Raw genomic sequence first — 55852 nt, 5'->3', positions numbered from 1 at the left:
CGCGTTCCGCCCCCGCCTCGATGCCGCGCCAGCAGCGGTCCTGCCACCACAGCACCGTCTCCAGCAGCCGCGCCCGGTCGGCCGTCGGGCCGTACGCCTCGCACAGCAGCCGCAGCCGCCGGCCCACCTCGTCGGGCTCGCCGGCGTCCGGGCCCAACTCCAGGTACTGCCACGCCACATGGGCCAGATCCTGAATCCGCTCGCCCGGCGCAGCGATGTCCCAGTCGATCAGCGCGACGGGCCGCCAGCCCTCGGCGTAGACGGTGTTCTTCGGCGACAGGTCGTGGTGGCAGACCACCTCGCCCGCGCCGGCCAGCGCGGTTCCCGCCGTCAGGTCGTGGAACTCCCGCACCAGCGTGGCCACTTCCGCCAGCGCCTCGTCGGTCCGCGCCGCCCGCCGCTCCTCCGGCGTGCACGCCGCGCGCCCCGGCAGGTACTCCAGCACCTCGCGCCCCCGCTCGTCGCGGCCCAACACCCGGGGCGCGCCCCGCCAGCCGGCCCGCTCGAAGTGCGCCAGCAGCGCGTGCGTGAACTCCGCCCGCTCCGGCACGGTCCGCCGCACCGTGCCGCCGACCCGCACCACCTCGTTGACAAAACCGCCGGTCAACGGCTCCTCAACGTCTCGTCCCCGCTCCTCGCTCATCCCCCAAGCCTGTCATTCCCCGACGAGACCCCAAGGACCCGGCCGGAACTCTAGGCCGGGACCGGCCGGTCCCGGCCTAGAGTTCCGGCATGACGCAGACGCAGGCACGAGGACCACTCGCCGGGAAGGGCGCGGTGGTGACCGGCGGGTCGCGCGGGATCGGCCGCGCGGTCGTGGAACGACTCGCGGCCGACGGCGCCACGGTCGTCTTCAGCTACGCGCGCGCCGAGGACCGGGCGCGGGAGGTGGCCGAGGCCGTCGCCGGGCGCGGCGGAACGGCCCACCCGGTGCGCGCCGACTTCGCCGACCCGGCGGCGGCCCGGCGGCTGATGGAGCGCGCCGACCAACTCCTGGAAGGGCTCGACGTGTTGGTGAACAACGCGACCGGCCCGCTGGCCCCCACCCCGCTGACCGAGATCACCGAGGACGACCTGGACCGGGCGCTGAACATCACGGTGCGGGCCGCGTTCCTCACCATCCGGCACGCCGCCGACCACATGCGGGACGGCGGCCGGATCATCAGCGTCTCCACCCTCAACACCAGGCGGCAGGCGCCGGGGCTCGCCCTCTACACGGCGGCCAAGGGCGCGCTGGAGCAGCTGACCACGGTCGCCGCGCTGGAGCTGGGCGTGCGGGGCATCACCGCCAACACCGTCTCCCCCGGCGCCACCGACACCGAGCTGCTGCGCGGCAGCAACCCGCCCGAGGTGCTGGAACGCATCCCCGCGCTCACCCCGCTGCGCCGGGTCGGGCAGCCGGCGGACGTGGCGGCCGTGGTCGCCCTGTTGACCAGCCCCGACGCGGGGTGGATCACCGGCCAGAACATCCCGGCGACCGGCGGTCTCAGCTGACGCCGGGCCCGGGGCTTCCCGAAGCGGGACCGCCGGCCGGGCGGGCCCTGACGTGCATCCGTTCCCCCTGCGCCCCGAAGAGGCTCAGGAACTCGGCGGGTTGGGAACCCGGGTTGCTGAACGCGTGCGGCACCCGGGTGTCGAACTCCGCCGCCTCCCCGGGCCCCAACGTCAACTCCCGGTCCCCCAGCCGCAGTCCGACCGTCCCCGAGAGCACATAGCACCACTCGAAACCCTCGTGCACGCGCTGCTCGGCGCCCCGGCCGTAGCCGGGCGGCAGGATCTGCTTGTAGGCGTGCAGCCCGCCGAGATGCCTGGTCAGCGGGATGAACGTCTGCCCGTGCCGGGAGAACGGACGCGGGTGGACCCTCGGGTCCCCGGTGGTCGGCGCGTCCACCAGCTCGTCCAGCTGCACCCGGTAGGCCCGCGCCAGCGGGAGCAGCAGCTCCAGCGTCGGCTTCCGCCCGCCCGACTCCAGCCGGGAGAGCGTGGACACCGAGATCCCGGTCTCCTCGCTCAACGCGGCCAGCGTCACCTGCCGCTCCTGCCGCAGCGCCCGCAGCCGGGGGCCGACGGCGGTCAGCACCCCCGCGAGGTCGCCCGCCGGCGGCTGGTCGGGGGCCGGGCGCTGGCCCCGCGCGGGGCGCTGGTCGGGGGCGGCCGGGCGCGGGTCGGGGGCCGATCGTTCCCGTTCACTCATCGCCCCAGCATGACCCACCCTGACCGCGCGTTGCCAGTCCGGCAACGAAGTTTGTCGTTCCGGCCCCGGGTGCCGCATCGTCCGAGAGCGACGACACGCGATTGCCCGCGACGACCCGCGACACGGGAGGAACCCATGAGCCCGAGGACTTCCGCCACCCCTGACCCCTACGACGTCGCCGTGGTCGGCGGCGGTCCTGCCGGCCTCAGCGGCGCGCTGGCCCTGGCCAGATCCCGCCGCCGGGTGGTGGTGATCGACGCGGCCCGGCCGCGCAACGCGCCGGCCGCCCACGCGCACAACTACCTGACCAGGGACGGCGCCCCACCCGCCGAGATCCTGGCCGCCGGCCGGGACGAGGTCCTGGGCTACGGCGGCGAGATCCTCCGCCCCGCCACGGTGACCGCCGCGCGGCGGCGGCCGGACGGTTCCTTCGACCTCGACCTCGACCTCGACCTCGACCTGCGCCCAGACCAGGGCGCAGCCCGCACCCTCACCGCCCGCCGGCTGCTGGTGGCGACCGGCGTGGTGGACGAACTCCCCGACGTTCCCGGCCTCGCCGAGCACTGGGGCAGCGCCGTGCTGCACTGCCCCTACTGCCACGGCTGGGAGGTGCGCGACCAGCCCATCGCCGTCCTGGCCACCAGCCGGCTCGCCGAACACCAGGCGCTGCTGTGGAGCCAGTGGAGCGACCGGGTGACCCTGGTCACCCACACCGCGCCCGCCCCGACCGACGAGGCGCGCCGCAGGCTGGCCGCCCGGGGCGTCACAGTGGTCGAAGGCCGGGCCACCGGCGTCGCCACCGAAGCGGACGGCGCGCTGCGCGGCCTCGACCTGGCCGACGGCGGAACGGTCGACTGCCGCGCCGTGGTCGTCGCCCCGCGCGTGACCGCGCGGCTGGGGGCGCTGACCGCGTTGGGGCTGACGCCCACCGAGGTGGTCAGGGACGGCGAGGTGCTGGGCACCCAGCTCGACGCCGACCCGCTCACCGGCCGCACCGCCGTCCCCGGCGTCTACGCGGCCGGCAACGCCGCCAGCGTCCACGACCACGTGGTCAGCGCGGCGGCGGCCGGCGTCCGCGCCGGCGCCCTGATCAACATGGACCTGATCATGGACCTGATCGAGGCCGACACCGAGACCGACACCGAGGCCGCGCCGCGGCCCGTTCCGAGGAGCGCCCGATGACCGAGCACGTTTCCGAGAACCTGTCCGACCACGCCTACTGGAACGAGCGCTATGCCGGCAGCGCCCACGGAATCTCCGCCGGCGCACACGGAATCTGGAGCGGCGAACCCAACGCGGTCCTCGCCCGCGAGGCCGCCGGCCTCGCCCCCGGCACCGTCCTCGACCTGGGCTGCGGGGAGGGCGGCGACGCCATCCACCTGGCCCGGCTGGGCTGGCGGGTCACCGCCGTCGACGTCTCCGACGTGGCCCTCGCCCGCGCCGCCGAACACGCGGAACGGGCCGGCGTCGCCGAACGGATCGAGTGGCAGCGCCACGACCTGTCCGAGACGTTCCCGACGGGCGCCTACGACCTGGTCAGCACCGCGTTCCTGCACTTCAGGGACGGAACGCTCAGCCCGCGCGTGCTCCGCTCGGCCGCCGGGGCCGTGGCCCCCGGCGGCACCCTGCTGATCGAGGCCCACGGCGGGCCGCCGCCCTGGCAGCACGACCTCCCCGACGACCTGGCCTTCCCCACCCCAGAGGAGACCGTCGCCACGCTCCAACTCCCGCCCGGCGAGTGGGAGATCCTCCGCGCCGAACGCCACCCACGCAGCCAGCGCCACCCCCACACCGGCGAGATGGCCACCCGCGAGGACCAGACGGTGCTGGCCCGCAGAGCGCTGCGCTAGCCGGACCGGAGTCGGCGGCGCGGCCGCCGCCGACGCGGCCGCGCGGGGCGCGGCCGGAGGCTGGCGGGCCCTCAACGGGCGCTCGCCGCACGGGCATTGTCAGAGGCACCCGATACGGTACGAGCCATCCACCGAGGAGGAGGGCCGCGTTGCACGCGAGAGATGAAAGCAAAGAAACGGCAAAGCGAGTCTAACGATGCAGCTCAGAAAGTGTCCTCCCCGCGCGAGCGGGGGTGAGCCGGCGGCTGCCTCGCCGCCCGGCATGGTCGCTTCGTCCTCCCCGCGCGAGCGGGGGTGAGCCGACCGCCTGGCAGGGCGGCATTGACGCGGTCAAGTCCTCCCCGCGCGAGCGGGGGTGAGCCGCTCGGGCGGGACTGGGATCTCGTAGATGTCGGGTCCTCCCCGCGCGAGCGGGGGTGAGCCGCAGCAGTGGAAGAACCAGCCGCAGACCATGTTGTCCTCCCCGCGCGAGCGGGGGTGAGCCGTTGCCGTTGCTGTTCCCGTTATGGGTGAACCCGTCCTCCCCGCGCGTGCCCGGGTGAGCCGTCACAGCCCGTCTGGGGCCTGTCTGGGGCGGGGTCCTCCCCAGACGTGCGGGGGTGAGCTGATCGTCGAGTCCGCCCCGCGCCACATCGTCCTCCCCCGCGCGAGCGGGGGTGAGCCGCGCAGCGTCGCCCCGCGCGGGGTGAGGGTTACGTCTTCCCCGTGCGCGGGGATTGGTCGGCGGTCGTCGCTAGGTCCGTGGATATGCCGGTGTTCTCCCCGCAGCAGCGGGGATGGGCCCTCGTACAGGGTCTCGCTCGGGGCACACCACCCCGTACTCCCCGCGCCAGCGAGGCACTTACCCGGCGCCCCCGCGCCAGCGGGCAGGCCCGGCACGCGGCCGCACCCCCGCGTCCCGGCGCCCCCGCGCCAGCGGGCTCCGCGCCAGCGGGCCAGCGGGCCCCGCGCCGGGGCGGCTTCGCCCGGGCCCCCGGGGCCCGGGCGTTCGCTAAGCCGGGCCGGCCAGGCCCCCGTGGGTGAGGACGTTCACCACCCGCCCGCTGGGGTCGCGGACAAAGAAGCGGCGGACGCCCCAGTCCTCGTTCCGGATCGGGTGGACGATCTCCGCGCCGGCGGCGCGCATCGCCGCGTAGGCGGCGTCCACGTCCTCGACCTCGACGCTGATGTCCGGGGCCACCGGCCCCGTCTCGTCCTCCCCGGTGTAGAGGCTGATCTGCGCGGTGGGGTTGGTCGGGGAGACGAGGGTCATGATCCAGCCATGGTTCATGGCCTCCTCGAAGCCGAGCCGCTCGTAGAACGCGCGGCTCGACTCCCCGTCGCCCGTGGGGATGTTGGGCACGACGCGGCGGACGGACATGGGCGGGCCTCCGGGGTGATCGACCTTTTCACGGACGTTCCAGCCCTATCACGGCCCCGGCCGGGCCGTCAGTGGTGGCGATACCGACGGCGGTCGCCGATCAGGGGTGCCGCGAGGAGGGAGACGACGCCCACGCCCAGCCCGATCCAGCCAACCGGCGCGGGCACCCGGCCGAGCACGACCGAACTGGCGGGCCGGCGTTCGGCGTTGAGGGTGACGCCCCGGCCGTCGAGGACGATCGCGTCGAGGGTGCGGTGGTCCGCCGGTTCCGCGCCGGCGGAGGCGTCCGCATCGGGGAACAGGCCGTCGTACTCCTCCTCGGTCCGCAGCAGACGCACCTCGGTGGACTCGTCGCCGAGTTCCAGATAGCCGTCGCAGTCGGTGGAGCCGATCTCGCAGACCACCTCGTCGCGCGGGACGTGCACCTCGGCCGGTTCGCCGTACTCCCAGACGTAGTCGTGGTCGCCGCGTTCGATGTGGCCCATGGCGCCCAGCACGCCGGCGGACAGGCCGGCGGCGGACAGCGGGCCCCGCCACGGAAGAAGTCGAGGCCGTCGGACAGGCCCAGCGGAATCAGCACCATTCCGAGGCAGCCGATCGCCACGGCGAGCAGCACCATCCCGCCGAGGCGGGTGTCGGGGTCGTCGATCAGGCCCCGGATCGCGAAGGGCAGCGCGACCAGCGGCGGCAGCGCCCAGGCGAGGGCCCTGCCACGGCGCCTCACCGCACCCCCGCCCCACAAACGGTCCCCATCCCACAAACGGTCCCCGCCGCGCGAACGGTCGCGGCGGTCACAGCAACTCCCGCAGCCAGCGCGCGATATGCGCGTCGCGGTCGGCCGTCGTCAGCAACATGCTGGGGAAGACCCGGTCCCAGGTGTCGGCCCGGCACACGGCCGCCACCCGGCAGGCGACCTCGGCCAGGGCGCGCAACTCGGGGAGGCCGGTGCCGCGTTCCGCCCAGGCGTCGAGGTAGGCGTCCCAGGCGCGGGTGCGGGCGGCGGGGTCGCGGTCGAAGCGTTCGTCGAGGACCCGGCCGACGACCAGCAGGCTGGCGAACGGGTGGGTGACGGAGGAGTCGCCCCAGTCGAAGAAGAGGTAGCGGCCGCCGTCGGCGAGGGCGCCGGACGGGGTGAGGGCCCGGCCGCCGGTGAGGACGGAGGCCGGGTGGAGGTCAGACTGGTCGAGCGAGCAGGCCACGGGCGATTCGGCGAGGCGTTGGCACCACTCTTCGAAGCGTGGTGTGGCGGCGCGCAGGGTGCGTCGTTCCTCGTCGCGGAGGCTGCCTGCCGACTCGACCAGGCAGCGGTAGCGTTCGACGAGGCGCTGTGGCCGAAAGTCGGGGACGCCCATGGCCAGCAGCTTGTTGGCGTGTGGCTCCACCTCGCGCTGCAACTGGGCATACTGGCTGAGCATTTCGGCCCAGGCGCCCAGGTCCTCGGGATCGTTGGTGAGCACCTCGGTGAACATCGGGCCGGCGTCGGGGAGGAGGGACCAGGCGCGGGCGGTGTCGACGGCCACGGGTTCGACGACCCGGCCGGGGACCCAGCGGTGGAGGGCGGCCATCACGGCGGGCTCGTAGGCGGAACGGGGCGGGTTGGCCTTGAACCAGACCGCGCCGCCCTCGGTCAGCGGCACGCGGAGGACGACGGACCAGGGGCGGAGCCGGGCCCAGACCTGGTCGCCGCCGACGACCAGCCGGTGGCGGGCGAGCCGCTCGGTGATCCAACCGAGGGCCTGGGCACGCCACTTCTCGTCCTCCCACGGGGTCACGGCGCGATAGCCACCGGTCTCCACGACGATCCCATTGACGTCCATAGGACCACCCCATCACACAACTGACGGCATAATGCGGGAACTTGACGTCTTCCTCACCCGTTCCGCCCGGTCGTGATCTTCTGGGGTGCGGGTACGGGGCATCGCCGTGCCCGCCCCACCCACCTCGACAAGGGAGACCCGGCATGGCCGGCAGACTGGTGTACACGGCGATCGCCTCGCTCGACGGCTACCTCACCGACGAGCAGGGGTCCTACGACTGGAGCGCCCCGGACGAGGAGGTGCACGCGTTCGTCAACGCGCTCGAACGGACCGTCGGGACCCAGCTGTTGGGGCGCCGCACCTACGGGGAGATGACCTACTGGGACACGGCGGGGCACGAGCCCGAGCAGTCGGCGGCCAGCCGGGAGTTCGCCGAGCTGTGGCGGGCCTCGGACAAGGTGGTCTTCTCCCGCACGCTGGACGGGGTCAGCGCGCCGAGGACCCGGCTTGAGCGGGAGTTCGACCCGGCGGCCGTCCGGGAGTGGAAGGCCGCGGCGACGGCCGACCTCGCCATCGGCGGCCCGACGCTGGCCGCCCTCGCCCTGGCGGCGGGGCTGGTCGACGAGTGCCGCCTCTTCCTCAACCCCACCACGGTCGGCGCCGGCCTCCCGGCGTTCCCCCGCGCGCCGCGACTGTCCCTGACCCTGCGCGAGGAACGCCGCTTCGCCGGCGGCGTGGTCTACCTGAGGTACGGCGTCAACGACGTTTCCTCGGAGGGGCGTTGAGGCCGGTCGCGCTCAGCCTCGGTCCCCCGGCGTCGTGGCGGGCGGTCAGGACGCGGCCGGTGCGGTCGCGGCGAACGGCCTGGTGGGTGGGGGCGTTGGCGATGAAGGTGTACTCGGGTTGCCCGGGAATGCGCACCTCGGGATAGCTCAGGAACAGCACCCTGAAGGTGGTGGCCTGGGCTGCCGGCCGGCCGGCAGCGGCCGGCGGGACGTCCCGGTGTGGGGGGCGAAGCGAAGACACCCGGAACGTAGGAGCCATCGGGAAGTTGGTCAATGAGTTTCGATGGATTTCCCGTTAGAACCCTGATCAACATTCGATAACTACCGGCATTATTCCCGGTAGTTGATCAGCGGCAGATCAGGTGGCGGCTATTCCAGAAACACCGTCACCGCCAGCGGAAGATGGTCCGAGGCCGTCGTCTCGATCAACGCGAAGTCCCCGAACGCCACCTCGGGCGCGCCGAAGATCCAGTCCACCCGGCGGGGCGGCGTGACGGCCGTGTCCAGCGAGGGGTCGCCCGCCTCGTCCTGCGCGCTGCGCAGCCCGGCCGCCTCCACCGTCTCGATCTCCCGCGAGTCGGGTCGGGCGTTGAGGTCGCCGGCCAGCACCGCCGTCGGGTCGTCGGCCACCTCGCCGAGCAGCGGCCCGAGTTGGGCCAGCCGGGGCGCCGGCGAGGAGCCGCCGTGCAGGTGGGTGCCGACGATCCGCGCGGTCTCGCCGTCGGTGAGGCGGACCGTGACCGAGGCGAAGGAACGGTTCATGTCGCCCCCGGCGCGCGGGAGTTCGCGGGCCTCGCGCTCCACCACGGGCAGCGAGGTGAGGATCAGGTTGCCGAACCTGTCGTCGGCCCCCGGCGCCCACACGCTGGTCACGTCGAGCCGCGCTTCCAGGAAGGTCACCAGGTCGAGCCCGCCGGCGAGCGGCGTGCCGCGCGGCACCTCCTGGAGCACCACCACCTGCGCGCCCGAGTCCTCGATCACCGCCCGGATCGCGTCGGGGGTCAGCTCCCCGCCCTGGTCGACGGCGGCGTGCACGTTCCAGGTCAGCAGCCGGTACATGCCGCCCGCCGTGTCCGTTGGCAGCGGCTCGGGCCCGGCGCGCAGCGCGCCCGCCAGCGGCGGCCAGGCCAGCAGCAGCACCGCCACCACGACCGGGGTGAACGCCCTGGCCAGCGGCGGCGGCGCGGCGAAGGACCGGGTCGCCTGCGCGGCCAGCGCCACGGCCAGGAACAGCGCGAACGCCCAGGGCAGCAGCCGGAGTTCGTAGGCCAGGGCCAGCAGCACGCAGGCGCCGCCCGTGCCCAGGCCGGCCAGCGCCAGGTCGAACTGCGGGCCGTGCCCGCAGCCCATCGGCACGGCGAGGGCCCGCCGCAGCACCGGCGGCAGCACCGCGAGGCCCAGCGTCGCCGCCGGCGCGACCAGCGGCGCGGGCCCCAGCGCCGCCCCGGCCACCGCCAGCGGCAGCGCGGCCGGCAGCGCCCAGCGGGTCCAGCGCGCCCAGCGGCCGAGGAAGGCCGGCTCGGGCAGCGACAGCAGCGCGATCCCGGCGACCGCGCCGGCGCCCAGCCACAGCCCGGCGGCCGTCAACGAGATTCCCGCGGTCGCCGCGACCGCGCCCGGCGCCGCGAGCAGCATCGAGTACAGCGCGAACGTCGGCCCCAGCACGGCCAGTTGCGCGCCGCCCGGCGGCCTGGTCAGGCGTTCGGCGGCCGCCGCTCTGGCCAGCGGCCCGAGCAGCGCGGCCAGCGCCAGGACCAGCAGCCAGCCGAGCAGCCCGCCGCGCCAGATCGGGTCCAGCAGGTCGAGCGGCAGGCGCAGCGCCAGGTCGCAGGCCACGGCCAGGCCGATCGCGCGGGCCGCGCGCCCGGGCCCGGCCGCCGCGTCGCCCATGTCGCGCCGCACCACCAGCACCAGCGCGACCAGCGCCGAGCCCAGCGCGAAACCCACCAGCGGCACCGAGCGCCCCACCGGGAACTGCACCAGCAGCCGCGCGCCGGCCAGCACCCCGACCGCGACGGTCAGGCCCTGCCGGGAGCCGAGCCACCAGGTCAACGGGCCGGCCAGGCAGGCCAGCGCGGGAACGGCGGCCACCGCGACGGCGCCCGCGCCGCCGAGCACGGTCGCCCCCAGCCGCAGCAGCTCCAGCGTGACCAGGGCGACGACGGCGGTGAGCAGGGGCAGCGGGCGCGCGACGGGGCTCATGGCGGGTGAGGTTAGTGCCCGCATCCCCGGGGCGTCCGTTCGGGGTGCGAGCCCGCCCGGGTGGACGTAGCGTCGAAGGACGAGCCGGAATCAGACAGTCGTGCCTAGGGAGGCTCGTCATGGTGCGTAACACCCTCGGAGCGGTCCTCGCTCTGATAGCCGCCGTCGTGGGTATCGGCAGCGTGTTCTTCGACTGGTACGGAGGACGCGACGGCCGGAACTACCGATGGTGGGACCTGTTCAACGGGGCCGGCGTGACGGGAGGGACCCCGGCGTTGATCGCGGGTCTGTTCCTGCCGATGCTGGTCGCGGCGGCCCTCGCCGTGGCGGGCATCCTGCTGCGGTCCCGCCTGCTGACGGCGTTGTCCGGCGCCGCCATCCTCGGCTTCACCCTGCTGTGGATGATCCGGCAGTACAACACCACGGACAGCCTGACCATCGGGCAGGGCGGCATGTCCTGGCCGGTGCTGGCAGCGCTCGGTTCGGGCCTGCTGATGCTGTACGCGGCCACCACCATGGCCGGCCGCCACCTCGCGGAGCGCGGCCTGCGCGGCCACGGTCACGGGAAGCACCGCGAGGAGACGGGCGGCGAGGTGCGGCAGGGCCCGTGGCGCAAGCGCCACGAGGAACACGCCGCTCACGGTGAGCACGGTGAGCACGAGGAGCACGGCCGGCGCGACGTCGCCTAGCCGACCACAACGGGTTAGCTCCCCGTCGGAACCACCGGTTCGCGCGCCACCGCCGCCCCCGGAACGTGGGGGACGGCGGTGCGTCGCCTCTCCTCCCGCAGGCGCATCGGGCCGGCGGGCCAGGCCCAGGGCCCGGTTCAGGACTGGCGGGTGCCCCGGGCCGCGTCGAGGGCGTAGACGCAGTGGTCCTTGCTACAGGCGAAGACCATCCCGTCGGCGGCCGCCGGGGTGCCCGTGATGGCGCCGCCGGTCTCCAACTTCCAGCTGAGCCGGCCGCTGACCGCGTCCAGCGTGTACAGGCAGTGGTCCTCCGAGCCGAAGTGCAGTCGGCCGTCCCGCACCACGGGCGAGCCGACGATCGACTCGCCGGCGGCGAACCGCCAGCGCGGGGTGCCGCTGACCGCGTCCAGCGTGTACATCGCGGTGCCGCTGCCCAGGTGCACCAGGCCGTCGGAGACCACCACCGGCTCCGTCGACTGCCGCGCCTCCGTGGCGATCCGCCACCGGTCGTCGCCCGTCGCCAGGTCCAGGGCGTAGACCGTGCCCAGATAGTCGGTGAAGTAGATGCCCGCGTCCCGGCCGCCGGCCGCCTGGTACGTCGGCGGGCAGAGGATCGCGGCCGGCGCGTCGAACCGCCAGCGCTCCGCGCCCGACGCGGCGTCCAGCGCCAACACCCGCGAGCCGGCGCACACATAGACCGTGCCGTCGTCGGCCGGCGTCACCCGCACCGGGACACCGCCGGTGACCGAGGTGTCACCCACCGGGTAACGCCACAGCTCGCTGCCGCTGCGGGCCTCCAGCACATACAGCTGGCCCTCGCCCCAGGCGTAGACGACGCCGTCCCGCAGCACGGGCGCCGCGTCCTGGGTCTCGAAGTCGCTCTGCCCGCCGGTCAGCTCCCACAGCTGCGCGCCGTTGCCCGCCTCCCACGCGGTGACCAGGCCGCCGCGCGAGGCGGTCAGCACCGTGCCGCGCTCCGCGCGCAGGGCGTAGATCCAGCCCTCGGTCGCCACCCGCCAGCGGTCGGCGCCGTCGGTGGCGTCCAGCGCGTAGAGGCTCGGGCCGTCCGACGCGATGACGGCGCCGCCGGTGACCGCCATCGACCAGGCGACCTCCCGGGTGCGGAACCGCCGCCGCCCGCTGCCCACGTCCAGCGCGTGCACCTCAAGGCTGGTGACGTAGAGCGCGTCGCCGGCGACCGTGGGCGAGCCCCACAGGTCGTTGCTCATCCGGAACCGCCAGGGCCGCCAGCGCGGGGTCGCGCCGGCGTCGCCGGACGGCCGCGCCATCGGGTGGTCGGCGGTGGAGCCCGGCTGGTGCATCTGGCCCGGGTGCGCGGTGTTGGGGCTGGGAACGGCCGCCTGCTGGTGGGCCGTCGGCGGTCTGCCCCACTCCTGCGCCGGCTGCCGCTGCTCGGCCGGCGGGGGCGGCGGCTGCCGCGTCACGGGCGGGCCGGTCGGCGGCGCCTCGTTGGTGGGCGGCGCCTGGTTGGTCGGCGGCGGGGGCGTGCTCGGCAGCGGGGGCGGCGGCATCGACGGCATGGGGGGCGCGTAGGAGCGCTGGGCGGCGGCCGAGGGGGGCGCGGGCTCTGGGCGTGCCTGCGAGGGCGGCGGCGGGGACGGCGGGGCCTGCCCGCCGGTGGGCCCGGGCGGGGGCGGCGGGGCGTCCGTGCCGCCCCAGGGCGCGTTGGGCCGGGGCGCGCCGCCGCTGTTGGGCCGGCCCCTGCGGGCCTCGATCATGGCGACGGCGCCGGGGGGCAGCCAGGCCGAGGCGCTGCCGCCGTCGTCCCCGGCGGCGAAGAGATAGGGCGCGAGCTGGGCCTGGAGATCGGCCGGCGAGGGCCGGTCCTCCGGCTTGTGCTCCATCAGCGACTCGATCAACGGGCGTAGCTCGTCGGGGAGTCCGGACAGGTCAGGGCGCTCGCGCAGCAGCATGAAGACCGTCTCCACCGGGTTCCCGCCGTGGTAGGGCGGGTGTCCGGTGGCGGCGAAGACGAGCGTGGAGGCGAGGGAGAAGACATCGCTCGCGCCGTTGACGGAGCGGGAGTCCTTGGCCTGCTCCGGCGACATGTAGGCGGGGGTGCCCACGGCGACGTTGGTCATGGTGAGGCGGGTGTTGGAGACGCCGGACGCGATGCCGAAGTCGATCACCCGGGGGCCGTCCTCGACGACCAGCACGTTGGAGGGCTTGAGGTCGCGGTGGACCAGCCCGGCGCCGTGGATCGACTGGAGCGCCTCGGCGATGCCGGCGGCGAGCCAGCGCACCGCCTGCGCGGGCAGCGGCCCGCACTCGGTGACGATCTCCTCCAGCGAGGGCGCGGGCACATAGGCGGTGGCCAGCCAGGGGACGGCGGCGCGGGGGTCGGCGTCCACCACGGCGGCCGTGTAGAAGCCGCTGACGGCGCGGGCCGCCTCCACCTCCCTGGTGAACCGCACGCGGAACAGCTGGTCCTCGGCAAGCTCGCTGCGCACGGTCTTGATCGCCACCCGCCGGCCCGAGGCCGAACGGGCCAGATACACCAGACCCATACCGCCGGCGCCCAGCCGTCCGAGCACCTCGAACGGCCCGATCCGCCGGGGATCGTGCTGCGTCAGCTGCCCCACCATGTGCTTGCCACCTCCCCGTCTGGGCGCTTGCGTGTCCCGCCCCCATCGCAGCATCTCATTGCCGTCGGACAGGGGCGGGCTTCCGAGACGATTCTTCCCCCCGGGACCGGGGGAGACGAACGCGGGGCATGGATCTGGTGGTATGCCCGCACCTGTCGTGCGATGTCCCTCCGGCGTCCCGCGGTTCGGCCCCGCCCGGCCCCGACCAACGGGCCCATTCCCCATTCGGATGCGATCAAATCGCGCCTAGATCACGCGTCGATAAGCTGACTGGCATGACAGGAAAGGTAACGACCGTCGATGGCCGGGTCGCCGGCCGACGCGGTCAGGCGACGCGGCAGAAGCTCCTCGACTGCCTGGCGAAAATGCTCTCCAGCTCCCCCTACCGAGACGTCAAGGTGATCGACGTAGCTCGCAAAGCGGGCACCTCGCCGGCCACTTTCTACCAGTACTTCCCGGATGTCGAGGCCGCCGTCCTGGAGATCGCCGAGGAGACGGTGCGGGACTCGGCCGCCCTCTCGGAGTTGGTCACCGGGCGCTCCTGGACCGGCAAGGCCGGCAAGGAGACGGCGGACCAACTCGTCGACGGGCTTCTGTCCTTCTGGCGCAAACACGACGCTATTCTCCGGGTGATCGACCTGGGCGCCGCCGAGGGTGACCGCCGATTCGTCCGGATCAGAACCCGGGTGCAGGGCGCGGTGGTGAAGCCGTTGACCGAGTCCATCGAGAGCCAGCTGGGCCGGGGCCGCGCCAAGCCCCCGGCGTCGCCGGCCGCGTTGGCCGGTTCGCTGGTCACCATGCTGGGCGCGGTCTCGGCCCAGCCCAAGAGCCTCCAGTCGTTGGGCGCCAAGCAGTCCGAACTCAAGCCCGCGCTCTCCCTGTTGGTGCACCTGGGCGTCACCGGCCGCAAGCCCGCGAAGTAGGGGGAACGGGCGGCGCCGCCCGGCCCCTGTCTCCGGGACGGCGCGTCCCGACCCCTTCGCACGCCGGCGCGTGAGTCCGGCGCGCGGCCAACCGATGGCGCCACGTTTCAAGCCCCCTGCTGGGGAACGGGCCGGCTGCGTATGCTCCTGCCCATGCCGAACCCGCCCACGCCCTCGGAGTCCATAGCCCCCGTGCATGTCATCGGGGCTGGTCCCGGGGGGCTCGCCACCGCAGCCGCCCTCGCCGAACGCGGCATCCGCGCCGTGGTCGTGGAGAAGTCGCCCGATGTGGGCGCCAGTTGGCGCGGCCACTACGAGCGGCTGCGCCTGCACACCACCCGCCGCTGGTCGGCGCTGCCGGGACTGCCGATACCCCGCTCGGCCGGCCGTTGGGTCAGGCGGGACGACTTCGTGGCGTACCTGGAGGAGTACGCCCGCCACCACCGGCTCGATCTGGCGGCCGGCGTCGAGGTGTTCCGGATCGAGCGCCCCGACGGCCCGGGCGTTGACGCCGGGGACTGGCTGCTGAGCGCGACCGGCGGCCGCCAACTGCGCGCCTCCGCCGTCGTGGTGGCCACCGGCTTCAACCACACGCCGCACGTGCCCGACTGGCCGGGCGCGGCCGACTTCGCCGGCGAACTGCTGCACGCGCGCTCCTACCGCGCGCCGGCGCACTTCCGTGGCCGGGACGTGCTGGTGGTGGGCGCCGGCAACACCGGCGCCGAGATCGCCGCCGAACTCGCCGAGGCGGGCGCGGGCAACGTCTGGCTCTCGGTCCGCACCCCGCCGCACATCCTGCGCCGCGCGACGCTGGGCTGGCCCTCGCAGGCCAGCGCGATCCTCGCCCGCCGGCTGCCCGTCGGCCTGGTGGACCGGGCCGCCCGCCCGCTGGCCAGGCTGCTGCCCGACCTGACCGAACAGGGCCTGCCCCGGCCCGAGGTGGGCCTCTACACCCGGGTCCAGCAGGGCGCCATCCCGGTGTTGGACCGGGGGCTGGTCCGCGCGGTGAAGCGGGGCCGGGTGCGGCCGGTCGCCGCCGTCGCCTCGTTCGAGGGGGAACGGGTGCTGCTGGCGGACGGCGCCGAGCTGCGGCCCGCGGTGGTGATCGCCGCCACCGGCTACCGGCGCGGCCTTGAGCCGCTGGTCGGGCACCTGGGGCTGCTGGACGGCGCGGGCCGCCCGCTGGTGCACGGGCGCCAGACCCATCCCGCCGCCCCCGGTCTCTACTTCACCGGCTACTCCAACCCGATCAGCGGGACGCTGCGCGAACTGGGCCGTGACGCACCGAAAATCGCCGCCGCCGTCGCCGACCGGATCGCCACGCTCGAACGGGGCCGCTGAGCCCGCCGGCGGTCCGTTGTGCCTGGCCGGCGGGCGCGCCGCCGCGCCTGGCCGGGCTGGCCGGGCGGCCCCTCCCCGCGAGGAGGAGGGGGCCCGCCGGGTGGTCCGCACTCGCCGAGGTCTCCGGCCGCCGGCCGGCCTCGGCGTCCCCTCGCGGCGCTCCACCCCGCCCCGTTCGAGCCGGCCTCCACGGCCGAACGGAACCCTTCACAGGGTCATCAAGCCAATACGGGACGTCAATAGCTGGCCGGAACCCTGCGCCCCTGGCGGAGCGCCTCGTCCGGGGGTTGACCTGGGGGCGAGCAGTCCAACTCGCACCAGACGCGTTTGCCCTCGCCCTCCCGCTGCCAGCCCCAGCGGGCCGCCAGCACCTCGACCAACTCCAGCCCCCGGCCGCCCGTGTCGCACCGCGTCGCCTGCCGGGGCAGGGGCGCGACGCCGCTGCCGTCCACCACCTCAAGACGCACCGGCACCCCGGCGCAGCCACGCTCGGCCCGGGACGCCTCCGGGCGCCGCACCGCCAACCGCAACACCGCCGGGCGGCCGGTGTGGACCACCGCGTTGGTCACCAACTCCGAGACCAACAGCACCAACGTGTCGCCCGGCGCCGCGTCGGGGCAGGCCGGGCACGGCCGGCCCCCGCCGATCTGCGCCCGCACCCAGCGGCGCGCGCGGGCCACCTCCGAAGGCTCGGGGGCCACCTCCAACTGTCTTTCCAGCTCCTGCACCGTTCACACCATCCGAACCGCCGGACAAAACACCTCACACCGAGGCACAACCCCAGCTCAGGACAGCATGATTGACGGGCGAGTCGGACAACAAGCGCTTCCGGAATAATCCGGCGCAAAGGAGTAAGCGCGCGGGGCGCTGTGCGAGCCGGGAAACGTTCGCTCGAACAGGAGTAAGGCAAGGCTCACGGGCCCGAGTTCGCCCCGCGCGCCCCGTTGTCCCAACGCCCTCGGGTGCTCGGGCGCTCGGACGCTCAGGCGCTCAGCTGCGCGTCGGTCTCGCCGCCGACGGCCGAGGCCAGGTCCGGGTGACAGTCGAAGAGCCGGCGCACGCCCAACGCGGCCAGCACGCGGTTCACATGAGAGCCGTCCTCCGCGCCCCTGGCCGGCAGGATCAGCCGCAACTCCCCCGCGCAGGACCGCATCAGCCGCCGCGCGCCCACCAGCACGCCCACCCCGCTGGAGTCGCAGAACAGGACCTCGGACAGGTCGAGCACCAGCCGTCTCCTGCCGTCGGCCACCGCGTCGTGGACGCGCTGGCGCACGGCCGGCGAGGTCGCCAGGTCCAGCTCGCCGACGACGCGCAGCACGGTCCACTCCCCCCACTGCTCCGCACGCACCGTGAGCGCCGTCATCACGCGTCCTTCCCTGCTCGTCGACCGATCCGCATCGCATGTCCTCCTACGCGACCTGCCCACTTTCCCGTTCGGCACGCGTCACCATCCGGGTCCGGCCCGGGCCGCGTCGGTCATCCGGCCACCGTACGCACGGCGTCGGCGGCGGAATCGCGGATGCGCTCCGGCCTGCCCCGCGCGAGGTCGACGCGTGGGGGAGCGCCGGGACAGCACCGCACACTACATTTGACGTGATCGAGGTGCCGGAGGTTGTCGGCGGGCGGACGGGAATGGGGGCCGAATGGCGCACGAGACGCCGCCACACTGGGACCGGAACATGCGGGAGCGGCTCCGCCGGGGCGAGGCGGCGGCGCTGGCCGAGCTGTACGACCGGTTCGCCTCCCTCGCCTACGGCATCGCCCAGCGGGTGCTGGACGACGAGACCGCCACCGGCCAGGTCACCCGCGAGGTCTTCGCCACCATCTGGGAGACGCCGGAGAGCTTCGACCCGCGCCAGTCCACGATGCGCGCCTGGATCGCGGCCCAGGCGCACCGGCTGGCGGTGGCCAGGCTGCGGGAACGCGCCGCAGGGCCGGCCGTTCACGAACAGGTGCGGGCCGCCGCGACGGCCGCCAGGGCCGACTACATCGTGACCGCGATGCCGGCGCCGCTGCGGGAGGCTCTGGAGCTGACCCGCTTCCAGCGGCAGGACTACCGGCAGATGGCGCGGCGGCTCGGCATCAGGGAGGACGAGGCCAGGCGCCGGCTGCGGCTCGGGCTCCAACTGCTCTCCTCCGCCGCCCAGTACGGGGCCGAGAGCGCGGCGCCCGGCGGGGCGCCGTCGCCGCCGGGCGAGGGGCCGGCGCGGCCGGGCGAGGAGCCGGCGCGGCCGAGGGAGCGGGAGGCGCGGTGAGCGACCCGCGTTCCGGCGGGAGCGGCGCGCGTCCGGGCGCGGGCGGCCCGCCTCAGGGCGGGACCGGCGCCGAAGGCGCCGGCGCGCGCGACGGCGTGCACGAGTTGGAGGGCGCCCCCCGGGTGCCGCGACCTCGTCGAGGAGAGGCCGAGGTGGGGGAGCATCCCGAGGACCCCGAGGACGTGTTGCGCAGACCGGACGAGCACGAACGCGTCACGGCGCTGCTCGGCGCCTGGGCGCTGGCGGCCTGTTCGGCCGAGGAGACGCGGCTGGTCGAGGCGCACCTGGACGCGTGCGCGGCCTGCGCCGACGAGTCGCTGCGGCTGCGGGACGCGGCAATGCTGCTGGAGCCGCGCCGCAGCCTCGACCTCGATCCCGAGCTGCGGGCCGAGGTGCTCGACGGCTGCCTGGCCCGCCGCCCGGCGCGACTGCCCGTGCCGTCCTGGGCCGCCCCGTTGGACGCCGAGGCGGCCCGCCTGGACGCGCTGCTGCTGGACATGGCCGACGACGAGTGGCTGGCGGAGGTGCGGCTGCGCTGGTTCGACGAGGACACCGAACGCGGCCACACCACCACCGTCGCCGGGGTGCTGGACCATCTGCGCGCCTCGGACGGGCTGTTGGCGCGGATCATGAGCCTGCCCGACCCGCTGGCCGGGCTGCCCGGGCTCGACGACCCGGACGACCCGACCGCCCGCACCCTGGCCGCCTGGGCCGCGACCGCCACCGCCACGGACGGCAACGGCAACGGCAACGGCCGTGACGCCAGAGCGGGTTGGGAGCCGTGGCGCGCCCAGACCAGGGCGCTGGTCTGGGCGGCCTCCCGCATCGGCGGCCGAACCGGCGAACGGCGGGTGCCGGGGCCGGCCAACGACGCGGGGCGCCTGCCGGCGGTCGGGGGCGCGCCCTCGCTCTCCGACCTCTATCTGGACCGGGCGTTCGCCTGCTGGGTGCACGCGGGCGACATCGCCAGGGCCGTCGAGTACCCGTACGGGCCGCCACTGCCGCCGCACCTGCGGCTGCTCGTCGACCTGGCCGCGCGGCGGCTGCCCGGCAGCATCGCCGGCCGCCGAAGAGCGGGCCTGGCCCGCTCCCCCGCCCGCCTCACCACGGCCGGCTCGCCCGGCCGAACCCTCCACCTGGAGGTGGAGGGCGCGGGCGGCGGGGACTGGTTCATCCCGCTGGACTCCCCCGTCGCCGCCGTCAGCCGCACGGCGGCGCGCGGGGCGGTGGCCCATGTGGCGCTGGACGACGTGGAGTTCTGCCGCCTCGCGGCGGGCCGCATCACCCCCGACGAGGCGGCCTCCGGCGCGGAGGGCGACCCCGACATCGTCCACGACGTCCTGGCGGCGGCCGCGTCGATGTCCCGTCTTTAGCGGGACGCTGCGCGCTGGCGTTCAGCGGAAGCGCGAGCGCGGGACGCTGCGCGCTGGCGTCCAACGGAAGCGCGAGCGCGCTGCGCGCGCCGCGCGGGGCCGCTGCGCGGCGGGCGGGTGGTGCGCGGCGCGAGGTGGTGCGCACGGCGCGGATGGCGCGCTCAGCGCGGACGGTGCGCTCAGCGCGGACGGTGCGCTCAGCGCGGACGGTGCGGGTAGCGCGCACGGCGCCGCTGCGCGGTGGGCGAGGGGGCGCCACGCCGTGGCGGGACCGCTACACGGCGAGGGTCCGGACAGTGCGCATTACGCGCGCAGCGCGAATGGCGCGGGCAGCGCGGCAGCGCGAATGGCGCGGGCAGCGCCGCTGCGCCGTGGGCGAGGAGGCGCTACGCAGTGGGTGGGGGGTGCGGGCAGCGCGGACGGTACGCGCAGCGCCGCGCGGGTAGCGCGCACGGCGCCGCTGCGCGTCAACTCTGCGCCGGCGCACGGCCGAGGCAGGTCCGGTCGAGGTCAAGATCTCCGCGCCGGAGCGCTGTGCGCACGGCGCCGCTGGGCGGTGGGCGAGGGGGCGCCACGCGGTGGCGGGACCACTGCACGGCGGGGGGTGCGGACAGTGCGCATTACGCGCACGGCGCGGATGGCGCGCGTAGGGCGGGGGTGCGCAGTGCCGCTGCGCGGCGGCGCTGGCCGCAGCCGAAGGGCGAGGCAGGCACGGTCCCGCCGAGACATTGCGCAGCAGCTTCGCCGTCGCCGGGCGGCAAGGTGCACCGACCCCGCGCAGGAACAAGGTGCAGCAGTTTCGGCCGAAGGCCGGGGAGCGAGACACGCGCGGTTCCGCGCAGGGCCGCCGAACGGCGAGGCAGGCGCGGTCCGCACCGAGGCGTTGCGCGCGCGGAACGGGCGGCAAGCGCGGAGCGGCTGCTACGTCGCGGCCCAGCGCGGGCACCCGCCCGCACGGCCTCGCGCCGGGCGGTGGTGACGCGGGCCCCTTCCCGACCGAGACACCCCACGTCAACTTCGGCCATCGCCCAGGCAACGAGGCAGATGCGGTCCCCCGGCAGGCCGCCATCACGCCGAACAGGCGGTACACGGAAGGCGGTTGGTACGCGGCAACTTCACGCCCCGGGGGGGAAGCACGTCCGTGCTTCCCCCGCCAAGGCCCTGCGCGCGGAGCGCGGGCCACTCCGCGACGACGCACCGGCGCGACGCACGATCCTCGCGCCGGGCAGCGGAAACGCACGCGCCTTCCCGACGGAGACACCACGCGGCAACTCCGGCTCGCTGCCCGCGCAGGGGCCCTTCGCGCGGAGCGGCTGGTACGCCGCGACGTCAAGCCGCCTGCGCCAGCACGGTGCCCAGCCCTCGCGCAGAAGCGCTGCGCGGCAACTACCGGTCCGTGCGCGGGCGTCGAGGTCGGCGTGCTTCCCTCGTCGAAGCCGCTACCCGCCGAGCCGAGCAAGGCGCGAAGCGCGTCGCACGCACCGCGCCGACCCCGGCGCGGGTCCCCGCCGGGGGCGCTTCGCGCCGGCGGCAGGCGGCGGCACGCCCGGGCCGTGAGGCTTCGCCCCGGAACGCGGCGCGGCGACTTCGCACCGGAGCCGGGTGACACAGCACGCCACCGTCCGGTGAGGAGATCGCGGTCGCTGCCCGACCGAAAGGCCCTGCGGGCCGGCTTCCGCGCCGGCGCGGGACATCGGGCCCACACGGCAACCCCGACAGGTGCGACCGCCCCGCCACCAGGACCCCACCGGACACCGCCACCCAGCCCCGGGACCCCCGTGAGGCGGCGCCCCGGCTACGCCGCCCAGGCGCGACCCGGCCGGCCACCGGGCACCCCGGGACGCGCAACCGGTCAGCGGCACCGCCACGTTGAGTACCAGACGGATGCCATGCCCCCGGCCCCGGGCCTGCCCCGCCGACCGAACGTCGGACGGCCCCTTCTCGACCTGGCACGGCCCCTTGTTCGGACAGACCACAGCGGAAGCCGCCCCCACGCACCGTCGGCCAGCGCCGAAGCCCCGCCCGTTCGCCCCAGGCCCCGCCCCGGCCGCCTGCGGCCGGGGCGGCTCCGGCCAAGGCCGGCAAGGCCCTAGTCGAAGACGACCGTGCGGCGCCCGTTGAGGAGGACGCGGTGTTCGCTGTGCCACTGCACCGCCCGCGCCAGCGCGCGGCACTCGACGTCGCGGCCGACGGCGACGAGCTGGCTCGGGGTCAGCTCGTGGCCGACGCGCTCCACCTCCTGCTCGATGATCGGGCCCTCGTCCAGTTCGGCGGTCACATAGTGCGCGGTCGCGCCGATCAGTTTCACGCCCCGGGCGTGCGCCTGGTGGTACGGCTTCGCGCCCTTGAAGCTCGGCAGGAACGAGTGGTGGATGTTGATCAGCCGCCCGGGCAGCTTCTTGCACAGGTCGTCCGAGATCACCTGCATGTAGCGGGCCAGCACCACCAGTTCGACCCGTTCGCGTTCCACGATGTCGAGCAGCGCGGCCTCCGCCTCCGGCTTGGTGTCGGGGGTGACCGGAATGTGGTGGAACGGGACGTCGTAGGACGCCGCCAGTTCGGCGAACGTCGGGTGGTTGGAGACCACGCCGGCGATCTCGATCGGCAGCGCGCCGATCCGGGTGCGGAAGAGCAGGTCGTTGAGGCAGTGCCCGAACTTGCTCACCATCAGCACCACGCGCATCCTCGTGTCGGCCCGGTGCAGCTGCCAGTCCATCTGGAAGGAGTCACCGACGGCGGCGAAGCTGGCGCGCAGCTTCTCCAGCGTCACCGGCGGCTGTCCCGAGAAGTGCACCCGCATGAAGAAGAGGCGGGTGTCGCGGTCGCCGAACTGCTGGCTGTCCTCGATGTTGCAGCCGGTCATGAAGAGGTAGCTGGAGACCGCGTGCACGATGCCCGGCTTGTCCGGGCAGGAGAGCGTGAGCACGTACTGCTGGCGCCCCGGCTCCTCGATCGGCTCCGGGTCCCGGTCGGTGGTGGTGGTCATGGTGGTCAAGCCTGGCACACCCGGACGGGTCCGTCAGACAACGCGGGCCGCCGCCGCCAGTTCGTCGAGGGTGCGCGGCGGCGCGTCCGGGTCCTCGCCGTCGTTGACCGCGAGCCGCACATGGGCGTCGCGCGCGGCGCCCACCGCCTCGGGCCAGCCGGGGTGGCCGAGGTAGTCGGCGACGGGGGCGTCGGCGCCGACCTGGTGCATGATGCGCAGCACCCGCAGCACGGCGGCGTCCACCAGCGCGGCCTCCTCGCTGTCCCGGAAGACGGCGCCGACGTACTTCTCGGCCGACCAGTTGTCCAGCCAGGTGTCCTCGACCAGCCGGTAGACCGCGTCGGTCACGTCACCGTAGCCGGGGACGCCAGCCAGCCAGCAGTTCTGGTGGAACACGGGATCGGAGAGCATGTGCAGCGCCGAGCGAACGTTGGCCCGCCAGCGCCACCAGGGCATGTCGTTGAGCGGCATACCCGCCATGGTGGTGGAACCGCGTGGTCGACGGGAAGACCTTTCCGTACCTTGCACGCCGACCGATGCTACGGGGCGCCGGTTCACAGCTGGGTGGCGGCCCTCTCCGGGAGGTCGTACCGGCCGGCGAGCGGGTTCCACAGCTCGGCGGCCCGTTCCTTGGCCTCGGTGGCCCGGCCGCTGGCCGCGTCGCCCTCGCTGGCGCGCTGGGTGTGCTGGGCCTGGCCGCCCCGGCAGACCTGGCCCCGGTTGGTGCGCGCCTCGTCGGCCCACGCGGCGTAGTGCTCGTCGGCCTCGGCGGAGGCCTGCCACGCCTCGGTCAGCGCGGTGATCAGCTGCTGGCTGTCGGGCAGTTGGTCGAGGGTCAGCTCGTTGAGCCGGTCCACCAGGCCGGTGCGCTGGTCGGCGGCGGCCCGCAGGTCGGTGGCGGCGGCCTCCAGCTGCCGGCACTCGCGGATGTTGGCGACGGACTGGATCACGGAGTCCCGGCTGTCGTTGCTGTCGGCCAGCAGTTCGGAAAGCGATTCGGCCTGGGCCCTGACGGCCGCCTCGTCGTTCTCTTCGGCGCCGCCCGCCTCGCCGTTCTCGTTCTGCTCCTCCTCGCCGGCCGAGCCGCCGGTGTCCTCGGCCTGCGCCTCGGGGGGAACGCCGCCGTCCGGCTCCTCGCCGCCGTCGCCACCGCTGAGCAGATAGCCGGCCAGCAGGCCGACGAGGGCGCAGCCGGCGATGACGCCGCCGACCAGCAGCTTCGGGTTGCGGCGCCGCTCGGGCTCGGGCGGGGGGCCGCCCCAACCGCCGCCGGGCGGCCCGCCGTTGTGCCAGCCGGCGGGCGGGGGCGGCGGCTGGCGATCGGCGGCGGAGCGGAACAGCTGGTCGAAGCCGCCGTCCTGGTGGGGGCCGCCGTCGACGGGCGGCAGCGCCTGGGTGGCCTCGACGCCGCGCGTCGGGTCGGGCTGCGGCTGCTGGGCCTGCTGCGGCGAGCGGTGCCGGCCCGGCTGGCGGGGCGCGATGGCCCGCAGCCGGGTGGTCTCCTCGGGGTTGCCGACGGAACCCGGCTCGGCGCGGTCGACGACCGGCGGGATCAGCTCGGTGGCGTCCTCGTTGCCGGGGCCGGAGCCGGGGCCGGGGCCCGTGCCGGAGCGGGGCCCGGGGGCGTCGGCGGTCACGGGCGGGATCAGCTCGGTGGCCGCCTCGTCCGGGTAGCGGTCGGTGACCAGCGGGATCAGCTCGGTGGCGCCCTCGTCGGGCGGCCCCGGGGCCGCGTGGCCGGGCGCGGCCGGCTGCCCGCCGGCGAACGGCGGCTGCTGTCCGCCGGCGAACGGCGGCTGCTGTCCGCCGGCGAACGGCGGCTGCTGCGGCGGCCGTTGGCCGTCCGCCGGCCGGCCAGGCGCGGACCGGCCGTGCCGGCCACGGCCGGGGGCGACGGCGCGCAGCTGGGTGGTGGTCTCGATGGGCGGCAGCAGCTCCGTCGCGCCCTCGTCGGGCGCCGGCGGCTGGCCGCTCCCGACCACCGGGGTGGTCTGGGTCGGCATCGCGTGCGGCGCGGCGGGCGGCAGCTGGGGCGGCTGCGGCGCCGGGGGCAGCGGCGGCGCCTGCGGCGGAACGGCCGGCACCGCCTGGGTCGGCGGGGGCGCGGCCCCCGGGCCGCCCGGAGCCGAGGGCGCACCCGGCGCGGCCGGGTTCGCCTGGCCCGGCCCCCACGCCTGGTTCCAGGGCTGACCGGCGGGGGGCGCGGCAGGGGTCGGGTCGGGGTGTATCTCGCCGGGGAAACCGCCGGAACCCGGCGGCAGGACCACTCCCTCGCGCGGCTCGTCGTCCCGTCCGTTGTGGCTCGTCACCGGGGCTCCTCGTTCGCTCAACGCAGCTCGCCGGGCCACGGTACCGGCTCATCGCAGACTGCTGCGCCGCCCGCCGGTCGTCAAGTCGCGCGCTTCAGGCCGGAGTCGGCGCCGGCGCCCAGCGGCTGGCGAACTCGCGGACCGTCCGGTGCTCCCGGTGTGGCTCCAGACGGCCCCTGAAGTCAGCGAAGTACTCCGCGCCACGCCCCGTGCGCAGCCCGGCGAGCAGCTCGCCCGCCTGGCCGGCCGTGTGGCAGGCGTGTTCGAGATCACCTTCCTGGAGCTGTCCGGTCGCCATGAGCACCAGCCCTATGGCGCGCCGCCTGGTGCGCTTCTCCGGGTGCCCGGCCACCGCCTCTGCGGCCCGCCGCTCGGCGGCCCTGCCCTGGCCGAGGTCGCGGTGGCAGTGCGCCAGCTCGTCCGCGAGGTAGGCGGCGTCGAAGTGCCGCACCCAGGCCGGCTCGTCGGCGTCGGCGCCGGGCGCGCCGGCACGTTCCTGCGCGGCGAGCGCCTCGGAGGCGGCGCGACGGGTGGCCTCCCGGTCGCCCAACTGGGCGTGGCCGCGTGCCTCGGCGGCCAGGAACAGCGCCTCGGCGCGCGCCGGCACCCGCCCCCTGGTGCCCTCCTGCGCCGCCCTGGCCAGCTGGATCACCTCGCGCGGGTTGCCCAACTCGGCCGCGAGATGGCTCATTCCGGCCGCCAGCACATAGCCGCCGAAGCCCCGGTCCCCGGCGGCCTGCGCCAGCCGGAGCGCCTGGATGTAGTAGCGCTGGGCGAGCCCCGGCAGGCCGCTGTCCACCGCCATGTAGCCGGCCAGCTCGGTCAACCTGGCGGCGGCGGCGAAGAGTTCACGGCCGGCCGCCTCGCTGTAGGAGCCGGCGAGCAGGCCGGCGACCACGCCGTTGAGGTAGTGCACGACCAGCGGCCTGACCTGGCCGGAGCCCCAGCGCCGGTCCAGGTCGACGAGCGCCGCGTGGGTGTCGACGACGGCCGCGATGTCGGCCTCGCCGACCCGGGGTCCGCCGCTCCGTTCGACCTCGGCGTCGGGCGGGGTGATCAGCCAGTCGCGGCTGGGCTCGACCAGCGCGGCCGGCGCCACCTGGGCGCCGCCGGGCGCGTAGGGGTGGGTGCCGCGCTCCCCCTCGGTGCGCTGCACGTCGGAGCGCCACAGCTCGGCGGCCTGCTCCAGCGAGTCGTTCAGCGCCGCCGCGAAGTGCAGCCCGACCGAGGAGGTGAGCTGCCGGGTGGTGCCCATCCCGATCTCGTCGACCGTGACGGGGCGGCCCAGCTTGCGGCCGAGGGCCTCGGCGATCAGTTCGGGCGCCCGGCCGCGCGGCTGCTGCCCCCGAATCCAGCGGGCCACCGAGGTCTTGTCGTAGCGGAAGTCGAGCGACCGCTCGGCGGCGCACATGTTGACCCGGCGGGCCAGCCCGGCGTTGGAACAGTTGGCCTCGCGTATCAGCGCCAGCAGGCGCTCGTTGGGCTGTCGGGCGATCAGTGGTCTGGCCGACATCTTCGTCTCCTATGGCCGATCGGCACGCCGGGGCCGCCGCCGGAACCCGGCGGCAGAACCATGCCCCCACGGTGCCGGGACCATCCCGTATGCCCCGGTGGATGCACCCATGCGCCCCGGACGTGGGCCCCGGCGCACGCGGGGACGCCGGCCGCGCTCCGGGGACGGCGCGCGGCGGGGACTCCCGGCGAACGACGGCGGGGCGTTTGCCGCGCCACCGCCGGTCACCAGCGGCGACTCCGGGTGAACGGCGGTCGCGGCGCGCCGGGTTGGAGGGAGGGGCGCTCGGGCGCGCGGGGGCGCGCGGCCCCTCGGGGCCGGGGGCGCGTTGCCTCTTGCCGCACGCCGATCGCGCGCCATACGCGCCGGTCCGGCGCCGCGTGCGCGACGGCCATGGGCGGCCCCGGGGACCGGAACCGACCGTTCCAACCGGGTCTATAAGGTGTGCGGCATGACTGACAACGGGGAAAAGGACCTCTCGCCCACGGCCCCCGAAGTCCCCATATCGCGGACCGCGCCACCCGGGGTGGCCGCGCCGCCCGAGGCGTCACCGGCGTCCGAGGCGCCCGAGGCGTCCGAGGTGCCCGAGGCCGCCGTGAACGGGGAGCGCCGGGTCGCGGTGCGGGTGCGCGGGCTGTGGAAGAGCTTCGGGGAACAGGTGGCCGTCTCCGGGATCGATCTCGACCTGCCGGCCGGCCACTTCGTCGGCCTGGTCGGGCCCAACGGCGCCGGCAAGACCACCACCCTCTCGATGCTCACCGGACTGCTGAGGCCCGACTCCGGCACCGTCGAGGTGGTCGGCCGGGACGTCTGGCGGGACCCGGTCGACATCAAGGCCAGGATCGGGGTGCTGCCCGAGGGCCTGCGACTCTTCGAGCGGCTCTCCGGGCGGGAGCTGCTCACCTACATGGGCCGGATGCGCGGCCTGGACCCGGCCGAGCTGGAACGCCGCGGCGACCAGCTGCTCGACGTCCTGGACCTGTCGACCGCGCAACACAAGCTGGTCGTCGACTACTCGACCGGGATGCGCAAGAAGATCGGCCTGGCCACCGCGCTGCTCCACAACCCCGAAGTGCTCTTCCTGGACGAGCCGTTCGAGGGCGTGGACCCGGTCTCCGCGCAGGTCATCAGGGGCGTGCTGGAGCGCTATATCGCGTCGGGCGCCACCGTCGTCTTCTCCAGCCATGTGATGGAGCTGGTCGAGTCGCTCTGCGACTGGGTCGCGGTGATGGCGGCGGGCCGGATCAGGGCGCACGGTCCGACCGCCGAGGTGCGCGGGGACGCCGAGTCGCTGCACCACGCGTTCCTCGAACTGGTCGGCGCCCAGGGCAACCCGGCCGGCACCCGCCTCGACTGGCTGGGGGGCGGCGCCGGATGAGCGCGGCCGAGCCGACCACCCGGCGCCCCGCCACCCCGTCCACCCCGTCCGCCCCCCTGTCCAACACCCCGTCCACCAGCTTGTCCACCGGCGCCATCACCGGCGTCTTCGTCCGGCTCAAGCTGTCGCTGCTGCGCAACGGGATGCGGCAGTCGACGGGCCGGACGACGGCGTTTGTCGGCACCTTCGTGCTGGCCGTGCTCTTCGGCGCCCTCGGGCTGCTGGGGATGCTGGCGCTGCGCGGCAACGAGTACGGGCCCGACAGCGGCGTGGTGCTGGTGGCGATGATCGCCCTGGGCTGGATGTTCCTGCCGCTGTTCATCGGGGTGGACGAGACCCTGGACCCGGGCCGGCTGGCGATGCTGCCGCTACGCCCGGGGCCGCTGCTGGTCGCGCAGCTGACCAGCGGACTGGTCGGCGCCGGGCCGCTGTTCACGCTGCTGCTGGTGCTCGGCGCGATGCTGGTGGCGGTGCACGGCGGGGCGGCGACGCTGGTCGCCGTGGTCGCGGTGCCGCTGACGTTGCTCTTCTGCGTCACCCTCACCCGCGCCCTGGCCACCGCCAACGCCCGGCTGCTGACCAGCCGCAGGGGCCGCGACCTGGCCGTGCTCAGCGGCCTGGTGGTGGCGTTCGGCCTCCAGGGGCTCAACCTGGGGCTGAGCCGGATGACCGACGAGGACGGCAGCCTGGCGCCGATGCGCACCATGGCCGACGTGCTGGGCTGGCTGCCGCCGGCCACCGCCGCGCGGGCGGTGCGGCTGGCGGACGACGGCTCGACGGCGTGGGCCGCGCTGGCGCTGGCCGCCACGGCCGCCTGCTGGGTGCTGCTGTTGCTGTGGTGGCGGCGCACCCTGACCGCGCTGCTCACCGCGCCCGACGCGTCGACGCTCCAGCCGGCGCCGGACGCCTCGGGACGCGAACGCACGGGCCGCGAGCGGGGGTTGATCGGCTGGCTGCCGACCGGCCGGACCGGCACGGTGATCGCGCGGGTGCTGCGGCACGCCTGGCGCGACCCGAAGGCCAAGATGAGCTGGGCCACCTCGCTCGGCATGGGGCTGCTGCTGCCGGTGGTGTTCGGCCTCCAGGGCCAGGGCAGCGTCTATGTGGCCTGCTGGGCGGCGGGGATGCTGGGGCTGTTGATGTACAACCAGTTCGGCGGCGACTACAGCGGCTTCTGGCTGGTGGCGCAGACCATCCAGTCGCCGAGGGACGCGTTCGTCGAACTGCGGGCCAGGACCCTGGCGATCTGCCTGCTGGGCCTGCCGCTGCTGCTGGTCGTGGTGCTGGGAACGGCGGCGCTCTTCGACGACTGGGAGTCGCTGCCGACCGGCCTGGGGCTGTGCCTGGCGCTGCTGGGCGCGCTGTTGGCGCTGGGCGCGGTGACCACGGCCTGGCTGCCGTACTCGATCCCGCAGGAGGGCGCGATGAAGAACGCCGCGCCGGGGCAGGGCGGTCTGGCCTGGGGCGGCATCCTGCTCGGGATGGTGGTCGGGGGCGTGTTGACCGTGCCGGTCTGGCTGTTGGCGAACGCGCTGCACGGCGAGCCCGCCGGCTGGCTGCTGCCGCCGGTGGGGCTGGTCTGGGGCGGGGGCCTGTGCTGGCTGGCGCTGGTGCTGGCGGCCCGCCGCACGGCGGCCACCCTGCCGGAGATCCTCGCGGCGGTGACCAGGGCCTGACCGCCCGGTCGACCGGCGCCCGGTGACGACGACGGCCGGCCCGCCCCCGACTGCGGGGGCGGGCCGGCCGTTTCAGACCCGGGACCGGGCGGCGCCATGACCGGCGGCGTCCGGGCCGGGCCGCGTCAGCGGGGCGTCAGCCCAGGAACGCGCCGGACTGGAGGTCCTCGATGGTGATGACCTCGGTGTCGGCCGGGCGGTCGCTCGGCACCGGCTCGTCGAACGCGCTGAAGTCGATCGTGCCGGCCCCGGTGGTGGCGTCCCGGTTCTCGATGCGGAGCGGGTACGGCTCGCCCTCGCTGGCGACCAGGATGGTGGCGTCCTCGCCCTCGTTGAGGGTGACGACGGGGGTGCCGTCGACGTCGGTCGGCTCGCCCATGGTCATCCCGGAGGCGGCGGCGCCCGGGCCCATCTGGGAGAGGAAGGACTCCAGGTTGCACGACTCGACGGAGGAGTTCATCGGCTCCTCGTCGGCCGGGCCGTAGAGGAAGAACCCGTCGAGCTGGCCGAGGATCTCCTGGTCGGAGATGCCGGCGGCGGTCTGCCAGAACGTGGTGTCCGGGCGCAACCACGCCTCGTCGCCCAGCTTGATGATCTCGAAGGAGCCCTGCGAACTCATCGAGATGGAACCGGCGCAGTCGCCGTCGCGGCTGAGGTGGAGGTCGATCCCCATCTGCTCGCCGGCCTGGTCGATGTCGCCCACCATGCGGAGGGAGTCGGCGGCCATCAGGGCCTCGAAGGCCTGGTCGGCGATCTCGTCGGCCGAGGCGCCGCCGAAGGCGTCACCGCCGGCCTCCTCGTCGTCCGCCGGCTGCTCCTCGGCGGGGCTTTCGGAATCGGTGGAGGAGTTCTCCTCGTCGTTGCTGTCGTCGCTGGAACAGCCGGCCAGCGCGACCATCGCGGCCGTGGCCACAGCGGCCGCGGCCACACGGGTGCGTCGGGTTATGAGACTCATCGGGCCCCCCGGTGAGAGAGTGAAAGGATCATCAAGAGGCACCAACCCATGTCGGCACCAGGGGTCACGTTATCAACGCGCCCTCGACGAAATGCCGGAGAGTCTCCCGCCATGCGCTCGGCCGCTCCCTTTGCGGCAAGTGCCCAGCTCCCGGCACATCCGCATACCGGCCGTGCGGCAGCGCCCGCACCATCTCCTGAGCCTCCGCCCGCCCCAACTCGCCGTCCACGCCGCGCACCACCAGCGTGGGGCAGGGGACCTCGGCCAACTCCTCCCAGTGCGCGTCGTGCGCGAAGCCCTCCCTGATCTCCAGGATCTGGTCCCGGCTGAAGACCGGCCGCCAGCCGTCCGGGCGCCGCGCCATCACCTCCCCGAAGAACCAACCCCGGGCCGGCTGCGGGGCGTTGAGCGAAGGATCGCGCTCACCGAACCAGGCGCGGACCTCCTCGACCGAGGAGAACGGCAGCGGCCACGAGCCCAGCCACCGCCGCCAGCGGCGCTGCGCCTCGTCGCCGATCGCGGAGGCCCGCATCTCGCAGATCACCAGCGCCCGCACCAGATCCGGCCGGCGGGCCGCCAACCGCCAGGCCGTGAGCGCCCCCATGCCGTGCCCGACCAGCAGCACCGGCGCCAGGCCGAGCCGCTCCACCACCGCCTCCGCGTCCGCGACGAAGGCCGCCCCGTCGAACGGGCCGCCCGGCGGCTTGCCGCTGCGGCCGTGCCCCCGCTGGTCCAGCGCGACGGCCCGGAACCGCGAGGCGAGCCAGCGCCCCGTCTCCTCCCAGTGCCCCGCGTGCCCCATCAGCCCGTGCAGCAACAGGGCCCCCGGCCTGCCCGCCGGACCTCGCCCGAACTCCCGCGCCACCAACGGCAGTTCGCCGAACCCTCGCACCTCGACCGCTCGTCCCATCGGCCCGCCCCTCCTTCCCGTCTCCCGGTCATCGCCACCCCAGAATACCGAACAGATATTCGAACACGGGCGATGCGGAGAGCATCTCACCCGATGGAGCGAGGGAGTTGACCGGAGTTGACGCAACGGGCCGCGCGGCAGGGGCCGTTCGAACGCGAGCCGCCCCGGGAGGCGGGCGCGCCGGGCGCCAGCCGTCCGGGCGCCGACACACGAAACGGGCGCGGGGCCGGCCGGCCCCGCGCCCGTTCGACGCGCCTTCCGCGCGCTGCGCCTCCCGCGCGCCGGCGCTACGCCCCCGGCTACGCCTTGGCGACGAAGACGTGCATCGCGACCTGCTGGTCCAGCTCGGCCGACTCGCCGCCGCTGCCCACCTGGACCGCGCCGGCCCCGGTCGAGGTCACGCTCACCGAGGCGCCGGGCTGCACGCCCGCCCGCCGCAGCGTGTGCATCACCTGGGCGTCCGTCTGCACCGGCTCCCCGATCCGCCGGACGATCACGGTCTTGCCGCCGTCCACGTCCAGCTCCGAGAGCGCCACCACGCCCTCGGCGAGGAACGGGTCGGGCGAGCCCTTCTCCCCCAGCTCCTCAAGGCCGGGGATCGGGTTCCCGTAGGGGGACTCCGTCGGGTGGTTCAGCAGCTCCAGCACCCGCCGCTCCACGGCGTCGCTCATCACGTGCTCCCAACGACAGGCCTCGGCGTGCACCTGCTCCCACTCCAGGCCGATCACGTCGACCAGCAGGCACTCGGCGAGCCGGTGCTTGCGCATCACCCGCTGGGCCAGCCGGCGCCCCTCCTCGGTCAGCTCCAGATGCCGGTCGCCGGCGATGGTGAGCAGGCCGTCCCGCTCCATCCTGGCCACCGTCTGGCTCACCGTGGGGCCGCTCTGCTCAAGCCGCTCGGCGATGCGGGCACGCATCGGGACCACCCCTTCTTCCTCCAGCTCCAGAATGGTGCGGAGGTACATCTCGGTGGTGTCGATCAGTCCGGACATAAGTGCCCCTCGATTTCTCGTGCGGTGGCCCTGTTGCAATTCTGACGCACTGCGCCGACAACGGACCCGGCCGCGGGCGACCCAGCGCACATATTGACACCGAACTGGTCTGGACCATTACGGTGTGCCTTGACCAAGCCCCGGACCGCCGCCGGCCTACACAGCAAGGGACGCCCGCAGATGCGCGAAGAAACCCTCGCCCACCAGTTCTTCGATGCCGCGATCGAGCTGCTGTGCCGGGTCAGAGACCAGGAGGCGGGGAACATCGCCGAGGCCGCCACGCTGATCGCCAACACGGTGAGCGGCGGCGGCAAGGTGTTCGCCAGTGGCGCCGGCCACTCAGCACTCCCCGCCCAGGACCTAGTCTACCGGGCAGGGGGGATGGCCCTGGTCAATCTCCTGGCCATCCCCGGCACCACCGGCGTCGACGTCTCCCCCGCCACCCTGGGCAGCGCGCTGGAACGGGTCAGCGGGCTCGCCCCCGCCACCCTCGACAACAGCCCGGCGGCCCCCGGCGACCTGCTCATCGTGATCTCGCTCTCCGGCCGCAACACTCTCCCGATCGAGCTGGCCCAGCACGCGCGGGAACGGGGACTGACCGTGCTCGGCGTCACCTCCGTCGGCTACGCCACCGGCACCGCGTCCCGCCACCCCTCGGGGACGTTCCTCAAGGACCACTGCGATCTCGTTCTCGACAGCGCCATCCCGATCGGCGACGCGACGCTGACCAGCGAGGGCGTCGGGGCGCCCTTCGCGCCGGCCTCCACGGTGGTGACGTGCGCGCTGCTCCAGGCGGTCTTCGCCGAGGCCGCCGGCCGCCTCGCGGAACGCGGCATCGAGCCGCCGCTGCTCCGCTCGGCCAACGTGGACGGCGGCGGCGCGTGGAACGAGCGCGTCTACCGCGAACACCGCGACCAGATCCTCTGGCGCCGGTAGCCCCTGCCGGGGCGCGGCTCGGGAACGGCGCCCGGCCGTGGACGGCGGAGGCCGCCGGGCCCCTTCCTCGCGGGGTGTCGCGGGGCTGCGCCCCGCACCCCCGACCGCCCTCCCGCGACCGCCCCGCCGGGCCGGCCAGCGGGGCCACGGGTCCTGAGCGTCCGGACCGGTCAGCAGCCGCCGAGGAGGCGGGCGAGGTCGATGGCCGCGCCGACGCGCAGGGCGACCTCCTCGCCGTAGGCGGCGTCCAGGCGGTCGAACGGGCGGCGGCCGCCGCCGCGCAGGAAGGTGAGGGCGCCCAGCACCCGCCCCCTGCTCCGCAGCGGAACGCACAGCGCGTGCTCCGCGTCGGCCGGCCAGCGGTGGTCGTGCGCCCAGGCGGAACGCGAGACGCCGCCGGTGGCGCGGACCGGCACCGCGCAGTCCACGGCCTGGAGGGCCGGGTGCCCGGCGCGGTAGCGGATGACCAGCCCCCGCGTGCTCTCCCGGCCGGCGAACGTGCCGGGGCTCTCGGCGATCCGGACCAGCCCGCCGCCCTCGCCGGTGACGTCGAGCAGCGCGTGTTCGGCGAAGCCGGGCAGCGCGTAGTGCAGGTGCAGCACGGCGGCGTCCAGCGGGTCGGGGCAGTCGGCGGCGGCGCGCGCGGCGCGGCTGAGCTGGCTGTCGCGGAACCGTTGCCTGGCCGCGCCCTGCCCGACCCGCTTGGCCTGGGTGGTGTCCTGGAAGACCCAGGCCACGCCGAGCGGCACCGGGTCGCCGGTGACCGGGGAGCCGAGTTGGAGGAAGCCGCTCACCAGGCAGCGGCGTTCCTCCGTCGGGCCGGCGCCGAACGCGGCCGGTTCCGCGCCGAGTTGGTCGGGGCGCAGGGTCAGCCACAGCTCGACGGGCTCCCTGGGCGGCTGGCCGGCCAGGGTGTGCTCCAGCGCGCTCTCCAGTTCGTCGAGGCCGGCGGTGATGAACTCGGCCAGCGGCTCCCCCAGCATGTCGACCTGGGCGACCGAGAGCGCCGTCGCGGCGCGGCCGTTGACGGCGACGGTGCGCAGGTCGGGGTCGACGAGCAGCACCCCGAAGGGGGCGTCGCCGAGCAGCGCGTCGCTGAGGGCGAGGTTGCGCTCCAGGTCGAGCTGGGCGAGCGCCTCGCCGAAGGCGCAGTAGACGCCGACGGGCCGCCCCTCGGCGTCGCGGACGGCCGTGGTGGTGGCGCGCATCAGGACCCGGGAGCCGTCCGCGCGGAAGAGGGGGATCTCCTGCGTCTGGCGGCTGGGGCCGTTCGGCTCGCTGGGGGCGGTCCGCAGCACGGAGAGCAGGCGGCGGGTGATGTCGTCGGCGTCCGCGTCGCGGACCAGCCAGCCGCCGAGGCCCTCGCGGCCGACGGCCTGGTCCTTCGACCAGCCCAGCAGCCGGGCGGCACGCTCGTTCCAGTGGGTGACCCGGCCGGTGGTGTCGAGGGCGAGGAGGGCGGCCTCCATGCCGTCGAGCAGCGCGGCCAGCAGCCGCTGGTCGGAGACCAGGAACGGGGCGGCCGGCTCGTCGTCGAGATCGCGGTGTTCGGTGGGACCGGAACGTTCGGGGTGCTCGGCGTGGCCGGAACGAGCGGCCTCGGAGTGGAGCGCCTTGGAGTGGGCTGCCTCGGAGTGTGTGGTCACCTGCTGTACCCCCAGCACAGGAGAGTGGGCACCGGTCGCGTGCGCGCCGAACCATTCAACTGCACGGTGACGTCCGTCACATAGGGTTTCAACCAATCTCGTTGCCGCACCGAGACCCGGGCTGCGCGGGGGTGGGACGGGGGCGCGGAAGCGGGGTGAAGAGGGGTCTTAATTCTCTTGGCGCCGGGCGGGGGCGTCGCCTACCGTCTGAGGTACACGAGAAGGGAGGTGGTTCGGCGAATGTATGACAACCGGACGCGTGAGGTGACTGCGGCCTAGGTCGCTGGTTCACACGACACGTGGCGAAGCCGGCGCCGCCGGCCAATCCCAGGCAGTCACCCGATCCGCGAGCCGCCGGTAAGTCCGGCCGGCTCCCCGAGCCCCCAGGGGCGAGGGGACCAAAGGCTCGCGGATCGTTTTTTTGCGTTCAGGGGCAGAGCCGCTCGACCGACCAGCCGCCGTCGGCGCGGACGTAGCGCAGCCGGTCGTGGAGCCGGTTGGCCCGGCCCTGCCAGAACTCGACCGTCTCCGGGGCGACCCGGTAGCCGCCCCAGTTGGGTGGGGCCGGCACGTCCTCGCCCTCCGGGTAGCGGGCGGCCAGCTCCGCGTACATCCCGTCGAGCGCCGCCCGGGAGGCGACGGGCGCCGACTGCTCGCTGGCCCAGGCGCCCAGCTGCGAGCCGTGCGGCCGGGTGCGGAAGTACGCCACCGTCTCGTCCCTGCCGGTGCGGGTCACCGGGCCGGTGACGATCACCTGGCGGGCGATGGGGTGCCAGGGGAACAGCAGCGAGGCGCGCGGGTTGGCCTCGATCTCGCGGCCCTTGCGGGAGGCGTAGTTGCTGAAGAAGACGAAGCCCCGCTCGTCGAAGCCCTTGAGCAGAACGGTGCGCTGGCTGGGCGCGCCCGTCGCGTCGGCCGTGGCCACCACCATGGCGTTGGGCTCGTTGAGCCCGCTGGCGACGGCCTCGTCGAACCAGCGGCGGAACTGCTCGATCGGCGCGGCCGCCAGGTCCTCCTCGCCGAGCCCGGCCGCCCGGTACCGCACGCGCATCGCCGCGAGGTCGGGGCGCGGGTCGGCGTCGGCGGGCGGCGCCGGTGGAGTGGACGGAGTCAGCGGGGTCGACGGGGCAGGCGCCTCGGCGAGCGGTGCCGGGGCGGCACGACGGGGGCGGGAGCCGCGCCCGGCGCGGGGTCGGCGGGGACGGTCGGCGTTCTCGGCGTGGGACACGGCCCATATCTTGCAACATGGGACTGACAGTGGCGGCCACGCCGGGGATTCGTTCCCGAGCCCCTTCCTGAAGGACACGCCTGGTTAAGGTGGCCGCCAGACAGTCCGGGCCGGCAGGACCGCCCGCACGACGAGGACCGCCCCGCACGAGGAGCCGCTGATGTCGACCGACTTCGTCCCCGGCCTTGAGGGGGTCGTCGCCTTCGAGACGGAGATCGCCGAACCCGACCGGGACGGCGGCTCGTTGCGCTACCGGGGCGTGGACATCGAACGCCTGGTGGGCACGGTGTCCTTCGGCCAGGTGTGGGGCCTGCTGGTGGACGGCGCGTTCGAGCCGGGGCTGCCGCCGGCCGAGCCGTTCCCGATCCCGGTGCACTCGGGGGACGTCCGGGTGGACGTGCAGTCCGCGTTGGCGCTGCTCTCGCCGGTGTGGGGGCTGCGGCCGCTGCTGGACATCGACGCGGCGCGGGCCAGGGACGACCTGGCGCGGGCGGCCGTGATGGCGTTGAGCTTCGTGGCGCAGTCGGCGCGCGGCCCGGGGCTGCCGATGGTGCCGCAGCGGGAGATCGACCGGGCGGACTCCATCACCGAGCGGTTCCTGCGGCGCTGGCGCGGCGAGCCTGACCCGCGCCATGTCGCGGCGTTGGACGCCTACTGGATCTCGGCGGCCGAACACGGCATGAACGCCTCGACGTTCACCGCCCGGGTCATCGCCTCGACCGGTGCCGACGTCGCCGCCGCGCTGTCGGGCGCGGTGGGCGCGATGTCGGGGCCGCTGCACGGCGGGGCGCCGTCGCGGGTGTTGGGGATGTTGGAGGAGATCGAACGCACCGGGGACGCCGAGGGCTATGTGCGGCGGAAGTTGGACGCGGGCGAGCGGCTGATGGGCTTCGGCCACCGCGTCTACCGGGCGGAGGACCCGCGCGCCCGCGTGTTGCGGCGCACCGCGCGGGAGTTGGGGGCGCCGCGCTTCGAGGTGGCGGAGGCGCTGGAGCGGGCGGCGTTGGCGGAGCTGGCTCAGCGGCGGCCCGACCGGGTGCTGGCGACCAATGTCGAGTTCTGGGCGGCGGTGGTGCTGGACTTCGCCGAGGTGCCGGCCGAGATGTTCACCGCGATGTTCACCTGTGCCAGGACGGCCGGCTGGTCGGCGCACATCCTGGAGCAGAAGCGCACGGGGCGGCTGGTGCGCCCCTCCGCGCGCTATGTCGGTCCGCCGGCGCGCGAGCCGGGTGCCGTGGCCGGCTACCCGGGCTGAGCCGCGCGCCGGCGGACCGTCCCCCGTTCACCCCGTTGCCCCCGTTGCCCCCGTCGTCGCCGGTCAGGCCGGCGGCCCGGCCGGGATGGCGTGCAGCTCGACCGGCTCGTTGCTGGGGGCGCCGCCGGGGCCGGGACAGGTGGAGATGTGGTGGGCGATCTCCACGGCGCGCTCGTGGCTGGCGACGTTGATCACCCAGTAGCCGGCGAGGAAGTCCTCGGTCACGGCGTGCTGGCCCTCGGTGATCTCGGGCTTCCCGCTGTCGGTGGCGCGGACGGTGGTGACGGCGCTCGGGCCGCCGAGGCCCTGGCCCTCGACCCACTCGCCGCGCTCCTGGAGCTCCTTGTTGAGCGTCTCCATGAAGGTGAACATGGCCTGCATGTCCTCGGGGCCGTAGGCGGCCATGTCGGCGTCGAAGGTGGCGGTCTTGGCGAAGATCTGAACCATGTACTGCATGGGAAGCTCCCTGGGTGGGTGGCGAGTTGCCTGGGTGTGTCGGTCAGCTCGCGTTGTTGTCAGGGCAGACCGGGGGTCGCGCGGAAACTCATCGCCGGCGGCGGGGTTTTTTCGCGGCGGTTCCGCGCGCCGCGCCCGGGCGGCCGGTTCGTAGGGTGGGGCGGTGACCACTCTTGCCGACGCGCGCGCCTTCTTCATCGCCGATGTCTTCACCGACCGCCCCTTCGGCGGCAACCAGCTGGCGGTGCTGCCGGAGGCCGACGGCCTCACCGACGCCCAGCTCCAGTCGCTGGCCCGGGAGTTCAACTTCTCCGAGTCGGTCTTCGTCCTGCCGCCCGAGGACCCGGCGCACAGCGCACGGCTGCGGATCTTCACGCCGGAGCGGGAGTTGCCGTTCGCCGGGCACCCGACGGTCGGGGCGGCGGCGGTGCTGGTGGGGCAGGGGCTGCTGGACCCGGCGGCGACCGGCGGGCGGGTGCTCTTCGAGGAGGGCGTCGGCCTGGTGGCGGTGGAGGTGACGGGCTCGTTCGCGCGGCTGACGCTGACCTCTCCCTATCTGGCCTCGGCGGAGCCGCCGGCCAGGGCGGCGGTGGCGGCGGCGCTGTCGCTGCCCGAGGAGGAGGTGCTGGACTGCTGGTACGGCGGGGTGGGGCTGCGGTTCTGCTATGTGCTGCTGGCCGGGCGGGACGCGGTGGACCGCGCGGCGCTGGACCGGGCGGCCTGGTCGGCCGGCATCGCCGGCGGCTGGGCGGACGACCTGCACGTCGGCGCGGGCGAGTTGGCGGACGGCGGGCGGGTGTACGCGCGGTGCTTCGTGCCGTCGCTCGGCGTGCCCGAGGACCCCGCGACGGGGTCGGCGGCTGCCGGGCTGGTCGCGGGGCTGGTCGCGCGGCCGGGGAACGAGCCGGCCGGGCCGGCGGGCGAGGTGCGGCTCACGGTGGAGCAGGGCGTGGCGCTGGGCCGGCCCAGCGTGATCGAGGCGTCGGCCCGCTGGCGGGACGGCCGGCTGTCGGAGGTGTCGGTGGGCGGCCACACGGTGCTGACCGCGACGGGCCTGGTCGCACCCGGGCCGGCCTGACGCGCGCGGGCCCGGTCGGCTCCGCGCGACGGCGGCCGGCGGGCGCCCGGGGTCTCCCGTCCCGGCAGGCGACGGGAGACCCCGGGCGGGCAGGGGGTCAGCCGGTCGCGACCTCGCTGCGGCCCGGCCGTTCCTCGGAGCCGTCGTCGTCCGGGTCGGTGTTGAGGGACATCACCAACTCCTCGCTCTCGGTGGTGCCTTCGGGCTTGAGGAAGCCGATGCCCAGGTAGAGCACCAGGGAGGTCAGCAGCGGCAGGCCGACGATCGCGGCCTCCGTCGAGCCGTCGATCTGGTAGCGCACCACGTACCAGACGAGCAGCCCGCCGGCCCAGGAGACGATCGCCGCCGTGGGGCCGATCCTGCGGAACCAGGGCAGCAGCCCGAGCATCAGCGGGATGGAGATCGGTCCCATGGTGGCGGCGACGAGTTGCACCACGGTGTCGAGGACGAAGCCCTCTCCCCTGGTGGTGATGGCGATCGCCATGCTGAGGCTGACGAAGAGCACGGTGGTGATCCGGGCGAACGTCAGCTGGGCGCGCTCGGTGAGGCGGCGGACCTTCGGCACCAGCACGGGCGCGATGTCCCGGGTGATGACGGCGGTGATCACGTTGGAGTCGGAGGCCACCATCGCCATGGTGTGGGAGAAGAACCCGGCGAGCATCAGCCCGATCAGGCCGGCCGGCAACAGCTCCTTGGAGAGCGCCACATAGGACTCCTCGCCCGCGGTCAGCCCGGGCACGATCAGCGGCGCGGCGACCATCGGCAGGAAGAGGATCAGCGGCCACACCAGCCACAGCCCGCAGGACAGCAGCGCCGAGCGCCTGGCCTCGGTGCCGGAGGGCGCGGCCATGTAGCGCTGCGCCAGGTTCCACATGCCGCCGTTGTACTCGAAGGTCTTGACGAAGAGGAACGCGATGATCAGCCAGGTGGTGACGGAGCCGGCGATCGGGTCGCCGTGTCCTTCGGGCAGGTCGCCCCACATGGTGAACGGGAAGTCGGCGCCGAGTTCCATCATCACCGCGACCAGCATCGCGAAGCCGGCGACCGCCTGGATCACGAACTGGCCCATGTCGGTCAGGACGTCGGCCCACAGGCCGCCGACCGTCATGTAGGCCATGGTGGCGATGCCGGTGAAGATGATGCCGACCTCCAGCGGGATGTCGGCGAAGCCCTTCAACAGCACGGAGATCGCGACCCACTTGGCGGCGATGTCCACGACCTTGAGCGCGGCGCCGCTGTAGGCGAGGACCTGCTGGGTGGGCAGGTTGTAGCGGCGGGCCAGGTACTCCAGCGGGGACTTCACGTCGTGCTTGGCGCGCAGCCGGTTCCAGCGGGCGGCGAAGAGGAACGCGCCGACGCCGACGCCCAGGCCGATGGTCAGCGGCCACCAGAAGTAGACGGTGATCCCGTCGTTGTAGGCGACGGCGGCGAAGGCCACGAACATCACCGCGCTGTAGCCCGACATGTGGTGCGAGATGCCGGAGAGCCACCACGGTATTCGGCCGCGCGCGGTGAAGAAGTCGGCCACGGTGTGGACGCGTTGCTTGGACCACCAGCCGATGGCGACGACGACGAGGAAGTAGCCGGCGACCACGATCCAGTCGAGTGCGGACATCGCGGCTCCTAAGGGGAGGGGGCGGGGAGGTGGGGGCGGCGGCCGGGCTCGGGCCCGCCGCTCGCGCGCCGGGCCGTGGCCCGACTCACCAGTGCGCGCGCCGGGGCTGGAAGTCCGGGTCGGCGCGCCGCATGTAGGCGGTGTCGTCCCGGCGTTCGACGCCGCAGCGCAGGTAGTTCTCGTGCAGCGTGGCCAGCGCGTCCCGGTCGAGTTCGACGCCGAGCCCCGGCCCTTCGGGCAGCGGCACGGCGCCGTCGACGAAGCGGAGCGCGCCGGGTGCGACCACGTCCTGGCCCTGCTGCCAGGGGGTGTGGGTGTCGCAGGCGTGGGTGAGGTGGGGGACGGCGGCGGCCAGCTGGGTCATGGCGGCGAGGCTGATGCCGAGGTGGGTGTTGGAGTGCATGGACAGTTCGAGGCCGAACGTGTCGCAGAGCGCGGCGACCTGGGTGGAGCGCAGCAGGCCGCCCCAGTAGTGGTGGTCGGTGAGCAGCACGCCGATGGCGCCCCGGGCGATGGCGGGCGGCAGGTGCGCGTGGGTGACCACGCACATGTTGGTGGCCAGCTTCATCGGGACCTCGGGCGCGACCCGGGCCATGCCGGCGATCTCGGGGGTCGGGTCCTCCAGGTACTCCAGCACGCCGTCGAGGGCGCGGCCGACGCGGATCGAGGTGGCGGGCGTCCAGGCGGCGTTGGGGTCGATGCGCAGCGGGAGTTCGGGGAACGCGTCGCGCAGCGCGAGGACGGCCTCGATCTCGTCGTCGGGCGGCAGGACGCCGCCCTTGAGCTTGATGGAGCCGAAGCCGTACTCGTCGACGAGGAGTCGGGCCTGGGCGACGATGCCCTCGGGGTCGAGCGCCGCGCCGAACCGGTCCTCGTCAGCGCCGGGGTGGCCGGCCCACTTGTAGAAGAGGTAGGCGCTGTAGGGGACGGCGTCCCGCACCGGGCCGCCGAGCAGGTCGGCGACGCGCAGCCCGGCGGCCTTGCCCCGGATGTCGAGGCAGGCGACCTCGAACGGGGAGAACACGGCGTCCACGGTCTTCTGGTTGCTGCCGGCGCCGGTGAGGCCGTGCTGGTCGACGAAGACGTCGCCGCCGATGGTGGCGGCGACGGCGGCGTACTGCGCGTGGTGGGCGTGCACGTCAAGCCCGACGAGGGCGGGGGCGACGGCGCGCAGGCGCTCCAGGTGGGAGCGGTCGCCGTAGGTCTCGCCCAGGCCGCTGAGCCCTTCGTCGGTGACGACCTCGACGACAGTGCGCAGCGCCCAGGGCTCGTGGACGCCGCTCGCGTTGAGCAGGGGTGGGTCGTGGAAGGCGACGGGGGTCAGGTGGATCTCACGTATGCGCATAGCCGACCATTCACATATTTGAATATGGGCCATTCTGGTGAACAGACGCGGCAACTGTAGAAGTGCCCCCAGGGAGCGTCAAGGGTCCCGACGGGGCGAAACGCGCCCACCGGCCGGCCCGGCGGACGTTCAGGGGGGTGAGCGCCGGGAAGGTGGGCGGGAGTTGGCGGCGCGGGTGGCGGGAGGTGGCGGCGTGGGTGGGCGGGAGGTGGCGGGCCGCGGTGGGCGACGGTCGGTCATGGCGTCCCGGCCGTGCCCGGGAAAACGTTTCCGACGGCGCCGATAAGGGACGGCGAATGGCCGTTCGCCGCACGCCGGATAAGTCGCACGCGGGATAGCGCGGACGGATAACAACGCCCTGGCCAGCACGGGCCAGGGCGAAAATTGAGAATTCAAGAACTGGGCGCCGCGCGCAGGACGCGCGAACCCCGCTACCGGCCGAGGTGTTCGGCCAGCACCTCCGCGAAGTGCCGCGCCCGCACCCCGGCCAGCTGGTCGAGTTGCAGCCGGCAGGAGAAACCGTCCGCCACCAGCACCGCGTCCGCCAGCGCCTGGCGCACCGAGGGCAACAGCTGGTCCTCGGCGCAGGCCACCGACACCTCGTAGTGCCCCTTCTCGAAGCCGAAGTTCCCCGCCAGGCCACAACAGCCGGCCGACAGCTGGCCGGTGAGCCCGGCCGCCTCGCGCAGCGCGGCGTCGGCGGCGTCGCCCAGCACCGCGTGCTGGTGGCAGTGGGTCTGCCCGGCCACCGGCCGGCCGATCGCCGGCGGCCGCCACTCGGGCGCCAGCTCGCTCAGGGTCTCGGCGAACGTCCGCACCTGCTGCGCCAGTTGGGCGGCGCGCGGGTCGTCGGGCAGCAGCTCGGGCAGGTCGGTGCGGAGCGCGGCGGCGCACGGCGGCTCCAGCACGGTCACCGGCCGGCCGGCGTCGATCTCGCCCGCCAGCCGGTCGAGGGTCCGGCGGCCCACCGCCCGCGCCCGGTCCAGCTGCCCGGTGGAGATCTCCGTCAGCCCGCAGCAGACCGCGCCGCGCGGCAGCCGCACCCGCAGCCCCGCGTCGTCGAACACCCGGATCGCGGCCCGACCGGCCTCCGGCGCCAGGTAGTTGGTGAAGCTGTCGGGAAACAGCAGCAGGTCGTCGCCCGGGGACCGGCCCTGCCGTGCCCACCAGCGGGTCAACGGCTCGCCGGCCAGCGGCGGGATGGCCCGTTCCGGCGCGATCCCGCCCAGCCGCTTGGCCAGCGCCGCCAACGGCCCGACGCGCGCCGCCACGTTGGCCGGACCCGCCAGCCGCAGCGCCGCCGCGAGCCGCAGCCAGGCGGGCAGCCGACCCATCGCGTAGTGGGCGGCGGGGCGGCGGCGGCCCGCGTAGTGGTGGTGCAGGAACTCCGCCTTGTAGGTGGCCATGTCCACGCCGACCGGGCAGTCGCTGCGGCAGCCCTTGCAGGACAGGCACAGGTCCAGCGCGTCCCGCACCTCGGGCGAGCGCCAGCCCTCGGTGACGACCTCGCCCAGCAGCATCTCGTGCAGCAGCCTGGCCCGGCCCCTGGTCGAGTGCTCCTCCCGGCCGGTCGCCCGGAACGACGGGCACATCACGCCCGAACCGCTGCCCGCGTCACGGCACTTGGCGACGCCCACGCAGCGCCGCACCGCCGCCGAGAAGTCCCCGCCGTCTCCCGGATAGGAGAACGCGACGGGCGGCCTGGTCGGCATCCCCACGAACCGCAGGTTCGCGTCCAGCGGCGCCGGCCGGGCCAGCACGCCCGGGTTGAGGCCGCCGTCCGGGTCCCAGGCTGCCTTGAACCGGTCGAAGAGGCCGACCAGTTCCGGACCGTACATCCTGGGCAGCAGCTCCGAGCGGGCCAGCCCGTCGCCGTGCTCCCCGGAGAGCGAGCCGCCGTGCGCCACCACCAGGTCCGCCAGCTCGGCGCTGAACTCCCGGAACCGCGCCACGCCGGGCTCGGTCAGCAGGTCGAAGTCGATCCGCACATGGATGCAGCCGTCGCCGAAGTGCCCGTAGGGCAGCCCGCGCAGCCCGTGGTCCCGCAGCAGGCCACGGAACTCCCGCAGATAGGCGCCCAGTCGGGCCGGCGGCACCGCGCAGTCCTCCCAGCCCGGCCACGCCTCGCCGCCGTCGGGCAGCCGGGTCGCGGTGCCCGAGGCGTCCTCCCTGATCCGCCACAGCGCGCGCTGCTCCAGCGGGTCGATCAGCACCGCGCTGCCCGTGGTCTCGCCCGCCGTGGCCCGGCCGATCGCCTCGGCGGCCGCCCTGGCCTCGCCGGGATCGGCGCCGCCGACCTCCACGAAGAGCCAGGCGCCGCCGCGCGGCAGCGAGCCCGCCGCCGGGCCGCCCACCAGGTCGGCGGCCATGCCCTCCACGGTCAGCGGCCCGTGCGCCAGCAGCCCGGCGGCCGCCTCGGCGGCCGCGCTCTCCTGGGGATAGCCCAGCACCGCCAACGCCCGCGCCGCCGGCGGCCGCACCAGCGCCACCTCCGCCTCCGTCAGCACGCCCAGCGTGCCCTCGGAGCCGGTGAACGCGCGCGCCCAGTCCCGGCCGCGCTCCGGCAGCAGCTCGTCCAGGGCATAGCCGGAGATCCGGCGCGGCAGGTCGGGGAACCCGGTGCGCAGCGTGGCCAGTTCGCCGCCCACCAGCGCCTCGACGCCGGCCCGCAGCCGCTCGGGAACGCCGGCCCCGCCCCGGCACAGCTCCGCCGCCTCGCCCCGGTAGGTGAGGACGGACAGCCGCCGGGTGTTGTCGGCCGTGGTGCCCCAGGCGACCGAGTGCGAGCCGCAGGAGTTGTTGCCGATCATGCCGCCCAGCGTGCACCGGCTGTGGGTGGACGGGTCGGGGCCGAACGTCAGCCCGTGCCGGGCCGCCTCGGACCGCAGCGTGTCGCAGACCACCCCCGGCTCCACCACGGCGGTGCGGGCCTCGGGGTCGACGGAGCGGACCCGGTTCAGGTGGCGGGTGAAGTCCAGCACCAGGCCGAGGCCCGTGGCCTGCCCGGCGATGCTGGTGCCGCCGCCGCGCGCCACCACCGGCACGCCGTGCTCGCGGGCCACCGCCAGCGCGGCGGCCACGTCCTCGGCGTCCCTGGGCGCCACCACGCCGAGCGGAACCCGCCGGTAGTTGGAGGCGTCCATGGTGGTCAACGCGCGCGGGCCCGCGTCGAGTTCGACCTCGCCCCGCACCCGGGCGGCGAGCGCGGCGGCCAGCTCGGCCGCCTCGGCCGGGACCGCACCGCGCCTCCCGTTCCCGCCTCTGCCCGCGTCGTCGCGGTTCCCGCCGTTCCCCCGACCGCCCGTCGTTCGCCTCAGCCGTTCCATAACTCCCAGCCTGCACCATTTCCGCAGGGTTACCCCGGGGTTCTCGCGAGCTTCTCCTGGGCCGCTTTCGAGTGCCGGCGCATCAGAACACACAGAAATCACACGCAATTCCAATGAGCGTGACGCCAATCGGCTCGTCAACTCACCCTATAGTGTTGGCGAATTACCGCCCCCTGACGTCCCCCGAGGTCCTCGTTTCATGACAGCGCACACCCGGCCGGAGCGCCGGACGCCGAAGCGCCCGGCGAAGCGTCAGATGCTGCTCGCCCTGTTGATCACCCTGGCCGCCACCGGCCTGGCCTGGACCCTCGCGGTCTATCTGGCCCCCGACTCGGTCCGGGTCCCCCTGGCCTGGGGTGCCGGCGCCGCCGCGCTCGCGCTCTGCGTCGCGGTGCCGTGGGCGGCCCACGGCCGGGCCGAAACGCGGCGCTTGACAGCCGAGTTGGCGGCCCACCGGCGCCGCCTGGACGAGTTCGCCGACGCCGAGGTGCCGGCGCTCGTCGAACGGCTGCGCGGCGGCTCGTCCGCCGCCACCGCGCTCGGCGCCGGCCGGCCGGAGAACGCGGCCGAGGAGCGCGTGCTGCGCACCCTGGCCGAGGAGGTCGGCCGCGCCGAGGCCGGCAAGGCCGCGGCGCTCGCCGCCGGCGCCGGCGCCGGCGCCCGTCTCCAGGCCCTGACCCTCAGCATGTTGGCGGAGCTGCGCGAGATGGAACACCGGCACACCGACGAGGACGTCCTCGGCGACCTGCTGCTGATCGACCACCGCACCGCGCAGGCCGGCCGCCTCGCGGACAGCATCGCGGTGCTCACCGGCGCCCGCTCCGGGCGGCGTTGGGCCAAGCCCATCGTGATGGAGAGCATCATCCGGGGCGCCATGGGCCGGATCGGCGGCTACCAGCGGGTCCGCTCGCACTCCACGGTCAACGTCGCCGTCGCCGGCCACGCCGCCGAGGGCGTGATGCACGCGCTCGCCGAGATCCTGGACAACGCCGCCAACTTCTCGCCGCCGACGGCCGAGGTGCACGTCTATGTCGAGGAGGTCCCCGCCGGCGTCGTGATCACCGTCGAGGACAGCGGCCTGGTGATGAGCGACGTGGCGCTGCGCCGCGCCGAACGCGCCGTCTCCGACGAGCCGTTGGACCTCTCCTCGCTCTCCGGCACCCGGCTCGGCCTGGCCGTCGTCGGCGTCCTGGCCCGCAAGCACGGGCTGAGGGTCAGCTTCCGGCCCTCCGCCAGGGGCGGCACCGGCGTGCTGCTGATGATCCCCCAGGAGCTGCTCAGCCGCCCCCGCGCCGCCGACGAGCCGCCCGGTTTCGCGGCCCCGCTCCCCGCCGCACAGACCTCGGCCCCGACCCCGGCCCCCGTGCCGGCCGCCGCGCCCCAGCCGAAGCCGGCGCCCGCGCCGACGCCCGCGCCCGCGCCGGTCGAGGCGCCGCCCGCCGCCGACCCGGTGGCGGCCGACGACCGGCCGCTGCCCACCAGGGAGCACGCCCCCGCCGAGTCCTCCACCACCGACGAGCTGCCGCAGTTCGGCGAGAGCGGGCTGCCCAAGCGCCGCAGGGGCCGCACCCTGGCCGCCGCCCACCGGCAGGAGCGCGCCCGCGCCGAGCGCGACAGCGGGCCAGCGCCCACGCACTCCCCGGCCGAGTCCGCCGCCAGGTTCGGTGCCTTCCGCCAGGCCCTGAAGGGCCGGGACCGGGCCGCCGGTGAACCGACCGCACCCTCCCCCCGAGAAGAGTCCCACCCGGAGGAAAACACCCCATGACCACACCATCCGCCGGGACCCGGCACCACCCCCTCTCAGCGACGGCGGACGAGCGGCTCAACTGGCTGCTGGAGCGGCTGCTCGACCGCACCCCCGGAGCACGGCACGCGCTGGTGCTCTCCCGAGACGGCCTCAAGCTCTGTCGCACCCCCGAGCTGTCCGAGGACCAGGCCGACCAGCTGGCCGCGATCGCCGCCGGCATCCAGAGCCTCTCGCACGGCGCCTCCATCGAGTTCGGCGACGGCTCGGGCGGGGTCCGCCAGTCGATGACCGAGTTCTACGGCGGCATCCTCTTCATCGTGGAGGCCGGCGACGGCGCCCACCTGGCCATCGTCGCCGACCAGCACGCCGACGTCGGGGTCATCGGGCACAACATGAACGAGCTGGTCGAGCAGCTCGGCGAGTACCTCAGCGCCGCGCCCCGCAGGCCCGGCGAAGGGAACGACACCGCATGAGCCGCCCGGGGCGCGACGAGGACCCCGACCGCCTCTACACGGTGACCCGGGGCCGCAGCCGCGCGTCGTCCGACGCGTTCGACCTGGTCACCCTCGTGGTGCGCGAGTCGGAGCCGTCGCCTGGGATGCAGTCGGAGCACGTCCGCATCCTGACGATGTGCCAGTACCCGACGGCCGTGGTGGAGATCTCGGCCGAGTTGAAGCTCCCGGTCACGGTGGTCCGCATCCTGCTGAGCGACCTGCTCGACTCGGGCCTGATCACCGCCCGGCACCCCCAGACGGCCCGCACGGCCGCACACCTACCCGACTCGAATCTCCTTGAGCAGGTGCTCGTTGGACTCCGCAACCTCTGACCGCCCGGCCGCCCGCACCCCCCTCGGCAGGTCAGCCGACAACGGTCTGAAGATCGTGGTCGTCGGCGGCTTCGGCGTGGGCAAGACCACCATGGTGCGTTCCGTCAGCGACATCAGGCCGCTGAACACCGAGGAGGTGATGACCCGCGCCGGGGAGCGGGTCGACGACGTCTCCGCGATCCAGGGCAAGACCTCCACCACGGTCGCCTTCGACTTCGGCCGGATCGCGCTCAACGAGCGCACCGTCCTCTATCTCTTCGGCGCGCCGGGGCAGGAGCGCTTCTGGTTCCTGTGGGACCGACTCTTCGCCGGCACCCTGGGCGCCGTGGTGCTGGTGGACACCCGGCGGCTGGCCGACTCCTGGTACGCGATCGACCGCCTCGAACATCACGGCACCCCGTTCATCGTGGCGCGCAACGACTTCGGCGGGCCGCGCCACACGGCCGAGCAGGTGCGTGACGCGCTGGACCTGCCCGAACACGTCCCGCTCATCGACTGCGACGCCCGCTCCCGTCCGTCCAGCAAGAACGTGCTGATCACGCTCGTGGAACACCTGCACGCTCTGTCCACCGCCCAGGAGAGCCGCTAAGTGACCACCCCCGCCTCCCCCTCGTCGTCGCCCGCAGGTTCGGGGCCCCTGGGCTCGGGGCCCGGCCTGGCCCCGGACGCCGTGCCGCTCAGCGGCGAGCGTTTCCACACCGACCCGCACGCGCTGTACCGGGAGATGCGCCAGCGGCACGGCGCGGTCGTGCCGATCGTGCTGCCGGGCGACGTTCCGGCGTGGCTGGTGATCGGCTACCGGGAGCTGCACCAACTCCTCAGCGACTCCCAGCTGTTCAGCCGGGACTCGGACCTGTGGAACCAGTGGGACAACATCCCCGACGACTGGCCGCTGCTGCCGATGATCGGGCACAAGCAGCCGTCGATCCTCTACACCGTGGGCGAGGCGCACACCCGGCGGGTCGCGGTGATCAACGACGCGCTGGAGGCCGTCGACCAGATCGAGCTGCGGAAGATCGTCGAGCAGCTGGCCGACGGGCTGATCGACCGGATCTGCGGGCAGGGCGAGGCGGAGCTGATCGGGGACTTCGCGACGCTGCTGCCGATCCTGGTGCTGGCCAAGATCTTCGGCTTCCCGGACGAGGAGGGCCCCTCGGTGGGTCAGGCCCTCCACGACATGATCGACGGCGGTGAGAACGCGATCGCCGGGCAGCAGCATCTGCTCGGTTCCATGCGGAGGTTGCTCGCGGCGCGCCGGGTGCGGCCGGCGGCCGACGTGGCCAGCCGGATGCTGGCCAACCCCAGGGGCTTCTCCGACGAGGAGCTGGTGCAGGACCTGATGGTGATGTCGGCCGCCGGCCACCAGCCGACGGTGGACTGGATCGGCAACACCCTGCGCCTGATGCTCACCGACGACCGGTTCGCCGCCTCGTTCTTCGGCGGGCGCAACAGCGTGGCCGAGGCGATGCGGGAGGTGCTCTGGGAGGACACGCCCAGCCAGATCATCGCCGGCCGGTGGGCCACCAGGGACACCCGGCTGGCCGACCGGCACATCAGGGCGGGCGACCTGTTGGTGCTCGGCTTCCAGGGCGCCAACGACGACCCGCAGGTGCGGGTCCATCAGCACGGGGGCTCCGGTGGACTGACCGGGGGCAACAACGCGTTCTTCTCCTTCAGCCACGGAGATCACCGCTGCCCGTTTCCAGCGATGGAAATCGCGGAAGTCATCGCCAGGGGCGGAATCGAGGTGATCCTCGATCGGCTGCCCGACATGGACCTGTCCGTACCACCGGCATCACTCGTCCGGCGGCCTTCACCCTGGCTGCGGGGCATGACCGCGCTGCCGGTGCGCTTCACACCGACCCCCGCACTTGGAGGCCAGAGATGAGCTGTCCCGTCCACCACACCGCCGACTCCGCAGGTGCCGACACCATCGTGCTCGACCCGCTGGTACGCGACCTGGCCGGCGAGGGGGCGGCGCTGCTGGCGGCCGGGCCCATAGCCAGGGTCGAACTGCCGGGCGGCGTCCCGGTGTTGGCGGTCACCCACCACGCCGAGGCCCGCCGGCTGCTGAACGACCCCCGGCTGGTGAAGGACATCAACGTCTGGAACGCCTGGCAGCGCGGCGAGATCTCCCAGGAGTGGCCGCTGATCGGGCTGGCCGCCCCGCCGCGCTCCATGCTCACCGTGGACGGCGCCGAGCACCGCAGGCTGCGCGCCAAGGTGGCGCAGGCGCTCACCCCGCGCCGGGTGCAGCTGCTGCGGCCGGGCGTCGAACGCATCACGGCCCGGCTGCTGGCCGGCCTCGACGCCCAACCGGTCGGCGAACCGGTGGACCTCAAGGCGCACTTCGCCTACCCGCTGCCGATGGCGGTGGTCTCCGAGCTGATGGGCATCAAGGAGTCCGACCAGCCCGAACTCCGCTCGCTCTTCGAGGAGTTCTTCAACACCCAGACCCCGCCGGCGCGGGTCCCGAAGATGATCGCCGAGCTGCACGACATCTTCGCCAGGACCGTCGAGGAGAAACGCGCCGACCCGGGCGACGACCTGACCAGCGCGCTGATCCTCGCCGACGACGGCGGCGCGCGGCTGACGGACGACGAGATCACCAACACCCTCCAGCTGATGATCGCGGCGGGTCACGAGACCACCATCGCGCTCATCAACAACGCGGTGCGCGGGCTGCTCTCGAACCCGGACCAGAAGGCGCTCGTGCTGAACGGCGAGATCCCCTGGGAGACCGTGATCGAGGAGACGCTGCGCTGGTCCTCGCCGACCTCGCACGTGCTGATCCGCTTCGCCACCGAGGACGTCGAGGTGGGCGACACGGTGATCCCCAAGGGCGAGGGGCTGATCACCTCCTATGTGGCGATCGGCTGGGACGAGAAGCAACACGGCCCGACCGCCCGCGAGTTCGACATCACCCGGCCGACCCCGATCCGACACATGTCGTTCGGGCACGGGCCGCACGTCTGCCCGGGCGCGCCGCTGTCCCGGCTGGAGGCGGCGGTGGCGCTGCCCGCGCTCTTCGAGCGCTTCCCGGACATCGCGCCCGCCGTGCCCGACGAGACCCTGCGGCGCCGGCCCAACGTCACCCAGAACGACTTCTACGAGCTGCCGGTGCTGCTGCACGGCGCGCGCTGACGCGGGGGCGCGCGCGGCCGCACCGCGCGCGCCGATCCGCCGCCCGGCGACGGCCGACGGGCCCCGGGCGGGCCACCGACGAGCCGCTGACGGGCCGCTGCCTGACCGCTGCCTGACCGCGTTCCACGGGCCGGAGCGACGTGTCTCACCCCCCGGACGAGGTGCCGGGAGCACCGGGAAGGGACTACGCTCCGGCTCGTGGCCGATATCGAGATTCCCGCTGAGATCAAGCCCGCCGACGGCCGGTTCGGGTCGGGCCCATCCAAGGTGCGCGTCGAGGCGCTGAACGCCCTGGCGGCGACCGGCGACTCGCTGCTCGGCACCTCCCACCGCAAGGCGCCGGTGAAGAGCCTGGTGCGCCGCGTGCGGGAGGGCGTGTCCGCGCTGTTCTCCCTGCCCGAGGGCTACGAGGTGGTGCTCGGCAACGGCGGCTCCACCGCGTTCTGGGACATCGCCACCCACGGGCTGATCGAGGCCAAGTCGCAGCACCCGTCGTTCGGCGAGTTCTCGGCCAAGTTCGCCAAGGCTGCCAGCAAGGCGCCCTGGCTGGACGAGCCGACCGTGGTCGCGGCGGAGCCGGGCACCTTCGCCCAGCCGCGCGCCGAGCGCGGCGTGGACGCCTACGCGCTCACCCAGAACGAGACCTCCACCGGCGTGGCGGCCCCGGTCCGCCGGGTGGCGGGCGCGGACGAGGGCTCGCTGGTGCTGGTGGACGCGACCTCGGGCGCGGGCGGCCTGCCGGTGGACATCACGGAGACCGACGCGTACTACTTCGCGCCCCAGAAGTCCTTCGCCGCCGACGGCGGGCTGTGGATCGCGGTCCTCTCACCGAAGGCGATCGAGCGGGTGGAGCGGATCGCGGCCTCCGGCCGGCACATCCCGGAGTTCCTGTCGTTGCCCACCGCGATCGACAACTCGCGCAAGGACCAGACGTACAACACCCCGGCCGTGGCCACGCTCTTCCTGCTGGCCGACCAGCTGGAGTGGATCAACGGCCAGGGCGGCCTCGACTGGGCCGTCGGCCGGACCGCCGACTCGTCCGGGCGGCTGTACTCCTGGGCGGAGAAGTCCGAGTTCGCCTCCCCGTTCGTCACGGACCCCGAGGCGCGCTCGCAGGTCGTCGGCACCATCGACTTCGCCGAGGGCGTGGACGCCGCGAAGATCGCGTCCGTGCTGCGCGCCAACGGCGTGGTGGACACCGAGCCGTACCGCAAGCTCGGCCGCAACCAGCTGCGCATCGCGATGTACCCGGCGGTCACCCCCGACGACGTCGAGGCCCTGACCCACTGCGTCGACTACGTCGCCGAGCGCCTCTGACCCCGCGCCCGCGCACAGCCGCCGGTGGCCCGGCGCCGCTCCCGTTCACGGGTGGGCGCCGGGCCACCGGCCTGTGATGGGGGGACTCAGCGGCCCAGACCCTGGTAGCGGCGGACGGCGAGGGGGACGAAGACCGCCGTGATGACCAGCGGCCAGACGACGGCCATCAGCAGCGCGTTCTGCTCGATCCAACTGTCGCCGGTGGGCAGCGGGTTGCCGAACAGGTCGCGGATCGCGTTGGCCGTGGACGAGACCGGGTTCCACATCGCGATGGCGCCCAGCCAGTCCGGCATCATCGACGGCGGGGTGAAGACGCTGGAGACCATCCCGAACGGGAACGCCACCGCGAACAGGTTCCCCGCGACCTCCTGGTTGGGCGTGATCAGCCCCAGGAAGACGCCGATCCAGATCAGCGCGAACCGCAGCAGCAACAACAGCCCGAACGCGCCCAGCGTCGCCCACAGCCCGCCGTCCGAGCGCCAGCCGATCACCAGCGCGATGACCGCCATCACCAGCAGGTCGAACGACGCCTGGATCACGTCCGAGACCCCGCGCCCGGCGACCACGGCCGACGGGGCCATGGGCATGGAACGGAACCGGTCGGTGATGCCACGTTCCTTCTCGATCACCACCGCCATCGCGGTGTTCATGAAGCCGAACGCCATGGTCATCGCGAAGAGGCCCGGCATCGCGAACGACTTGTAGTCAGCCCCTTCACCCACGTCCATCGCGCTGCCGAAGACATAGACGAAGAGCAGCACCGAAACGATCGGGAAGCCCAACTGCCAGGCGATCATCGACGGTTGCTTGACGAGGTGGGTCAACTCACGGCGGACGATGGTCAGGCAGTCGGTGACGGCCCAGTAGACGCGCCGCTCCGGGCCCGTCTCGTCGAGTTCGAGCGGCGGCCGGTGCTGCTGACCGGGTGCTGTGGTGCTCATCGGATCGTCTCCTCGTCCAACGGGGCGGGCGCGTCGCCCGACGGGGCGGTCTTCTGGTGTGACGCGGCGGCCTTCTCGTGTGCCGGGCCGGGCTCGTCGCTCCCGCCGGCGGGGGCGCCCTCTTCGTGAGACGGGGCGGGCTCGCGCTCGCCGCCGGTGAGGCGGAGGAACACCTCGTCGAGGGTGGGGCGGCGCAGCCCGATGTCGACCACGGCGATGCCGCGTTCCTCCAACTCCCTGACCACGGCCGTCAACGCGGCCACCCCGTCGGCCACCGGGGTGTGCACCCGCAGCGCCTCCTCGTCCTGCTCGGGGCCGACGCCGCGCGTCACCCTGGCCATGGTCTTGACCGTCTGCGGCAGGTCGGCGGGGTCGGAGAGCACCACCTCCAGCCGGTCGCCGCCGACCGCCCGCTTGAGGCCGGCGGGGGTGTCCTCGGTGATGTTGCGGCCCTGGTCGATCAGCGCGATCCGGTCGGAGAGCTTGTCGGCCTCGTCCAGGTAGTGGGTCGTGAGCAGCACCGTGGTGCCGCCGGCGGCCAGGGACCGCACGGCGTTCCAGACCTCGCTCCGACCGCGCGGGTCGAGCCCGGTGGTCGGCTCGTCGAGGAAGAGCACCTGCGGCGCCAGGATCATGCTGGCGGCCAGGTCGAGCCGGCGGCGCATCCCGCCGCTGAAGCTCTTGACCTGCTGGTCGGCGGCCTCGGCGAGGCTGAACTGCTCCAGCAGTTCGTCGGCGCGGCGGGCGGCGGTGGCGTGGTCCAGGTGGAAGAGGCGGCCGAACATCCGCAGGTTCTGCCGGGCGTTGAGGATCTCGTCCACCGCCGCGTTCTGCCCGGTCAGCCCGATCCGGCGGCGGACCCGGGCCGGCTCGGCCCGCACGTCGATGCCCGCCACCTCGGCGCGGCCGCCGTCGGCGCGCAGCAGCGTGGCGAGTATCCGCACCGAGGTGGTCTTGCCCGCGCCGTTCGGCCCGAGCAGGCCCAGCACGGTGCCCCGACGAACGGCCAGGTCAAGCCCGTCGAGGGCGACCTTGTCGCCGTAGCGCTTGCGCAGCCCCTCCGCCACCACCGAGTACTCGGATGACCCCATGTCCCTACTCCCCTCACGAACTGAGTACGCCGTACCCAATGTAGCGTACGGCGTACGCGATGTGTCGAACGGGTTTTAGGATGGCGGTGATGACATCGGAGACCGAGCAGGACCGTGCCGCCATCACCCGCAGCCTGGAGCTGTTGTGGCGAGGGCGCGGTCCGCGCACCCGGGGGCCCAAGCCGGGGCTCTCGCTGGAGGCGATCGTCTCCGCCGCCGTGACGCTGGCCGACCGCGAGGGGCTGAACGCGCTCTCCATGCGCAAGGTCGCGGCCGAGCTGGGCGTGGGCACGATGTCGCTCTACCGCTATGTGCCGGGCAAGGCCGAGCTGTTGAACCTGATGCTCGACCACGTCTCGGCGCCCGACGACCCCGAGGCGATCAAGGGCCTCGGGGCGCCCGGCGAGCCCCCGGCGGAGGGGTGGCGCGCCCGGCTGGAACGCATCGGGCTCGGCACCTACCGGCTCTACCTCGACCACCCCTGGCTGCTCCAGGTCAACCAGGCCCGGCCGCTGCTGGGGCCCAACGCCCTGCTCGGCTTCGAGTACGGGCTGGCCTCGCTGAACGGGCTCGGCCTCACCGGCCCGGAGAAGGTCCAGATCATCGTGACCCTCGACGCCTATGTCACCGGCCTCGCCCGGCACTATGTGCTGCTGCGCCAGGCCGGCGAGGAGTCGGGGATCTCGGACGAGGAGTTCTGGGAGGCCCAGGGCCCGGCGATCGAGGGGGCGCTGACCAGCGGCGACTTCCCGCATGTGATGAGCCTGGGCGTCGACGCGTTCTCCACGCCGGCCGAGGAGATCCTCGACTTCGGGCTCACCCGGGTGCTGGACGGCATCGCGACGTTCGTCGCCGCGTGCCAGGCGGCCCGCCCGCAGGGCGCGCCCGACCCGGGCGCCGCCGACACCTGCGACTGACCGGCCCGGCGGGCGGACGGCCGTCGGCCGACCGACGGCCGGTAGGCGGCGGGCGCCGGCGGCGGCCGGGCGCCGGACAGGCGAACGCCCGCGGGCGGGCGCCGGCCGGCGGCTCAGCCGGTCGCCGGCCCGGCGGGGGCCGAACCCCGAACCCGGTACACCAGATGCGTCGCGTGCGGCGACTCCGCCACCCGGACGATCTCCAGCCGCAGGGCCCCGGCACCGGCGCCGGCGCTCGTGCCGGTGCCGGCACCGGCCCCGATCGGAAGCTGCTCGAAAAGCCGCGTCCCGCCGCCCAACAGATAGGGCGCCAGATGGAGATGGATCTCGTCGACCACGCCCGCCGCCACACTCTGCACGCAGACGCTGGCCCCGCCCATCACCACGACGTTCCGCTCGCCGGCGACGGCCCTGGCCCGTTCGACGGCGGCCGCCACGCCCTCCGTGACGAAGGTGAAGTCGCCCCTCAGCCGCATCCGTTCCGGCGGGCGGTGGGTCACCACGAAGTAGGGCGGCTGAACGGTCTGGTCACGCCGGCCGCCGTAGCCCATCTCCTCGTTCCAACCCAACGGGCCGTCCACCACGTCGAAGAGACGCCGGCCCATCACCACCGCGCCGGTCTCCCGGTACGCCTCCTCCAGCACCGCCCGATCGACGTCCGTCCCCTCCATCACCCAGGTGTGGATCGGCTCGCCGCCGACACCGAGCCCGTGCTCGGGTCCCGCCCCCGGGGCGGTGACATAGCCGTCCACGGACACCGTGATGTCCACGACCACCAGGCCGCCCATGGTCACCACTTCCTCTCACCGAAGCCCGCCCGTCCTTCGGGCACGCCTGACCATGGGACCGAGCGGGGAACGCGAACTCATCGCTCACGCACCCGGCCGAGCACCCACCGGCCGCGCGGGACCGACCGTGCGCCGCCCTTCG

The 55852-nt window shown here is 74.4% G+C and carries 48 protein-coding genes (1 of these 48 running past the window's edge); 22 read left to right on the top strand and 26 right to left on the bottom strand.

Translation table 11 applies throughout. The features are described 5' to 3' along the window. A protein-coding gene (locus FH609_RS13520; protein ID WP_139669190.1) for a phosphotransferase crosses the window boundary here: on the bottom strand, positions 1-643 show its 5' portion. Its footprint begins 110 nt before the window's first position; only the first 643 of its 753 coding nucleotides appear in the window; its start codon is at positions 641-643; its stop codon lies off the left edge, out of view. 89 nt (positions 644-732) lie between these two features. Between FH609_RS13520 and FH609_RS13515 the strand changes: the two genes are divergently transcribed. After that, positions 733-1494 (top strand): SDR family NAD(P)-dependent oxidoreductase, encoded by a 762-nt coding sequence (locus tag FH609_RS13515; protein WP_139669188.1) that lies wholly within the window; start codon positions 733-735, stop codon positions 1492-1494. Here FH609_RS13515 and FH609_RS13510 read toward each other — a convergent pair. After that, the gene (locus tag FH609_RS13510; RefSeq protein WP_139669186.1) at positions 1487-2194 is read right to left on the bottom strand and encodes a helix-turn-helix domain-containing protein; all 708 of its coding nucleotides are present in this window, start codon (positions 2192-2194) and stop codon (positions 1487-1489) included. The genes FH609_RS13515 and FH609_RS13510 overlap by 8 nt on opposite strands. Positions 2195-2329: 135 nt before the next feature. Between FH609_RS13510 and FH609_RS13505 the strand changes: the two genes are divergently transcribed. Together FH609_RS13505 and FH609_RS13500 are read left to right on the top strand one after the other, a co-directional pair. Then, positions 2330-3376 carry an NAD(P)/FAD-dependent oxidoreductase gene (locus FH609_RS13505; protein ID WP_139669185.1) on the top strand — a complete coding sequence of 349 codons (1047 nt, stop codon included), beginning with the start codon at positions 2330-2332 and terminating at the stop codon, positions 3374-3376. Continuing rightward, positions 3373-4044, top strand: a complete 672-nt coding sequence (locus FH609_RS13500) for an SAM-dependent methyltransferase (protein ID WP_139669183.1) — start codon at positions 3373-3375, stop codon at positions 4042-4044. Before FH609_RS13505 ends, FH609_RS13500 begins: the two co-directional genes overlap by 4 nt. A gap of 991 nt (positions 4045-5035) precedes the next feature. On the opposite strand, the gene FH609_RS13495 is transcribed toward FH609_RS13500, so the two are convergent. The 3 genes from FH609_RS13495 to FH609_RS13485 form a co-directional block, all read right to left on the bottom strand. Continuing rightward, positions 5036-5404, bottom strand: a complete 369-nt coding sequence (locus FH609_RS13495; RefSeq protein ID WP_139669181.1) for a VOC family protein — start codon at positions 5402-5404, stop codon at positions 5036-5038. Between the two features lie 68 nt (positions 5405-5472). Further along, on the bottom strand, positions 5473-5889 hold the full coding sequence (locus FH609_RS13490; RefSeq protein ID WP_139669179.1) for a hypothetical protein: 417 nt from the start codon (positions 5887-5889) through the stop codon (positions 5473-5475). Between the two features lie 306 nt (positions 5890-6195). After that, positions 6196-7221, bottom strand: coding sequence for an aminoglycoside phosphotransferase family protein (locus FH609_RS13485; protein ID WP_139669178.1), 1026 nt, complete (start codon positions 7219-7221; stop codon positions 6196-6198). A gap of 143 nt (positions 7222-7364) precedes the next feature. Between FH609_RS13485 and FH609_RS13480 the strand changes: the two genes are divergently transcribed. Then, positions 7365-7946, top strand: coding sequence for a dihydrofolate reductase family protein (locus FH609_RS13480; protein ID WP_139669176.1), 582 nt, complete (start codon positions 7365-7367; stop codon positions 7944-7946). On the opposite strand, the gene FH609_RS13475 is transcribed toward FH609_RS13480, so the two are convergent. Then, positions 7918-8187 carry a hypothetical protein gene (locus tag FH609_RS13475; RefSeq protein ID WP_139669174.1) on the bottom strand — a complete coding sequence of 90 codons (270 nt, stop codon included), beginning with the start codon at positions 8185-8187 and terminating at the stop codon, positions 7918-7920. The two genes, FH609_RS13480 and FH609_RS13475, sit on opposite strands and share 29 nt — an antisense overlap. A 128-nt stretch (positions 8188-8315) precedes the next feature. Next, complete coding sequence (locus tag FH609_RS13470; RefSeq protein ID WP_139669172.1) at positions 8316-10148, bottom strand: endonuclease/exonuclease/phosphatase family protein; 1833 nt, start codon at positions 10146-10148, stop codon at positions 8316-8318. 119 nt (positions 10149-10267) lie between these two features. On the opposite strand from FH609_RS13470, the gene FH609_RS13465 reads away from it, so the two are divergent. After that, the gene (locus FH609_RS13465) at positions 10268-10837 is read left to right on the top strand and encodes a hypothetical protein (RefSeq protein WP_139669170.1); all 570 of its coding nucleotides are present in this window, start codon (positions 10268-10270) and stop codon (positions 10835-10837) included. Positions 10838-10974: 137 nt separating this feature from the next. Here FH609_RS13465 and FH609_RS13460 read toward each other — a convergent pair whose 3' ends face one another. Beyond that, positions 10975-13443: a PQQ-binding-like beta-propeller repeat protein gene (locus FH609_RS13460; protein ID WP_139669168.1), complete on the bottom strand. Its 2469-nt coding sequence runs from the start codon at positions 13441-13443 to the stop codon at positions 10975-10977. A 275-nt stretch (positions 13444-13718) separates the two neighbouring features. Between FH609_RS13460 and FH609_RS13455 the strand changes: the two genes are divergently transcribed. Both FH609_RS13455 and FH609_RS13450 read left to right on the top strand, forming a co-directional pair. Beyond that, positions 13719-14366 carry a TetR family transcriptional regulator gene (locus FH609_RS13455; RefSeq protein ID WP_139669166.1) on the top strand — a complete coding sequence of 216 codons (648 nt, stop codon included), beginning with the start codon at positions 13719-13721 and terminating at the stop codon, positions 14364-14366. A gap of 153 nt (positions 14367-14519) precedes the next feature. Beyond that, positions 14520-15707: a flavin-containing monooxygenase gene (locus tag FH609_RS13450; RefSeq protein ID WP_139669164.1), complete on the top strand. Its 1188-nt coding sequence runs from the start codon at positions 14520-14522 to the stop codon at positions 15705-15707. Between the two features lie 236 nt (positions 15708-15943). On the opposite strand, the gene FH609_RS13445 is transcribed toward FH609_RS13450, so the two are convergent. Beyond that, positions 15944-16435, bottom strand: a complete 492-nt coding sequence (locus FH609_RS13445; protein WP_193317949.1) for an ATP-binding protein — start codon at positions 16433-16435, stop codon at positions 15944-15946. Positions 16436-16689: 254 nt separating this feature from the next. After that, positions 16690-17070, bottom strand: a complete 381-nt coding sequence (locus tag FH609_RS13440) for an STAS domain-containing protein (protein WP_139669161.1) — start codon at positions 17068-17070, stop codon at positions 16690-16692. A gap of 280 nt (positions 17071-17350) precedes the next feature. On the opposite strand from FH609_RS13440, the gene FH609_RS13435 reads away from it, so the two are divergent. Then, positions 17351-17962, top strand: coding sequence for a sigma factor (locus FH609_RS13435; protein WP_139669159.1), 612 nt, complete (start codon positions 17351-17353; stop codon positions 17960-17962). 152 nt (positions 17963-18114) lie between these two features. Continuing rightward, positions 18115-19335 carry a zf-HC2 domain-containing protein gene (locus FH609_RS13430; RefSeq protein ID WP_319789592.1) on the top strand — a complete coding sequence of 407 codons (1221 nt, stop codon included), beginning with the start codon at positions 18115-18117 and terminating at the stop codon, positions 19333-19335. A 2089-nt stretch (positions 19336-21424) separates the two neighbouring features. Here the strand turns inward: FH609_RS13430 and purU are convergent. From purU to FH609_RS13410, 4 genes are all read right to left on the bottom strand, one after another. Continuing rightward, positions 21425-22321, bottom strand: coding sequence for a formyltetrahydrofolate deformylase (purU, locus tag FH609_RS13425; RefSeq protein WP_139669155.1), 897 nt, complete (start codon positions 22319-22321; stop codon positions 21425-21427). A gap of 33 nt (positions 22322-22354) precedes the next feature. Continuing rightward, positions 22355-22801, bottom strand: coding sequence for an SCO4402 family protein (locus FH609_RS13420; protein WP_226961631.1), 447 nt, complete (start codon positions 22799-22801; stop codon positions 22355-22357). Positions 22802-22875: 74 nt separating this feature from the next. Beyond that, the gene (locus tag FH609_RS13415; RefSeq protein WP_139669151.1) at positions 22876-24630 is read right to left on the bottom strand and encodes a hypothetical protein; all 1755 of its coding nucleotides are present in this window, start codon (positions 24628-24630) and stop codon (positions 22876-22878) included. A gap of 94 nt (positions 24631-24724) precedes the next feature. Beyond that, positions 24725-26143 carry a transcriptional regulator gene (locus FH609_RS13410; RefSeq protein ID WP_139669149.1) on the bottom strand — a complete coding sequence of 473 codons (1419 nt, stop codon included), beginning with the start codon at positions 26141-26143 and terminating at the stop codon, positions 24725-24727. A 451-nt stretch (positions 26144-26594) separates the two neighbouring features. On the opposite strand from FH609_RS13410, the gene FH609_RS13405 reads away from it, so the two are divergent. Both FH609_RS13405 and FH609_RS13400 read left to right on the top strand, forming a co-directional pair. Then, positions 26595-27521 (top strand): ABC transporter ATP-binding protein, encoded by a 927-nt coding sequence (locus tag FH609_RS13405; protein WP_139669147.1) that lies wholly within the window; start codon positions 26595-26597, stop codon positions 27519-27521. Continuing rightward, positions 27518-29197: a transporter gene (locus FH609_RS13400; protein WP_226961630.1), complete on the top strand. Its 1680-nt coding sequence runs from the start codon at positions 27518-27520 to the stop codon at positions 29195-29197. The genes FH609_RS13405 and FH609_RS13400 overlap by 4 nt, the downstream gene beginning before the upstream one ends. A 136-nt stretch (positions 29198-29333) precedes the next feature. Here FH609_RS13400 and FH609_RS13395 read toward each other — a convergent pair whose 3' ends face one another. The 3 genes from FH609_RS13395 to FH609_RS13385 all read right to left on the bottom strand — a co-directional run bounded on the left by FH609_RS13395 (position 29334) and on the right by FH609_RS13385 (position 32054). Next, a complete protein-coding gene (locus FH609_RS13395) occupies positions 29334-30125 on the bottom strand; it encodes a hypothetical protein (RefSeq protein WP_139669145.1) in 792 nt (263 codons plus the stop codon). 91 nt (positions 30126-30216) lie between these two features. Then, a complete protein-coding gene (locus FH609_RS13390; RefSeq protein WP_139669143.1) occupies positions 30217-31062 on the bottom strand; it encodes an alpha/beta fold hydrolase in 846 nt (281 codons plus the stop codon). A gap of 299 nt (positions 31063-31361) precedes the next feature. Then, positions 31362-32054 carry a metal-dependent transcriptional regulator gene (locus FH609_RS13385; protein ID WP_139669141.1) on the bottom strand — a complete coding sequence of 231 codons (693 nt, stop codon included), beginning with the start codon at positions 32052-32054 and terminating at the stop codon, positions 31362-31364. A 180-nt stretch (positions 32055-32234) separates the two neighbouring features. Between FH609_RS13385 and FH609_RS13380 the strand changes: the two genes are divergently transcribed. After that, positions 32235-32990: an SIS domain-containing protein gene (locus FH609_RS13380; RefSeq protein ID WP_139669139.1), complete on the top strand. Its 756-nt coding sequence runs from the start codon at positions 32235-32237 to the stop codon at positions 32988-32990. Between the two features lie 170 nt (positions 32991-33160). Here the strand turns inward: FH609_RS13380 and FH609_RS13375 are convergent, their stop codons facing one another. Together FH609_RS13375 and pdxH are read right to left on the bottom strand one after the other, a co-directional pair. Beyond that, a complete protein-coding gene (locus FH609_RS13375) occupies positions 33161-34636 on the bottom strand; it encodes a PAS domain-containing protein (RefSeq protein WP_226961629.1) in 1476 nt (491 codons plus the stop codon). A gap of 427 nt (positions 34637-35063) precedes the next feature. Continuing rightward, positions 35064-35687: a pyridoxamine 5'-phosphate oxidase gene (pdxH, locus tag FH609_RS13370; protein ID WP_139669459.1), complete on the bottom strand. Its 624-nt coding sequence runs from the start codon at positions 35685-35687 to the stop codon at positions 35064-35066. A gap of 337 nt (positions 35688-36024) precedes the next feature. Here pdxH and FH609_RS13365 point away from each other — a divergent pair, with 337 nt between their 5' ends. Then, on the top strand, positions 36025-37119 hold the full coding sequence (locus FH609_RS13365) for a citrate synthase 2 (RefSeq protein ID WP_139669137.1): 1095 nt from the start codon (positions 36025-36027) through the stop codon (positions 37117-37119). 63 nt (positions 37120-37182) lie between these two features. Here FH609_RS13365 and FH609_RS13360 read toward each other — a convergent pair whose 3' ends face one another. Beyond that, positions 37183-37575: a YciI family protein gene (locus tag FH609_RS13360; RefSeq protein ID WP_226961628.1), complete on the bottom strand. Its 393-nt coding sequence runs from the start codon at positions 37573-37575 to the stop codon at positions 37183-37185. A 163-nt stretch (positions 37576-37738) separates the two neighbouring features. Between FH609_RS13360 and FH609_RS13355 the strand changes: the two genes are divergently transcribed. Next, positions 37739-38653 (top strand): PhzF family phenazine biosynthesis protein, encoded by a 915-nt coding sequence (locus FH609_RS13355; RefSeq protein ID WP_139669135.1) that lies wholly within the window; start codon positions 37739-37741, stop codon positions 38651-38653. 97 nt (positions 38654-38750) lie between these two features. Here FH609_RS13355 and FH609_RS13350 read toward each other — a convergent pair whose 3' ends face one another. The 3 genes from FH609_RS13350 to FH609_RS13340 all read right to left on the bottom strand — a co-directional run bounded on the left by FH609_RS13350 (position 38751) and on the right by FH609_RS13340 (position 44939). Beyond that, positions 38751-40268 carry a sodium:solute symporter family protein gene (locus FH609_RS13350; RefSeq protein WP_139669133.1) on the bottom strand — a complete coding sequence of 506 codons (1518 nt, stop codon included), beginning with the start codon at positions 40266-40268 and terminating at the stop codon, positions 38751-38753. A gap of 85 nt (positions 40269-40353) precedes the next feature. Then, the gene (locus FH609_RS13345; protein WP_139669131.1) at positions 40354-41613 is read right to left on the bottom strand and encodes a glucarate dehydratase family protein; all 1260 of its coding nucleotides are present in this window, start codon (positions 41611-41613) and stop codon (positions 40354-40356) included. A 431-nt stretch (positions 41614-42044) separates the two neighbouring features. Beyond that, entirely contained in the window at positions 42045-44939 is a 2895-nt protein-coding gene (locus tag FH609_RS13340) for an FAD-binding and (Fe-S)-binding domain-containing protein (protein ID WP_139669129.1), read from the bottom strand. A gap of 199 nt (positions 44940-45138) precedes the next feature. Here FH609_RS13340 and FH609_RS13335 point away from each other — a divergent pair, with 199 nt between their 5' ends. The 7 genes from FH609_RS13335 (at position 45139) to serC (ending at position 51973) form a co-directional block, all read left to right on the top strand. Next, positions 45139-46704 carry a sensor histidine kinase gene (locus FH609_RS13335; protein ID WP_139669128.1) on the top strand — a complete coding sequence of 522 codons (1566 nt, stop codon included), beginning with the start codon at positions 45139-45141 and terminating at the stop codon, positions 46702-46704. After that, complete coding sequence (locus tag FH609_RS13330; protein ID WP_139669126.1) at positions 46701-47159, top strand: roadblock/LC7 domain-containing protein; 459 nt, start codon at positions 46701-46703, stop codon at positions 47157-47159. Before FH609_RS13335 ends, FH609_RS13330 begins: the two co-directional genes overlap by 4 nt. Further along, positions 47156-47512, top strand: coding sequence for a DUF742 domain-containing protein (locus FH609_RS13325; RefSeq protein WP_139669124.1), 357 nt, complete (start codon positions 47156-47158; stop codon positions 47510-47512). Before FH609_RS13330 ends, FH609_RS13325 begins: the two co-directional genes overlap by 4 nt. Further along, entirely contained in the window at positions 47493-48101 is a 609-nt protein-coding gene (locus FH609_RS13320; RefSeq protein ID WP_139669122.1) for a GTP-binding protein, read from the top strand. Before FH609_RS13325 ends, FH609_RS13320 begins: the two co-directional genes overlap by 20 nt. Before the next feature lie 66 nt (positions 48102-48167). After that, the gene (locus FH609_RS13315; RefSeq protein ID WP_122184046.1) at positions 48168-49400 is read left to right on the top strand and encodes a cytochrome P450; all 1233 of its coding nucleotides are present in this window, start codon (positions 48168-48170) and stop codon (positions 49398-49400) included. Beyond that, on the top strand, positions 49397-50656 hold the full coding sequence (locus FH609_RS13310) for a cytochrome P450 family protein (RefSeq protein ID WP_139669120.1): 1260 nt from the start codon (positions 49397-49399) through the stop codon (positions 50654-50656). The genes FH609_RS13315 and FH609_RS13310 overlap by 4 nt, the downstream gene beginning before the upstream one ends. A 198-nt stretch (positions 50657-50854) precedes the next feature. Continuing rightward, positions 50855-51973 (top strand): phosphoserine transaminase, encoded by a 1119-nt coding sequence (gene serC / locus FH609_RS13305; RefSeq protein ID WP_139669118.1) that lies wholly within the window; start codon positions 50855-50857, stop codon positions 51971-51973. Positions 51974-52059: 86 nt separating this feature from the next. Here the strand turns inward: serC and FH609_RS13300 are convergent, their stop codons facing one another. Together FH609_RS13300 and FH609_RS13295 are read right to left on the bottom strand one after the other, a co-directional pair. After that, positions 52060-52914 carry an ABC transporter permease gene (locus FH609_RS13300; RefSeq protein WP_139669116.1) on the bottom strand — a complete coding sequence of 285 codons (855 nt, stop codon included), beginning with the start codon at positions 52912-52914 and terminating at the stop codon, positions 52060-52062. After that, positions 52911-54005, bottom strand: a complete 1095-nt coding sequence (locus FH609_RS13295) for an ATP-binding cassette domain-containing protein (RefSeq protein ID WP_226961627.1) — start codon at positions 54003-54005, stop codon at positions 52911-52913. Before FH609_RS13295 ends, FH609_RS13300 begins: the two co-directional genes overlap by 4 nt. A gap of 89 nt (positions 54006-54094) precedes the next feature. Between FH609_RS13295 and FH609_RS13290 the strand changes: the two genes are divergently transcribed. Beyond that, positions 54095-54922 (top strand): TetR/AcrR family transcriptional regulator, encoded by an 828-nt coding sequence (locus FH609_RS13290; protein ID WP_139669114.1) that lies wholly within the window; start codon positions 54095-54097, stop codon positions 54920-54922. A gap of 113 nt (positions 54923-55035) precedes the next feature. On the opposite strand, the gene FH609_RS13285 is transcribed toward FH609_RS13290, so the two are convergent. Continuing rightward, positions 55036-55710 carry a dihydrofolate reductase family protein gene (locus FH609_RS13285; protein WP_139669112.1) on the bottom strand — a complete coding sequence of 225 codons (675 nt, stop codon included), beginning with the start codon at positions 55708-55710 and terminating at the stop codon, positions 55036-55038. Positions 55711-55852: the final 142 nt, after the last annotated feature.

The organism is Streptomyces sp. 3MP-14 (genome assembly GCF_006334905.2).
GTDB classification, from domain to species: Bacteria; Actinomycetota; Actinomycetes; order Streptomycetales; family Streptomycetaceae; genus Streptomyces; species Streptomyces triticirhizae.
Note: the sequence above shows the minus strand (reverse complement) of the source record. Positions and strands in the feature narration are given on the sequence as shown.

What these genes read in the sequence shown, in the direction of transcription:
- FH609_RS13420 (WP_226961631.1), bottom strand. Translation starts at nt 22,801, where the DNA reads ATGGCGGGTATGCCGCTCAACGACATGCCCTGGTGGCGCTGGCGGGCC.
- FH609_RS13285 (WP_139669112.1), bottom strand. Translation starts at nt 55,710, where the DNA reads ATGGGCGGCCTGGTGGTCGTGGACATCACGGTGTCCGTGGACGGCTAT.
- FH609_RS13440 (WP_139669161.1), bottom strand. Translation starts at nt 17,070, where the DNA reads ATGACGGCGCTCACGGTGCGTGCGGAGCAGTGGGGGGAGTGGACCGTG.
- pdxH (WP_139669459.1), bottom strand. Translation starts at nt 35,687, where the DNA reads ATGCGCGTGCGGTACCGGGCGGCCGGGCTCGGCGAGGAGGACCTGGCG.
- FH609_RS13300 (WP_139669116.1), bottom strand. Translation starts at nt 52,914, where the DNA reads ATGAGCACCACAGCACCCGGTCAGCAGCACCGGCCGCCGCTCGAACTC.
- FH609_RS13390 (WP_139669143.1), bottom strand. Translation starts at nt 31,062, where the DNA reads ATGGGACGAGCGGTCGAGGTGCGAGGGTTCGGCGAACTGCCGTTGGTG.
- FH609_RS13465 (WP_139669170.1), top strand. Translation starts at nt 10,268, where the DNA reads ATGGTGCGTAACACCCTCGGAGCGGTCCTCGCTCTGATAGCCGCCGTC.
- FH609_RS13500 (WP_139669183.1), top strand. Translation starts at nt 3,373, where the DNA reads ATGACCGAGCACGTTTCCGAGAACCTGTCCGACCACGCCTACTGGAAC.
- FH609_RS13455 (WP_139669166.1), top strand. Translation starts at nt 13,719, where the DNA reads ATGACAGGAAAGGTAACGACCGTCGATGGCCGGGTCGCCGGCCGACGC.
- FH609_RS13480 (WP_139669176.1), top strand. Translation starts at nt 7,365, where the DNA reads ATGGCCGGCAGACTGGTGTACACGGCGATCGCCTCGCTCGACGGCTAC.
- FH609_RS13295 (WP_226961627.1), bottom strand. Translation starts at nt 54,005, where the DNA reads ATGGGGTCATCCGAGTACTCGGTGGTGGCGGAGGGGCTGCGCAAGCGC.
- FH609_RS13400 (WP_226961630.1), top strand. Translation starts at nt 27,518, where the DNA reads ATGAGCGCGGCCGAGCCGACCACCCGGCGCCCCGCCACCCCGTCCACC.
- FH609_RS13435 (WP_139669159.1), top strand. Translation starts at nt 17,351, where the DNA reads ATGGCGCACGAGACGCCGCCACACTGGGACCGGAACATGCGGGAGCGG.
- FH609_RS13410 (WP_139669149.1), bottom strand. Translation starts at nt 26,143, where the DNA reads ATGTCGGCCAGACCACTGATCGCCCGACAGCCCAACGAGCGCCTGCTG.
- FH609_RS13345 (WP_139669131.1), bottom strand. Translation starts at nt 41,613, where the DNA reads ATGCGCATACGTGAGATCCACCTGACCCCCGTCGCCTTCCACGACCCA.
- FH609_RS13485 (WP_139669178.1), bottom strand. Translation starts at nt 7,221, where the DNA reads ATGGACGTCAATGGGATCGTCGTGGAGACCGGTGGCTATCGCGCCGTG.
- FH609_RS13460 (WP_139669168.1), bottom strand. Translation starts at nt 13,443, where the DNA reads ATGGTGGGGCAGCTGACGCAGCACGATCCCCGGCGGATCGGGCCGTTC.
- FH609_RS13365 (WP_139669137.1), top strand. Translation starts at nt 36,025, where the DNA reads ATGTCGACCGACTTCGTCCCCGGCCTTGAGGGGGTCGTCGCCTTCGAG.
- FH609_RS13450 (WP_139669164.1), top strand. Translation starts at nt 14,520, where the DNA reads ATGCCGAACCCGCCCACGCCCTCGGAGTCCATAGCCCCCGTGCATGTC.
- purU (WP_139669155.1), bottom strand. Translation starts at nt 22,321, where the DNA reads ATGACCACCACCACCGACCGGGACCCGGAGCCGATCGAGGAGCCGGGG.
- FH609_RS13330 (WP_139669126.1), top strand. Translation starts at nt 46,701, where the DNA reads ATGACCACACCATCCGCCGGGACCCGGCACCACCCCCTCTCAGCGACG.
- FH609_RS13515 (WP_139669188.1), top strand. Translation starts at nt 733, where the DNA reads ATGACGCAGACGCAGGCACGAGGACCACTCGCCGGGAAGGGCGCGGTG.
- FH609_RS13405 (WP_139669147.1), top strand. Translation starts at nt 26,595, where the DNA reads ATGACTGACAACGGGGAAAAGGACCTCTCGCCCACGGCCCCCGAAGTC.
- FH609_RS13350 (WP_139669133.1), bottom strand. Translation starts at nt 40,268, where the DNA reads ATGTCCGCACTCGACTGGATCGTGGTCGCCGGCTACTTCCTCGTCGTC.
- FH609_RS13490 (WP_139669179.1), bottom strand. Translation starts at nt 5,889, where the DNA reads ATGGGCCACATCGAACGCGGCGACCACGACTACGTCTGGGAGTACGGC.
- FH609_RS13360 (WP_226961628.1), bottom strand. Translation starts at nt 37,575, where the DNA reads ATGCAGTACATGGTTCAGATCTTCGCCAAGACCGCCACCTTCGACGCC.
- FH609_RS13325 (WP_139669124.1), top strand. Translation starts at nt 47,156, where the DNA reads ATGAGCCGCCCGGGGCGCGACGAGGACCCCGACCGCCTCTACACGGTG.
- FH609_RS13510 (WP_139669186.1), bottom strand. Translation starts at nt 2,194, where the DNA reads ATGAGTGAACGGGAACGATCGGCCCCCGACCCGCGCCCGGCCGCCCCC.
- FH609_RS13385 (WP_139669141.1), bottom strand. Translation starts at nt 32,054, where the DNA reads ATGTCCGGACTGATCGACACCACCGAGATGTACCTCCGCACCATTCTG.
- FH609_RS13340 (WP_139669129.1), bottom strand. Translation starts at nt 44,939, where the DNA reads ATGGAACGGCTGAGGCGAACGACGGGCGGTCGGGGGAACGGCGGGAAC.
- FH609_RS13310 (WP_139669120.1), top strand. Translation starts at nt 49,397, where the DNA reads ATGAGCTGTCCCGTCCACCACACCGCCGACTCCGCAGGTGCCGACACC.
- FH609_RS13495 (WP_139669181.1), bottom strand. Translation starts at nt 5,404, where the DNA reads ATGTCCGTCCGCCGCGTCGTGCCCAACATCCCCACGGGCGACGGGGAG.
- FH609_RS13470 (WP_139669172.1), bottom strand. Translation starts at nt 10,148, where the DNA reads ATGAGCCCCGTCGCGCGCCCGCTGCCCCTGCTCACCGCCGTCGTCGCC.
- FH609_RS13380 (WP_139669139.1), top strand. Translation starts at nt 32,235, where the DNA reads ATGCGCGAAGAAACCCTCGCCCACCAGTTCTTCGATGCCGCGATCGAG.
- FH609_RS13335 (WP_139669128.1), top strand. Translation starts at nt 45,139, where the DNA reads ATGACAGCGCACACCCGGCCGGAGCGCCGGACGCCGAAGCGCCCGGCG.
- FH609_RS13505 (WP_139669185.1), top strand. Translation starts at nt 2,330, where the DNA reads ATGAGCCCGAGGACTTCCGCCACCCCTGACCCCTACGACGTCGCCGTG.
- FH609_RS13290 (WP_139669114.1), top strand. Translation starts at nt 54,095, where the DNA reads ATGACATCGGAGACCGAGCAGGACCGTGCCGCCATCACCCGCAGCCTG.